Below are 40,534 nucleotides of genomic sequence, written 5' to 3' on the forward strand. Positions count from 1 at the left end.
TCGGCGGCGGCGGCGTCCTCGCCGAGGCCGACGTAGAGCACGAAGCCGCGGGCCTCGGTGCCGTCGGGCACGGCGCGCACGGGCGCGGGTGCGGCGGGCGCCGCGGCGGGGGCGGCGGAGCGGATGCGCGGGGCGGGCGCGGGGACGAAGGCCCGCTCCGGGGCGAGGGCGGCGGTGCCGCTGAAGCGGGGCTGCTGCAGCGACGGGCGGCGGGTGCGGGCGGTGGCGGGGAATGCGGTGATGGTCATGGGAGGGCCTTCCGGCGTGCGGTCGGCGGCCGCGCCGCCCGACGATGCGGGTACGGCGATGCGGGCCGCCGACTCGAGGAGTCGATCGGTCGTGCGCGAACCGGTGCTGGTTCGGAGGGGACCGCTCTCGTGGGCTGCTCAGGCCCGAGGGTGCGACGGCGTAGGCGTCAGCGACTCCTCATGGAGCGGTCGGACGGTGCGAGCTTCGCTCAAGCACACATTCGACGCATGTCGACCATCGGCATCATCATGCCGTTCGTCCCGTTCGTCGCGAGGACGGACAAGGGGCGGAAGGTGGTCGTCATGCCCGCCAGTATCCCGGGTTCGCTCGCGCGATGTCAAACAGCGCGCGATTGTGACGAAGTGTGACGGCCGGTGGCGCCGGTGCTCGCAGACCGCCGCCGCTCAGCGGCCGCCGGCGCTCAGTGACCGACGGTGCCGTACAGGCGGTCGCCCGCGTCGCCGAGCCCGGGCACGATGAAGCCCTGCTCGTTGAGGCGCTCGTCGAGAGCCCCCAGCACGATCGTCACGTCGTGGCCGTCCATGTCGCGCTCGACGCGCTCGAGGCCCTCCGGCGTGCCGAGCAGGCAGATGGCGGTCACGTCGACGGCGCCGCGGTCGAAGAGGAACTGCATCGCCGCCGACAGCGAGCCGCCGGTCGCGAGCATCGGGTCGAGCACGAAGCACTGGCGGTCCGAGAGGTCGTCGGGCAGCCGCTCGGCGTACGTGTACGGCTCGAGGGTCTCCTCGTTGCGGGCCATGCCGAGGAACCCCACCTCGGCGGTCGGCACGAGCGCCGTCATGCCGTCGAGCATCCCGAGCCCGGCGCGCAGGATCGGCACGACGAGCGGCCGCGGCTCGGCGATCTCGACGCCGGTCGTCGTCGTCACCGGCGTCCGGATCTCCTTGGGCGTCACCCGCACGTTGCGCGTGGCCTCGTAGGCGAGCAGCGTCATCAGCTCGCCGACGAGCGAGCGGAAGGTGGGGGAGGGGGTGCGCGCATCCCGCAGCACGGTCAGCTTGTGGGTGACGAGCGGGTGGTCGGCGACGTGGACTCGCATAGGGTTCAGGGTAGTGGGCGCGCAGCGGGGCGCCCGACCCGGGAGGGCGGAGCATGCGGCCATCGGCGCGCGACGAGGCGCTCATGCGGCTCGCGCTCGAGCAGGCGGCCGCGGCCGAGCGCACCGCCGACGTGCCGGTCGGCGCCGTCGTCGTCGACGCATCCGGCACCGTCATCGGCACCGGCCGCAACGAGCGCGAGGCGCGCCACGACCCGACCGCGCACGCCGAGGTCGTGGCGCTGCGGGAGGCCGCGGCCGCGCTCGGCACGTGGAGGCTCGACGGATGCGCGCTCGTCGTCACGCTCGAGCCGTGCGTTATGTGCGCGGGCGCGATCCTCGCGAGCCGCGTCGCACGCGTCGTGTTCGGCGCGTGGGACGAGAAGGCCGGCGCCGCCGGCAGCGTCGTCGACGTGCTGCGGGAGCGGCGGCTGCCGCACCGCGTCGAGGTGGTCTCGGGCGTGCTCGCCGACGAGGCCGAGGCGCAGCTGCGCGCCTTCTTCGCCGAGCGCCGCTGAGCGCTGGTATGCCCGCCGGGCGCCGTCGCTCGACCGGCTCCGTGCGGCGCCGACCGGACTATCCGGCCGGCCGCGCAGAGAGCCGGTCGACGAACGGGGCGCGGGCAGTCGCCGGGGCGCTCAGCCCCAGAACACCGCGATCAGCAGGTTGACGAGCGCAAGCCCGCCGGCGATGTGGAAGAAGGTCTTCACGCGCGGCTCGGGCAGCGAGACGTCGGCGACCGGCCGGGCGCCGCCGGCCGCGAGGCCCGCCTTCTCGGCGCGGATCGCGCGGCCGCGCAGGAAGCCCAGCAGCGCCGCGACGAACACGACGACGGCGATGAGGCCCTTGATGCCGAGCTTCATGTGGTTCACGTCGCCGTCGCCGGCCATCGCGAGGCCGTAGAGGGCGACGCCCGAGACGAGCTGCAGCGAGGCGCCGATCAGCATCATCGTGAAGTTGAAGCCGGACTTCGCCCGCATCTGCAGGAAGAAGGTGCCGACCAGCAGCGAAGCGCCGATCAGGTGCAGGGCGACGAGCAGCGAGTGCAGGAACTCCATGCAGACAGCCTACACAACTTGCCGCTCAGACGGTCAGTTGCCCGACTGGATGACGATGTGGTCGGTCGACGGCGCGATGTCCGGCCGCTCGACGTAGAGGTCGGGCTCGATGTAGATCACCCGCGCGTGCGGCACCTCGGTGCGCAGCATCGACTCGAGGTCGTTGATGGTGCCCGCCACGTGCTCGATGTCGGACTGCGGCGGGAACGCCACCTTCGCGGCGATCATGAGCTCGTCGGGGCCCAGGTAGAGCGTCTTCATGTGGATGAGCGACTCGACCCCGGGGGAGGCGTTCAGGATGCGCTGGATCTTCGCGTGGTCCTCGCGCGTCGCGCCCTCGCCGATCAGCAGCGACTTCATCTCGATCGCGAGCACGATCGCGACCGCGATCAGCAGCGCGCCGATCATGAGCGTGCCGATCGCGTCGAAGAGCGGGTTGCCGGTCAGCACCGACAGGCCCACCGCGGCGAACGCGAAGACGAGGCCGAGCAGCGCCGCGAGGTCCTCGAGCAGGATGACGGGCAGCTCCGGGCTCTTCGCCTTGCGGATGAAGCTCCACCAGCTCGCCTTGCCGCGCACCGCGTTGGCCTCCTTGATGGCCACGCGGATCGAGAACGACTCGAGCACGATCGCGATGCCGAGCACCGTCAGCGGCAGCCACGGCACCTCGATCTCGTGCGGCTCGCGGATCTTCGAGATGCCCTCGTAGATCGAGAACAGGCCGCCGACCGAGAAGAGCACGAGCGCCACGATGAACGCCCAGACGTAGCGCTCGCGGCCGTAGCCGAACGGATGCTCCTCGCTCGCCCGCTTCTTGGCCAGCCGCCCGCCCAGCAGCAGCAGCAGCTGGTTGCCGGCGTCGGCGACCGAGTGGATGGCCTCGGCCAGCATCGATGCGGAGCCCGAGAAGAACCAGGCGATGAACTTGGTGATGGCGATGCCGGTGTTCGCGAGGAACGCCGCGACGACCGCCTTCGTACCGTGGGATGCGCTCACGGCGGCGAGTCTACGCGCGGGAGGGTGGCGGCTCGCCCCGACTAGCCTGGGCGGCATGACCGACCTCCTCCCTCCCATCGCCATGCTCGGCGTCGGCTCCATGGGCGGCGCGATCCTCACCGGCCTCGCCCACCACGGCGCGGAGCGCATCGTCGTCACGAACCGCACGGCCGAGAAGGCCGCGGGCATCCGGCTCGACGGCGTGGAGTCGATCGCGCTCGCCGACGAGCCCGACGGCAACGCGCGAGCGGTCGCCGGCGCGAAGCTCGTCGTGCTCGGCGTGAAGCCCGCGGGCATCGTCGACCTCGCGCGCGAGATCGCGCCGCACCTGGAGCCGGATGCGGTGGTCGTCTCGATCGCGGCGGGCACGACGACGGCGTCCATCGAGGCCGCGCTGCCCGCATCCGTCCCCGTGGTGCGGGCGATGCCGAACACGCCGTCGCACGTCGGGCTCGGCGTGACGGGCGTCGCCGGCGGCGCGCGCGCCTCGGCGGACGACGTGGCGCTCGTGGCGCGCATGTTCGAGGCGGTCGGCGAGGTGATCGTGCTCGACGAGTCGCAGATCGACGCGCTCTCGACCATCTCGGGCTCGGGCCCGGCCTACGTCTTCCTGCTCATCGAGGAGCTCACCGGCGCGGCGGAGCGCATGGGCTTCACCCCCGAGCAGGCGGCGACGATGGTGCAGGGCACGTTCCGCGGCGCGAGCGAGCTGCTCGCCGCCGACGGCGCCGAGCCGGCAGAGCTGCGCCGTCGCGTGACGAGCCCGAAGGGCACGACGGAGCGCGCCGTCGCCGTGCTGCAGGAGGCCCGCCTCGGCGAGGTCTTCGACCGCGCGACCGCCGCGGCGCTCGCGCGCGCGCAGGAGCTCGCCGCCGGGTGACGCGCGTCAGCGCAGGTGGCCGCCGAGGCGTCGCGCGCGCTGCACGACGCGCAGCAGCTCCGCGGGCGACAGCTCGAGCTGCGCCGGGAGCGCGACCGGGGCAGGCTCCCGCAGCAGCCTGCCGTTGAGCAGCGCCCCGAGCCGCGCGGGCAGCGGCAGCGCCCGCAGCTGGTCGGCGACGTGCTCCTCGCGCGGCAGCAGCACCGCGAAGCGCTGGCCGAGCAGCGTCTCGAGGCGCGCGGAGCGCACGTGCGCCCACTGCACCCGCGAGCCGCCGCCGAGCATCGCGCCGTCGGCGGTGAGCACGACCGCGCGCGACGCCGTCGCCCACCGCGCCACGAGCACCGGCACCCCGAGCAGGCCGAAGAAGCCGAGCGCGACGGCGCCGAGGAGCGCCGCGGGCACCGCCGCCCACCTGGGCTCGCTCACCCACCCCGCGATGAGCAGCGCGCCGATCGCGGCGAAGACGAGCGCCCCGACGACGGCCGCGGCGATGCCGCCGACGACCGCGCGCACGACCACCTGCCCGGAGCGCTCGAGCTCCTCGATGGCGGCGTCGGCGGTCCGTGCCACGCGCTAGACCCGGTCGCCGTCGACGTACTGCCAGCCGCGGTCGCGGCGGAAGCGGCTGAGCTCGCGCATCGAGCCGCGCGCGCCCTCGGCCGTCCAGTGCGACTCGAACGTCACCGTGCCCTCGCGGTCGAACGGGCCTCCGCCCGATGTGCCGAGCACGTCGAGGCGCAGCCAGCGGATGCCCGGGTCGAGCTCGAGGGAGCGCGGGCGCGTCGAGGAGTGCCACGAGGCGAGCAGCCAGTCGACGTCGCCGACGGCGAAGGCCGTGAAGCGGGAGCGCATGAGCGCCTCGGCGGTGGCGGCCTCGCGCTCGCCGCTCAGCACGGGCCCGCAGCACTCGCCGAAGGTGAGCCCCGTGCCGCAGGGGCAGCGCCGGGCGTCGTCGGGCACGGCCGCGCGCTCGGCCCGCTCAGGCACTCAGGCCCGCGAACCGCTCGATGTCGTTCTGGTTGCCCGACACGATGATGAGGTCGTGGTTCGAGACGATCGTCTCGGGGGTCGCGTAGGTGAACTCGCCGCCCGGGCTCTTCACGCCCACCACGGTCAGGTGGTACTTCGAGCGGATGCGCGACTCGGCGAGCGTGACGCCGCGGATGTGCTTCGGCGGGTACATCTTCACGATCGCGAACTGGTCGTCGAACTGGATGTAGTCGAGCATCCGGCCCGACACGAGGTGCGCGACGCGCTCGCCGGCCTCGGCCTCGGGGTAGATGACGTGGTTGGCGCCGATGCGGCTGAGGATCTTGCCGTGCGACTGGCTGATCGCCTTCGCCCAGATCTGCGGCACGCCGAGGTCGACGAGGTTGGCGACGATGAGCACCGACGCCTCGATCGAGGAGCCCACCGCGCACACCGCGATCGAGAAGTCGCCCGCGCCGACCTGCTTGAGCGCGTCGATCGAGCGGGCGTCGGCCTGCACCGTGTGCGTGAGCCGCTCCGACCACTTCTGCACGAGGTTGATGTCGTCGTCGATCGCGAGCACCTCGCGGTCGAGGCGCGCGAGCTGCCCTGCGGTGGCGGCGCCGAAGCGGCCGAGCCCGATGACGAGCACCGGGGCGTCGTGCGGGATCCTGTCAACCAACGATCGGCCTCTCCTCGGGGCGAGTGAACAGCTGCGTGGTCTGGCTCGCCGCCAGCGCCGCGGCGAGCGTCACACTACCAATGCGCCCGACGAACATGGTCAGGGCCAGGATGACCTTGGCCGGGTCCTCGAGGCCGGGCTGCGTGAAGCCCGTGGAGAGCCCCACCGTGGCGAACGCGCTGATGACGTCGAACAGCACGAACGACAGCGGCGCACCGGTGATCTCGAGCAGCACGATCGTGACGCCCGCGACGATCGTGGCGCTCCACAGGGTGACCGAGACGGCCAGGCGGAGCACGTCGGAGGGGATGCGCCGGCCGAACGCCTCCATCGACTTGCGGCCGCGCGCCTCGGCGATCGCGGCGAGGAACAGGATCGCGAGCGTCGTCACCTTGATGCCGCCCGCGGTCGACGCGGAGCCGCCGCCGACGAACATGAGCATGTCGGTCACGAGCAGGCTCGAGTTGTGGAGCAGCCCGAGGTCCTCGAGGGCGAAGCCGCCCGAGCGCGCCATCGTCGAGAGGAAGAAGGCGTGGAGCACCTGCTGGCCGAAGTCGGCCGTGCCCCAGGAGTCGGCGTTGCCCCACTCGAGCACGAGGTAGGCCAGGCCGCCCGCGAAGAAGAGCATGAGCGAGACGGAGATCGTGAGCTTGACGTGGAGCGACCACTGGCGGGGCGCGCCCAGGTGGCGCAGCAGCACGAAGTAGACGGGGAAGCCGAGCGAGCCGATGAAGACGCCGACCATCATCACGCCGAGGAACCACGGATCGGTCGCGTACGGCTCGAGCCCCTCGACGGTGGGCACGAAGCCCGAGTTCGTGAACGACATGAACGACCAGTAGGTCGCCTCGTAGACGGCGGTGAGGAACGGCTTGCCCTCGAGCAGGATGCGCGGCAGCAGCAGCACGATGAGCGCCGCCTCGAACACGGCCACCGAGAGCGCCACGGTGCGCAGCAGCCCGCCGACCTCGCCGAGCCGGATGGCCTGGCTCTCCTTCACCACGCCCTTGCGCACGCGGGACGGGTTGGAGTCGCCCGCGGCCATGAGCCGCTGGCGCAGGCCGAGCTTGCGGGCCACGGTGAGGCCGAGGATCGAGGCGAGCGTCAGCACGCCGATGCCGCCCACCTGCACGCCCACCATCACGACCGCGTTGCCGAAGGGGCTCCAGTGGGTGGCCATGTCGACGACCGTCAGCCCCGTCACGCACACGACGCTCACGGCCTGGAAGAACGCATCCACGAACGGCGTCGGCTCGCCGGTGGCCGTGGCCCACGGCGTCATGAGCAGCACCGCGAAGAGCAGGTTCATGCTCGCGAAGACCATGATCGCGAACCGCGCCGGGTACGCCCCGGCGAACTGCTCGAGGCCGTCGCGCCATCGACTCGGGAGCGCCGTCATCCCCGGCGTCCGCTGCTCCGCCACCTGCTGCGCCTTCCGCGGGATCGAAGCGCCGCAGGGCGGCGCAGGACGGGGCAAGCGTAGTCCCGTCGGGCGCGAGCCGCGTGCGAGGGTGGTTTGTCGCGCCTGGCGCCGCGCTGGCATGCTGTGCGCATGGCCGACATCTTCTCCGTCATCGCGGACAGCACGCGACGCGACATCCTGGGCGTCCTGCTCGAGCGCCGCGCGGCGACGGGCGAGGCGAGCGTGAGCCAGATCGTCGACGCGCTCGGCGTGCCGCAGCCGACGGTGTCGAAGCACCTCCGCACCCTGCGCGACGCGGGCCTCGTCACGGTGCGCGAGGACGGCCAGCACCGCCACTACGCGATCGTGCTCGCGCCGTTCGACGAGATCGACGACTGGCTGATGCCGTTCATCTTCGCCGAGGGCGAGCAGGACGAGGCGTCGCTCGGCGCCGCCGCGTTCGCCGCCTGGGCGGGCGTGCAGGTGCCGGCGCCGCTGCGCGCGGCGGCCGACCAGGCCCGCCTCGCGGCGGAGCAGGCGCGCGTCGCCGCCGAGCAGGCGCTCGCGCGCATGAGCGACCGCGTCGAGCACCCGGCCCCCGTCGGCGCATCGCTCGGCCGCAGGGCCGCCGAGGGCATGCACGACCTGCAGGACCGCGTGCAGGAGGCCCGCGACCGCATCCACGAGGTGCAGGACCGCCTGCACGAGATGCAGTCGCGCGCGTCGCAGCGCCTCGACGACGCGAAGGGCAAGCTGCGCAAGCGCGAGGAGGAGGACGAGCGCCGCGCCGCGCTCCGCGAGGACGGCCACGCCGCCCGCGAGCAGGACGACTCCCGCCTCGACTGACCCCGAGGGGCCGACATGCGGCGGCTCGCCGCGTTCGGGTACGATGTCGAGAGCGTTTTCCCTGCGCGGACCTCGAGGTCGTGCAGCGTCAGCGAGCAATCCCGATCGGAAGTGAGGAACCTCTATGGGTTCTGTGGTGAAGAAGCGCCGCAAGCGCATGGCGAAGAAGAAGCACCGCAAGCTGCTTCGCAAGACGCGCCACCAGCGTCGCAACCGCAAGTAAGCCGGTTGCATCCAGAGCCGGGACCTGCATCAGCAGGCTCCCGGCTTCTGCATGTCCGGGCCGCGGCCGGCCGCGCCGGGCGACCTAGGCTGGGCGCATGGTCGAGATCACCTTCATCGCCAAGCCCGGCTGCCACCTCTGCGACGAGGCGAGGCCCGTCGTCGAGCGCGTCGTCGCCGGCTTCCCCGGCGCGACGATGCACGAGGTGTCGATCCTCGACGACCCCGCGCTCGAGGCGCGCTGGAGCGAGGACATCCCCGTCGTGCTCATCGACGGGCGCCCGCACTCCTCCTGGCGCGTCGACCCCGTGAAGCTGGCCGAGCGCATCCGCGCGGTGGAGCTCAAGGGCTGAGGCCCTTTCGGGCCTCAGCCGCGACCCCAGCGCCGACGCCCGTCTCGGGCATCGGGCCCGCCTTACGGCGTGAGGCGCGTCGGCCCGCGGAACAGGTAGGTCGTCTCGCGGATCGAGCCGAGGCCCAGCAGCAGCATGACGACGCGCGCGAGGCCCATGCCGAAGCCGCCGTGCGGGGGCACGCCGTAGCGGAAGAAGTCGAGGTACTCCTCGAGCTCGGCGGGGTTCATGCCCTTCTCGACGATCTGCGCCTCGAGCACGTCGACGCGGTGCTCGCGCTGCGCGCCCGTCGAGATCTCGACGCCGTTGTAGATGAGGTCGTACGAGTTGGTGACGTCGTCGCGGCCCTCGGGGCGCAGGTGGTAGAACGGCCGCACGCTCGACGGGTACTCGGTCACGAAGACGAAGTCGTGGCCGGTCGTCTCCTTGACGTGCGCCGAGATCTGCCGCTCGGCCTCCGGGTCGAGGTCGCCGTCCTGGCGCTCGATCGTGTGGCCGCGGGCCTCGACGATCGCCTTCACCTCGGCGTGGGGGATGCGCGGGAACGGCAGGGCGGGCACCTGCACCTCGATGCCGAAGTGCTCCTGGATCTCGGCGCCGTGGCGCTCGACGACGGCGGCGAGCGCCTTCGCCAGCAGCGTCTCGTGCAGCTGCATGACGTCCTCGTGCGTGTCGATCCACGAGATCTCGGAGTCGATCGACGTGAACTCGGTCGCGTGGCGGCTCGTGAAGGAGGGGTCGGCGCGGAACGCCGGGCCGATCTCGAAGATCTTGCCGAAGCCGGCTGCCTGCGCCATCTGCTTGAACAGCTGGGGGGACTGCGCGAGGTACGCGGTGGTCTCGAAGTAGGGCACCTCGAAGAGCTCGGCGCGCGACTCGGAGGCCGTCGCCATGAGCTTCGGCGTGTGCAGCTCGATGAAGCCCTCATCGATCCAGTGCTGGCGCATCGCGTGCTCGATGGTCGTCTGCACGCGGAAGATGAGCTGCGCCTCGGGGCGGCGCAGGTCGAGGAAGCGCCAGTCGAGGCGCTTGTCGATCGACGAGTCCTCGGCGATCGGGGAGTCCTTGGCGACCGACTCGACCGTGAGCGAGCCGACCTTGACCTCGAGCCCGCCGAGCTTCACGCGCTCGTCGGCCTTCAGGTCGCCCGTCACCGTGACGAACGAGCCGTGCATGAGGCCCGAGATGGTCGCGGCGGTCTCGGCCGTCTCCTCGTTCACCGGGTTCACGAGCTGCGCCGAGCCCGACTCGTCGCGCAGGATCACGAACTGCACGCGCTTCTGGTCGCGCACCTTCTCGACCCAGCCCTGCACCTGCACGGGGCCGTCGGGGAGCGATGCGAGGTCCTTGATGAGAGTCCGAGTCACGGGCCGATCCTACCGACGCCGCGCCGGGCCGCCGCGCCGGAGCTCCCCGCCGACGGTCGCGACGAGCGCCCAGCCGGCGACGAGCACCACGGCCGCGGCGCCGAGCGCGACCCAGCCGGCGGCGGCCGGCACCGACGCATCCGGCGCCTCCGAGAGCACGAGCAGGGCGACGCCCGCGACCGCGAGCACGAGCACCGCGAGCGCCACCGGCGTGCCGTGCGCCCGGTGCGCGACGTAGCGCGCCCACGTCCACAGCAGGCCCGCGCCCGCGGCGACGACGAGCGCGATCGCGAGCGGGACGAGGAGGGGCACGGAGCCATCCTCCCAGGCTCGGGCATCATGGGAATCGTCGCTACGATGGCTTCATGCCCGCCCGTCGCCTCCATCTCGTGCGCCATGGCGAGGTGCACAACCCCGAGCGCGTGCTCTACGGCCGCATGCCGGGCTACCTGCTCTCGGAGCGCGGGCAGCGCATGGCGCAGCTCGCCGTCGACCACCTCGCCACCGGCCCGGCCGCGCGCAGCGTGGTGCGGCTCGCCGCGAGCCCGCTCGAGCGCGCCCAGCAGTCGGCCGAGCCGTGGGCGGCCGCGTTCGGGCTCGAGACCCGCACCGAGCACCGCATCATCGAGCCGACGAACGACTTCGAGGGCAAGACGTTCGAGGCGAGCGGGGCGCTGCGCCACCCGTCGGCGTGGCCGCTGCTGCGCAACCCCTTCCGTCCCTCGTGGGGCGAGCCCTACCGGGCGATCGCGCAGCGCGTCGTCGCCGCGATGGAGGACGCGTGGGATGAGCTCGACGAGTCGGAGGACGACGGCGACATCGTCATGGTGAGCCACCAGTCGCCGATCTGGATGGCGCACCTCGAGCTCGCCGGCAAGCGGCTCTGGCACGACCCGCGCACGCGCCGCTGCCAGCTCTCCTCGATCACGAGCTTCGCCCGCGTCGACGGCCGCTTCACCGAGATCGACTACGCCGAGCCGGCCGCCGAGGTCGACGCGATCGACGCGGGAGCGGTGTGATGGGGCGGATGCGCAAGGTCGCGGCCGCGGTCGCTGTCGCGTCGGCGCTCGTGCTGGTCGGCTGCTCGAGCGCCGACGGCGTGGCGGGGCAGGTCGGCGACGCCGGCTACATCGCGGGCGACGGCGTCGTCACCGAGATCGCGCCCGACCAGCGGCAGACGCCGGGCGACTTCGCCGGCGCGCTCGCCGACGGCGGGCAGTTCGACTCCTCCGAGCTCGACGGGGTCGCGCTCGTGAACTTCTGGTACGCCGCGTGCCCGCCGTGCCGGGTCGAGGCGCCGGTGCTCGCCGAGCTGCACGCCGAGTTCGGCGACCGCGTCGACTTCATCGGCATCAACACTCGCGACGGCGCGGCGCAGGCGACCGCGTTCGAGGAGCAGTTCGGCATGGAGTACCCGTCGGTGCTCGACGACGAGACCGCGTCGGGGCAGCTCGCCTTCACCGGCATCGTGGCTCCCAACGCAGTGCCGACCACGCTCGTGCTCGACGCCGAGGGCCGGGTCGCCGCGCGCGTCTCGGGCGCCGTGACCGACACGAGCATCCTCTCGACACTGCTGCAGGAGGAGCTCGAGCGGTGATCGCCTCCGCCGCCCTGGGCACGCTCGCCGCCGCCGCCGACCCGGCGCTGCTGCTCGATCCGGCGGGCGCCGTGCTGAGCGGCCAGCTGCTCGTCTCGATCCCGATCGCGCTGCTCGCTGGGCTCGTCTCGTTCGCGAGCCCGTGCATCCTGCCGCTCGTGCCCGGCTACCTCGGCCTCGTCGGCTCGCTCGTGGGCCGCGACGGCAGCCGCGGCAGGCTCGTCGCCGGCGTCTCGCTGTTCATCGCCGGCTTCGCGCTCGTGTTCGTGCTCGGCAACGCCATCGTGGGCGCCGTGAGCGCCTTCCTGCTGCAGCACAGCGACCTGCTCGTGCGCATCCTCGGCGGCGTGCTCATCGTGCTCGGGCTCGTCTTCGTCGGTCAGTTCTCGTTCCTCCAGCGCGTCTGGAAGCCGCAGCAGGTGCGCGCGGGCGGCCTGTGGGCGGCGCCGCTCGTCGGCATCGTCTTCGCCCTCGGCTGGACCCCGTGCTCCGGCCCCACGCTCGCCGCCATCAGCGCGCTCACGGTCACGACCGGCTCCGCCTCCCAGGGCGCGGTGCTCGGCCTCGCCTACGCGCTCGGGCTCGGCATTCCGTTCCTGCTCGTCGCGCTCGGCCTCGGCTGGGCGGGCGGCGCGGTCGCGTGGCTGCGCCGGCACATCCGCCTCATCAACATCCTGGGCGGCGCGATGCTCATCGCGATCGGCGTCCTCATGGTCACCGGTGCGTGGAACGCCATCATGCAATCGCTCCAGGGTTGGATCGCCTCCGTTGTCACGATCATCTGAGTCGGGCTCCGACCCGCTGCGGCCGGGCGACCACGTCGACGCGCCCGCCGAGGCGACGCGGCAGCCTGGCGACCCGAGGCTCGACGCGCGCGGCTGGGGGCGGTTCCTCTGGCGGCAGCTCACCTCGATGCGCACGGCGATCGTGCTGCTGCTGCTCCTCGCGGTCGCGGCGATCCCCGGCAGCCTCGTGCCGCAGCGATCCTCCGACCCCAACGGCGTCATCCAGGTGCGCGCCGACAATCCCGAGCTCGTGTGGCTCTACGACGCGCTCTCGCTGCACGACGTCTACTCGAGCCCCTGGTTCTCGGCCATCTACCTGCTGCTGTTCACCTCGCTCGTCGGGTGCGTCATCCCGCGCCTCGTGCACCACTGGCGCGCCATGCGGGCGCTGCCGCCGCGCACCCCCGCCCGGCTGTCGCGGCTCGTGGGGTTCCAGACCGTGCCCGGCGACGCATCCGACCTCGACCGCGCCGACCGCGTGCTGCGCCGGCTCGGCTACCGCACGACCCGCTACGGCGACTCGATCTCGGCCGAGCGCGGCTACCTCCGCGAGACCGGCAACCTGCTCTTCCACATCTCGATGCTCGCGCTGCTCGTCGTCATCGGCATCGGCTCGGGCTTCGGCTACAGCGGGCAGCGGCTCGTGATCGAGGGGCGCGGCTTCGCCAACACGCTCTCGAGCTACGACTCGTTCACCGCCGGGCAGTGGTTCGACGACGCGGGGCTCGCGCCGTTCGCGGTGCAGCTCGACGACCTCGACGTCGTCTACGAGACCGAGAACCCCAACGCCGTCGGCGCGCCGCTCGACTTCACGGCGCACGTGTCGGTGACCGAGGGCGGCGAGGCGCGCGCGGCGCAGATCAAGGTGAACGAGCCGCTCGCCGTCGCGGATGCCGACCTCTACCTCATCTCGAACGGCTACGCCCCGCGCATCTCGGTGCGCGACAGCGAGGGGCAGGTCGTCTACGACGAGTACACGCCGTTCCTCGCGCAGGACGACCTCATGACGAGCCTCGGCGTCATGAAGCTGCCGGACGGGCTCGAGGAGCAGCTCGGCCTGCGCGGCTTCTTCTACCCGACCGCGGTCGTGCAGGAGACGGGCGCGCTCGCCTCGGCCTACCCCGACCTCGCGAACCCCGTGCTGTCGCTGCAGGCGTTCACCGGCGACCTCGGGCTCGACTCGGGCATCCCGCGCTCGGTGTATGCCCTCGAGACCGAGGAGATGACGCAGATCGCCGGCGGCGACAGCGGCGTCGACGCGCTCACGATGGTGCCGGGGCAGACGCTCGACATCCCCGGCGGGCTCGGCTCCATCACGTTCGAGGATGTGCGGCGCTACGGCGTGATCGAATCGCACGTCGACCACACGCAGACCCCCGTCTTCTGGATCACCGTCGTGCTGTTCGTCTCGCTGCTCGCGTCGCTGCTCATCCCGCGCCGCCGCATGTGGGTGAAGGCGACGTCGGCCGGGCTCGAGCTCGCGGGCCTCGCGCGGGGCGAGGACCCGACGCTCGAGCGAGCCGTCGACGACCTGGGTCGGCGCATCGTCGAGCCCGCCGCCGCAGGCGGTCGCGCCGAGCGCGGGAGTACGATCGAACCGTGACCCCAGCAGACCTCAACGCCTACTCGCTGCTGCTCGTCTACTCGGCGATGGCGGTGTACACGCTGTCGTTCGTCGCCTACGCGGTCGACGTCGCGCGCCGCTCCGCCGCGAAGCCGGCACCCGCGACCGCGCGCGAGCTGGTCGGCGCGGGCGCGCCCGTCCCGCCCGCCGAGCTAGTCGCATCCGCCCCGCTGCCGGGCCGCGGCGCGCGCATCGGGTTCACGCTCATCGTCATCGCGTGGGCGCTGCACGTCGGCGGCGCGGTGCTGCGCGGGCTCTCCGCGGGCCGCGTGCCGTGGGCGAACATGTACGAGTTCGCGCTCACCGGCATCGCCGTGATCGTCGGCGTCTTCGTGCTCTCGCGCGTGTGGCGCGACCTCAACTTCCTCGGCGTCTTCATCTCGGGGCTCGCGACCGTCTTCCTCGGCGTAGCGACCGTCAACTTCTACGTCGCGCCCACGCCGCTGCCGCCGGCGCTGCAGTCGTACTGGCTCGTCATCCACGTCTTCGTCGCGACGCTCGCCACCGGCCTCTTCGCGCTGGGGTCGGGCCTCAGCATCCTGCAGCTCATCAAGGAGCGCCGCGACAACGGGTTCCTGCGGTCGCTGCCGTCGACGGTCGCCCTCGAGGACCTCGCGTACCGCGTCGGCGTGATCGGCTTCATCTCCTGGACGTTCACGCTCATCGCCGGCGCCATCTGGGCCGAGCACGCCTGGGGCCGCTACTGGGGCTGGGACACCAAGGAGGTGTGGACGTTCGTGATCTGGGTGATCTACGCCGGCTACATCCACGCCCGCGCCACGCGCGGCTGGCGGGGCTCCCGCTCGGCCTGGCTGCAGCTGGTCGGCTTCGCCGCCGTGCTCTTCAACTTCACGGTCGTCAACCTCTTCTTCAAGGGCCTGCACGCGTACAGCGGGCTGTAGGCCGCTCGCCGGCTGGCCGGCACGCGTGCTGGCTCATCGTTCGTCAACCGGCTCCGCGTGAGGGCGACCGGATAGTCCGGTCGGGCGCGCACCTGGCGGGTCGACGAACGGTGGCTTCCTACTCCTCCGCGACCGGCCGCGCGGCCCACGGCCGCCGCTCGTGCACGTCGCGGCGCACGAGCGCGAGGACCGCGTCGACGACGTATGCGGGGTCGAACAGCACCTGCTCGTAGGTGAAGCGCAGCACGCGGTACCCGAGCGCCGTCAGCTGGGCGTCCCGCCGGCGGTCGACGGCCTGCTGCGCGCGCGAGCCGTGCCACTCGACCGAGTCGATCTCCACGACCAGCGACCTGCCGATCAGGAAGTCGCAGAACTCGCCGGGCAGCAGCTGCGCCTGCTGCTCGAAGGCGATGCCGCAGCGCCGCAGGAGCGCCGCGAACGTCGACTCCGAGCCGGAGCCGGACAGATGGCTGGCTCGCTCGAGGCCCGCTCGCCGTCGCGCGGGGAGGGCGGCGGCCATTTCGTCGAGGTCGGAGCGCTGCACCTTCCCCTGCTGCAGCGCGGAGTCCGCAGCGGCGATGAGGTCGGAGGTCGCGAGGCAGCCGGTGGCCACGGCGAGCGCGGCCACGACCCCGTCGACCGCATCCCAGGGGCGGAGGTCGAGCAGATGCGCGTGCATGCGGTGCACGAGCACCCCGTCGCGTCCCTCGGCGCGGTCCACCCGCTCGCTGTGGGTCTCGCGGTTGACCCGCACGTGCAGGTCGTCGTCACCGTGCGGCACCCAGACGCCGTGCGCGCGGAACGCCGAGACGCACGAGACGACGCCGCCGAGCCGCAGCGCGCGGGTCGCGTCGCTCTCGAGGCCGCTGAGCGCCACCCAGCCGCGGAGCGGCGTCCAGAGCGCGCCGCTGTCGCGGAGCCGGCGCAGCTCGGCGCGGGTCGCGTGCTCGGTCGCGGCGCTCGTGGTGCAGACGCCGCCCATGGCGCCGAGCCAGTCGAGGAAGTGCATGCGCCGGAGGATGGCGCGACGTGCGCACGGCCCGTCGCCCCGCGCATCCGCTCTGTGGAGAGCCCCGTTCGTCGACCGGCCAGGTGCGCGTCCGGCCGGACTATCCGGCCGGAGCCTCGCGGAGCCGGTTGACGAACGGGGCGGGCGGCGAGGCGGACGGATGCGCCTCAGAGGTGGGGGAGCGCGGCCGCGAGGCGCGCGCGCCAGTGGGCGGTGCGCTCGGGCGACGCCGCGTGCGCCGCGAGCAGCGCCGGATCGGGCGCGACGCGGCCGGCCGGGATCGAGCCGCCGACCGGCACGAGCGGCTCGGCGACGTCGGCGGCGAGGAGCGCGCCCGTGCCCAGGCCGCAGTCGAAGGGCAGCTCGGGCAGCGCGGCCGCGAGCGCGGCCCCCATCGACAGCCCCACCGACGAGTCGAGTGCGCTCGAGACGACCGCCGGCAGCCCCGCGTCGGCGACGATCGCGAGCGCGGCGCGGATGCCGCCGAGCGGCTGCGCCTTCACGACCACCACGTCGGCCGCGCCGGCGCGCGCGACGAGCAGCGGATCCTCCGCCTTCCGCACCGACTCGTCGGCCGCGATCGGGATCGCCAGCCGGTGCAGCCTGGCCCGCAGCTCGGCGAGCTCGGGCACCGTGGCGCACGGCTGCTCGACGTACTCGAGGTCGAAGCGCTCGAGCGCGCGCACCGCGGTCTCGGCCTCGTCGACGCCCCACCCGCCGTTCGCGTCGACCCGGATCCGCGCATCCGGCAGCAGCGCGCGCACCTCGGCCACCCGCGCGACGTCGTCGGCGAGCACCTGGCCGGCCTCCGCCACCTTCACCTTCACGGTGCGGCAGCCGTCGTAGCGGGCGAGCACCGCGGCGACCGCGTCGGGCGCGACGGCGGGCAGCGTCGCGTTCACGGGCACGCGGTCGCGCACGGCGGCCGGGCGCTCCAGGTCGGCGTCCTCGAGCGCCGCGCGCAGCCACCGCGCGGCCTCCTCGGACCCGTACTCGAGGAAGGGGCTCCACTCGCCCCAACCCGCAGCGCCCGAGAAGAGCGCGACCTCGCGCACGTCGACGCCGCGGAAGCGCGTCACGAGCGGCAGCGAGACGACGTGCATGCGGTCGGCGAGCCGCTCGTAGGCGAGGTCCACGCGCCCATGCTCGCACGCCTGCCAGACTGTGCGGGTGAGCGAGCTGCCCTGGGTGACCGAGACGCGCGCGACCGGCGCGCGCCGCCGCAATCCGGTGTGGGGCATCCTCGCGCTCGTGGCGGCGCTCGTGTGCGGCGCGATGTTCCTCGTCTCGGTCGGCATCGCGTTCGTCGAGCTCGACGGCCTCGTCATCTGGCTGCTGCCGGTGTGGGGCATCGTCACGCTGCTCTCGATCGCCTTCGCCATCACCGCCGCGGCGAAGCGCGGCACGGCCAACATCACGATGGCGGCGATCACCGGCGGGCTGCTCGTGATCTCGAACCCCGTGATCTTCCTGGTGATCGGCTTCGCACTGGGCCTGCTGCAGTAGCGGGGCGCGGATGCGGTGGCATCCTTGGGGCCATGGCGTCGGCGCCGCAGTTCCACATGCCCGACGAGGCGGAGCCGCCTCGCGAGGGCGGCGTGCGGCGCTCGCACATCGCGGTCGCGCTCGTGGCGCTGCTGGTGGGCGTCGGCGCGACGCTGGGCGTGCAGGCGCTCGCCGCGCAGAGCGGCCCGCGCTCGGAGCAGGCGGTGCGCGACGCGGTGCTCGGCTACCTCGGCGCGATCGCGGCGGGCGACGACGAGACCGCCGACGCCGCGCTGCTCGGCTCGGCGCAGCGCGCGTCGGCGCAGCCGAGCTCGATCGCGGCGGACGGGAGGCTGCGCAGCCCGCGCATCACCGAGGTCGTGCTGGGCGACGGCACGGCGCGCGTCGACGTCTCGTACGCGGTCGCCGACCGCACGATCCTGAGCCGCATCGAGGCGGTCTTCGCCGACGGCGCCTGGCGCATGCAGCGCACGCTCGGCGAGCCGGTGCCGATCTCGTCGGCGCTGTCGGTGCCGGTGCAGGTCGACGCGATCGGCGTCGTGCCCGCGACCCGCAGCCTGCTGCTCCTGCCCGGCAGGCACACGATCGCCCCGATCGAGACGGCGCTCGTGACGATGCCCGGCAGCACCGTCGACGTCGACGGCGACCCGCGCACGCAGTCGGCGATCGACCTCGAGCCCACGCTCACCGCGGCCGCGCTCTCGCAGCTCGCCGCGACCGGCAGCGGCTTCGCGGCGGCGTGCAGCGCCGACCGCTCGTGCAATCTGCCCGCCGGCTTCAACGCCTCGACCCTGCCCGACCCGATCGTCGTGCCCTGGTCGGGGCAGGCGGGCGAGGTCGCCGTGCGCGTGCCGATCGCCTCCGGCGACGTCGGCACGGCGCTCGAGGTCGTGGGCCGCATGAGCCCCGACCTGTCGACGTTCGAGGGGATGCGCTGCGCGCTCGCGGGCGAGGAGCCCCGGCCGTGCGGGCCGTGACGACGCCGGCGCGCGCCCTCGCCCCGCGCTCGGCGGCTCGCCCGCGCGGCTGACGGCGCGCGTCCGCCGCGCCGCGTAGCATCGCCGCATGCTCGAGGACCTGCTGCACGAGACCGACGCGCCCGAGCGCGAGCCCGCGCCGCGCGACCGCGACCGCCGCAGCGCCCGCCGCGGCGCGCTGTCGCTCTGGCTCCTGGCGATCGCCGTCGTGCTCTACGGCGTCTCGCTCGCGCAGCAGATGAGCTACCTCTTCGCGCCGCGCCCGGGCGAGCTGCCGCTCGTCGTGGCGGTGCTCGTCGCCGCCGTGGTGCTCGGCCTCAGCGGCGTGGTGGTCGGATGCATCGCGGCGACGAAGCCGGACGGCCGCCGCACCGGCGTGTTCGGCGCCGCGCTGGGCCTCGGCCTGCTCGTGCTCTTCGCCGCGGCGAGCTGGTTCGGCTGGGGCTTCCTCTCGGCGCTCTCCGCCCCGGTCTGATCCGGGCATCCGGATAACGATCCGGGCACGGCGCACCCGCGCCGGGCGCGACCGCGCCAGGATGAGGGCGTGCCGACGGAGATGCCCGACTTCGCGATGCCGCCGGAGGCGGATGCTCCGGCGAGCGCCGCGGCGGCCGATGCGGCCCCCGCGACCGGCGCGGCCGGCGAGCCGTCCGCCGCGCCGCACGCCACGCATCCGGAGCGCTCGCGCGAGCCGGCGTCGCCGAGCGACGAGGACGAGGAGCCCTGGGGCCGGCCGGATCCGCAGCCGGTCCGGCGCCCGTGGCGCCTCCTGCTCGCCGCGACGCTCGTCGGCGTGCTGCTCGGGGCCGGGCTCGTCTCGGCGGTGCAGGGGATGGAGCGCGCGGCGGGCGACGGCGACCGGGCGCGGCTGACCGAGGCGGCGATGGCCTACCTCACGGCGATCGCGGACGGTCGAGCGGAGGAGGCGACGCGGCTCGTGCCGCCTCCCGGCCTCGCCGGGGCGGCCGATCTGCTCACCGACCCCGTCCTCGCAGCAGCGGGCCGGATCACCGAGCCGCAGGCGGGCTTCGCGCAGATCGAGGGCGACGAGGCGCGCATCGAGGTCGGCTTCGTGCTCGGCCGCACCGACGTCTCGCGCACGCTCGAGGCGGTGCGGGAGGCGGGCGGCTGGCGGGTGACGACCTCGCTCGCGGAGCGCGTGCAGAACTACGCCTACGGCCCCGGAACGTCGAGCGTGTCGCTCGCGGGCGTGCCGGCGGCGTCGGGCGAGCTGCTGCTCTACCCCGCGCTCTACATGACCGACGCCCACGACGACGGCTTCGTGAGCACGCAGTCGGTCACGTTCAGCGTCGACGGCGACGCGCGCACGGTGGTCGAGATCTCGCCGATGGTGCAGGTCGCGCCCGGCGTCGCCGAGCGGCTCGAGCCGGTCGCGATGGCGTTCGGGCTCGCGTGCCAGCTGCGCGAGGACTGCGGCATCCCGCCCGGCGAGCTCGTGCCGACCCATCAGGTGCAGCCGTACCTCGAGGGGGCGGATGCGACGCAGGCGTCGGTCTACCTCGCGCGCTCGACCGACGCAGGCGGCGAGCTCGAGTGGCACGAGGTGCGCATGCGCGGCGACTTCGCGGACGGCGCGGATCCGGGGGACTGGGAGTGCGGCATGCCGAGCCTCGGGACGGGGCAGGTCGAGGCCTGGGAGGCGTGCGTCCCGTAGGGCGGGAGCGGGTGCCTGAACGCGTCGATTCCTCACCAAGAGGACCCTGGTCAGAGGCGTCCCGCGGCGGGATGATTCGGCCATGTCGACAGACATGCCGCAGTTCGTGATGCCACCGCCGGTCGCGACCGAGCGGACCGTCGCCGACGGCGGGTTCCCCGGGCCCGGCGAGCTCGAAGGGCCGGCGGCCGCGCTCACGATGGCACCGGTGGTCGGGGCCCGCCCGCGAGCCTGGCTCGCGCGGGTGCTCGTCGCGGTGGGCGTCGCGGGCCTGCTGCTCGGGGCGGTGATCCAGGCCGGCGTCCACGGGGCCGCCGGCTCGGCCGCCGCCGCGCGAACGGCCGCGCTGCAGGCGACGGCGATGGAGTACCTCACCGCGATCGCGGAGGGTCGCGCCTCGGACGCCTCCGCGCTCGTGCCACCGACGCTGCGCGGCCAGCTCGCGCCCGACGAGGTGCTCGCGGCCGCGCGGCCGATCCGCGACTACTCCGCAGCGGTCGGGCACCTGGACGGCGCGACCGGCACGGTGGTCGTCGAGTACACCGTCGGCGGACTCGAGCTGCAGCGGCTGCTGCGCGCCGAGGAGGCCGACGGCGCCTGGCGCATCACGACGTCGCTCACCGAGATCCCCCAGGTGTACCAGGAGCACCAGCTGGCGCAGGTCTCCGTCGGATCCGTCGAGCTCGAGGCGAATCGGCGGATGCTGCTCTACCCGGGCGCCTACATGCAGGACGGCGTCGACACCGGGCTCTTCCGGTCGGTCGGCAACGCCTTCGTCGTCGACGGCGACCCGGCCTCCGTGACGGAGATCTGGAGCGGGCTCGAGCTCGACATGATGGTCGCGGTCGTCGCCGCCGACCTGGCGCTCGACATCGTGCACGACTGCCAGGCCGAGGCGAGCTGCGGCGTCGACGCCGAGGCGAGGGTGCAGCAGCTCGAGGAGCCGCACCTGCGCTCGGTGAACCCGCTGACGGGCGGCGTCGACATCGGCGCGCCGATCGCGATCGGCGACCGCTGGACGGAGGTGCGCATCCGCGCCCTGCCCGATCGCCTCACGGGCGCCGCCCAGTGGCTCTGCCCCGAGCCCGAGCGGCTCGACCTGCCGATCGTGCCCTGCGAGGAGTGAGCTGGGGCGCGGTGCGCGCCCCGCCGATCGGCACCGCGCCCCGCCCCCGGCCAGGCTCCGGTGGCTAGGGTGGAGCGGTGACCATCTCGCCCCTGTTCGACGCCGCCGAATGGGCCGACGCGGAGCCCGGGTTCGACGACATCACGGTGCACCGCTCGCGCGACGGGCGCATCGCGCGCATCGCCTTCGACCGGCCCGAGGTGCGCAACGCGTTCCGGCCGCGCACCGTCGACGAGCTCTACCGCGCCCTCGACGCCGCGCGGCAGGACAGCCGCATCGGCGTGGTGCTGCTGACCGGCAACGGGCCGAGCCCGAAGGACGGCGGCTGGGCCTTCTGCTCCGGCGGCGACCAGCGCATCCGCGGCCGCGACGGCTACAAGTACGCCGAGGGCGAGACCGCGGGCACCATCGACCCCGCGCGCTCCGGCCGCCTCCACATCCTCGAGGTGCAGCGGCTCATCCGCTTCATGCCGAAGGTCGTCATCGCGGTCGTGCCCGGCTGGGCGGCCGGCGGCGGCCACTCGCTGCACGTGGTCTGCGACCTGACGATCGCGAGCGCCGAGCACGGCCGCTTCAAGCAGACGGATGCCGACGTCGGGTCGTTCGACGCGGGCTACGGCTCCGCCTACATGGCGCGCCAGACGGGGCAGAAGTTCGCGCGCGAGGTCTTCTTCCTCGCCCGGGAGTACTCGGCGCAGCGGGCGCTCGAGGCGGGCGCGATCAACGCGGCCGTGCCGCACGAGGAGCTCGAGGCGACGGCGCTCGACTGGGCCCGCGAGATCCTGACGAAGAGCCCCACGGCCGTCCGGATGCTGAAGTTCGCCTTCAACGCCGTCGACGACGGGCTCGTGGGCCAGCAGATCTTCGCCGGCGAGGCGACCCGCCTCGCGTACGGCACCGACGAGGCGGTCGAGGGGCGCGACGCGTTCCTCGAGAAGCGGGAGCCCGACTGGTCCCCGTTCCCCTGGCAGTACTGAGCAGCGAAGGCACGGACGACCGAGGAGGTGCGAGCATGGCGATCGTCGTCGAGACGAGCGGCTCCAGCGGCGTGCCCAAGCGCGTCATCATCTCCGACGAGGCCATCGCGGCCTCGACCGACGCGGCCAACGAGCGGCTCGGCGGCCCCGGCCAGTGGGTGCTCGCGCTGCCCGAGCAGTACATCGCCGGCCGCAACGTGATCTGGCGGAACGCCGCCTCCGGCGCGCCTCTCGTGCGCACCGAGGGGTCGTTCACCGCCGAGGCCTTCGTCGAGGCGGTGCAGAGCCTCGAGCACGAGCGCAAGTTCACGTCGCTCGTGCCGACGCAGCTCGCGCGGCTCGTCGACGCGGCGATGCTCGACCGCTCCTTCATCGGGCCCATCGCGCGCCTCGACCGCATCCTGCTCGGCGGCCAGCGCGCGCCGTTCGGCCTCATCGAGCGGGCGGCGCGGCTCGGCTGGCGCATCACGCGCACGTACGGCGCGACCGAGACGGTCGGCGGCTGCGTGTGGGACGGCCGTCCGTTGCGCGACGTGAAGATCCGCCTCACCGACCAGATCGAGATCGCCGGGCCGCAGCTCGCCGACGGCTACGAGGACGCGGCGCTCACCGAGAAGCGGTTCGTCACCGACAGCTCGGGCACCCGCTGGTACAAGACGGGCGATGCCGGCAGCCTCGTCGGCGGCACGCTGCAGGTGTCGGGGCGCATCGACGACGTGATCAACTCGGGCGGCATCAAGATCTCGCTCGCGGCGGTCGAGCACGTGGTGCAGACGTTCGCGCCCGACGCGGTGGTCGTCGCCGCGCCGCACCCCGAGTGGGGCGAGGTGCCCGCGGTCGTCACGACGCTCAAGCCCTCGCTCGCCGAGATCCGCGCCGCCGTGGGGAACGCGCTCGGCAAGCCCGCCCGGCCCAACCACCTGGTGACGGTGTCGGTGATGCCGACCACCGCATCCGGCAAGCCCGACCGCAAGCGCCTGGCTCGGCTCGTCGCGAGCCGCACCCAGGAGCGCCGCCGCCGCGGCATCTTCGGCTGACGCCGCCGCGCGCCGTCCGTCAACCGGCTCCGTGCGGGGCCGACCGGACTATCCGGTCGGCGCGGCGCAGAGCCGGTCGAGCGACGGGCCGGCGGCGGCCGCCCGGCTACGATCGAGGCGATGGCCTCTCCCCGCTCCGGCAACCCCGCTCGCCGCGCCCAGCACGAGGGCACTGCGCCCTCGCCCGCCACCTGGCGCGACTGGATCGCCGCAGCCCGACCCCGCACGCTCGGCATGGCGATCGCGCCGGTCGCGCTCGGCAGCGCGGCCGCGTTCAACGCCGAGGGCTTCCACCTCGGCGTCGCGCTCGCGTGCCTCGCGCTCGCGCTCTGCATGCAGATCGGCGTGAACTTCGCCAACGACTACTCCGACGGGGTGCGGGGCACGGATGCGGTGCGGGTCGGGCCGGGACGCCTCGTCGGCGCGGGCAAGGCCAGCCCGGTCGCCGTGCGGAACGTCGCGATCGGGTTCCTCGCCGCCGGTGCGGTCGCCGGACTCGTCGTCGTGCTCGTGAGCGGCCGCTGGCTGCTGCTCGTCGTCGGCGTCGTCTGCATCCTCGCCGCGTGGGGCTACACGGGCGGCAAGCGCCCCTACGGCTACTACGCGCTCGGGGAGCTCATGGCGTTCCTCTTCTTCGGCCCGGTCGCCGTCGCCGGCACGACCTACGCGATCATCGGCCGCGTCACCGAGGACTCCCTCGCGCTCGGCGCGGCGATCGGCGCCATCTCGGCCGCGCTCATGCTCTGCAACAACCTGCGCGACATCGAGACCGACCGCACGGCCGGCAAGCGCAGCCTCGCCACCCTCATCGGCCGCCGGGCGTCGAAGGCGCTCTACGTGGCGCTCATGCTCGTGCCGTTCGTCATCCTGTGGATCTTCTCCTACGCGCTCGCCTACGGCTTCGCGGTCTTCGCGGTGCTGCTGCTCGCGGGGCCGGCGATGGTGATCGTGGTCATGGCGCGCTCGCCGCGCGACCTCATCACGGCGCTGGGCCTCACCGGCATGACGGCGCTGCTCTACGGCGTCGGCCTCGCGATAGCGATCTGGGCCGGCCCGGCGGGCTTCATCACCGCCTGACGCGACTGCCGCGCTGTCTCGCCGCAGCCGTGACCGGATCGTGACCCCCCCGGCCCGTTCAGCCGTACGGTGGGGGCATGCGCCCCGATGGCTCCGCTCGTGCAGCAGCTGCGGGCCTGAGCCTGCTCGTCGGGGCCGTCGCGCTCTCGGTGGCGCTCGCCGGGTGCGCTGCGTCGACCGCCGGCTCCCAGACGACTGCAGCGGCTCCGGCGCCGTCGACCTCGCCCGGGCAGGCGTTGCCCGAGCCCGACCTGCAGCTGTGCCTCGACCGGAGCGCGCTCGGCTCGGAGCTCGCGATGCTGCCTGCGTCTGCAGCCGACGCCGATCGGATCAGGGCGGCGCTCATCGATGCGCGCCGGCCGCTGGTCGCGGCGCACCCCGGGTCGATCGCGACCGTCGAGGTGGTCGGCGGCGCAGAACCGCGCCTCACGGTGGTCCCAGCGACTGGCGCGTCGATCGAGGCGGAGCAGGTCCGCGCGGCGCTGGCGACGATCGACGGCTTCGACGAGCTCGCCACGGCGATGGAGCACGTCGAGATCCAGGAGGCCGAGGGGCTGCCGTTCAGTGACGTCTGCGCTGCCTACACCGCCCTCGACCGCCTCGCGGAGGAGGCGGAGCAGCCGCTCATCGTGCAGCTCACGCTCGACCTCGCTGCGGGCCGCGTCGATGCGGCGGCGGCCGACATCGACGACCCCCGCCTGACGGCGCTCGCCTTCCCGGAGGGATCGGTCGAGCTCGTCGAGTGGGAGGGCACGCTGCCGACGTTCACCGGATGAGCGCGGCGCGCGATGATGGACCCGTGCCGTCGAGGATGCCGGAGTTCGAGATGCCGCCGGAGCTGCCGGCCGGCGAGGTCGACGACGCGCCCGACCGCGTCGACGCGCCCGACCGAGCCGACGCGTCCGACGCATCCGACGCATCCGCCGCCGAGCCGCAGCCGGCACCCGACGTCGACCGCACGGGGAACGGCGCTGGCCGCCGGAGGCTCATCGCCGGCGTCATCCTCGCCGCGCTGCTCGTCGCGGGCGGCTCGACCGCCGCGATCGTGCAGGCCGTGCAGCGCCAGGCCGAGGCTGCCGACACCGCGGCGCTCACCGAGCTGGCGCTCGACTACATCGGGGCGATCGCCGACGGCCGCGCCGACGACGCGACCGCGCTCGTGCCGGTCGAGGGCGACGCACCGCTGCTGACCGACGCGGCGCTCGCCGCCGCCGACCGCACCCGGCGGTTCGACGTCGCGGCCGTCGAGCTCGACGGCGACGCCGCAGCCGTGCTCGTCGAGCTCTCCGGCGGCCCGGGCCGCATCGAGCGGCGGCTCGCCGCGGTGCGCGACCCGGACGGGTGGCGGCTGACGACGAGCCTCGCGGAGCGCGTCGTGCTCGAGCAGGAGCGCGGCGTCGGCGTGCTGCCGCGCCTGCTGGGCGTCGAGATCGGCGGCGTCGGCGGCACGCTGCTGTACCCGGGCCTCTACCGCACGGAGCCGATCGACGAGGGCCTCGTCAGCATCGAGCCGTCGACGATCCGGGTCGACGGCGACCCTGCGACGCCCGCGGAGTCCGGGCTTCCCATCTGGCAACCGTCCGAGGGTCTCATCGACGAGGCCCGGCGCCTCGCCCTCGCGCACGGCGTCGCGTGTCAGGCGGCCGCCAGCTGCCCGGCTCCCGCCGGGGCGCTGCTCGGCCTCGGCGACGCGACGCAGCTGCAGGCCGCCGACGACGGCGCGATCGAGCTCGACGTGCCGCTGCGCGCGCTCGCCGAGGGCTCCGCCGCGCCGGCCGACCTCTGGGTGGGGGTGCGCGCCACCGCCCGCGACGGCGGCGGGGTCGACTTCGCGTGCACGGTGCGCCAGACGCGCGTCGGAGCCACCGCGACGCCGGAGGCCGAGGTGCCGCCCGAGTGGCAGCCCTGCGGCTGAGCGTCGCGCGCCGGGGTCAGCGGGGGGCGGATGCCTCGGGGTCGTCGCGCGGGTCGCGCGCGTCGGCGACCGGCTCGTCCGCCGTCGCCCGGGCGGCTTCCCCATCGGGTGCGGACTCCGCCGGCCGATCGAGCGCCTCGTCCTCGACGTCCGCGTCGTCGGGGCCCGCGCCATCGCGCCTGCGGCCCTCGCGCATCCGCTGCAGGTCGGCCGCGGCCTCGTCGCGCAGTTTCGGGAAGAACACGATCGAGGCGGCGAAGGCGAAGGCGAGCGAGACGATGAGCGAGAGCCACCACAGCACCTGCGCGACCATCAGCACCGCGAACGGCACGAGGAAGAGCGCAGCGCGCACGAGCAGGTAGCGCATCGAGGGGGCCATGCACCAAGTCTATGAGCGCCCCATAGGCAGGGGACGTACGCTGGGGTCATGAGGTGGCTCATCATCGGCGGGATCCTGGCCCTCGTGGTCACGGTCTACGCGCTCGTCGACCTGACGGTCACCGACGATCGCCGCGTCCGCCGCCTCAACCGCGTGCTGTGGGTCGTGCTCATCGTCGTGGTGCCCGTCTTCGGACCGATCGCGTGGCTCGCGTGGGGCAAGGGCCCGCGCGCCGACGCCCGCCCGATGGCGCCCGACGACGACCCCTCGTTCTCCCGCTCGCCCGACGTGACCGACGAGGAGGCCGACCGCCGCATCGCCGAGATCGAGGCGCAGCTCGCCGCCCTCGAGTCCGAGGACTTCGGGCCTTCGCCGGCCCCCGAGCGCGCGCCCGACCCCGAGCCGCGGCCGAAGCCGCACCCGCCGGTCGTCGGCCCTGAGGACGAGGCCGACGGCGACGCCGACGGTACCGGGCGCCGCGCGCCCGACGACGGCGACGCCGCACGTGCCTGAGGCGGCCCTGCCGGCCGCCGCCTACGCCGACCGGCTGGTCGCCGCGCTCGCCGCCGCCGGGGTCGCCGACATCGTCGTCTGCCCGGGCTCCCGCTCGCAGGCGATCGCACTCGCCGCCGCGCGCATGGCGCGCGAGGGAGGGCTCGCGCTGCACGTGCGCGTCGACGAGCGCACGGGCGCGTTCCTGGCCCTCGGTCTCGCGCGCGAGACCGGCCGGCCCGCCGCGATCGTCGTCACGAGCGGCACCGCCGTCGCCAACCTGCACCCCGCGATGCTCGAGGCCCATCACAGCGACGTGCCGCTCATCGCGATCACCGCCGACCGCCCCGCCGAGCTGCAGGGCATCCGCGCCAACCAGACGGCGCACCAGCCGGGCATCTTCGGCGACGCGGCGCGCGTGCTGCTCGACATCTCGGCGGATGCGCTCGTCGACCCCGAGGGCGACGCGGTCGCCGCCGTGCGGGCCGCGCTCGGCTGGCGCGACGACGCGCACACCGAGCCCGGCCCCGTGCAGCTGAACATCGCCTTCCGCGAGCCGCTCTCGGGCGGCGAGCCGGCGCGGCCACTGCCCGTCGAGCGGGTCGAGCGCCCGCCCATGCCGACCGCCGTGCTGCGGCCGGCCGAGCGCACCGTGGTGATCGCGGGCGCCGACGCCGGGCCCGCGGCCGTCGACCTCGCTGAGGCGATCGCCGCGCCGCTCATCGCCGAGCCCACCTCGGGCGCGCGCTTCGGGCCGCTGCTCGTGCAGCACGGGCGCGACGTCATCCCGCAGCTCGCCGACGAGGTGCGCCGCGTCGTGGTCGTCGGCCACCCGACCCTGTCGCGGGCCGTGAGCGGGCTCATCCGCCGCCCCGACGTCGAGGTGGTCGCGATCGGGCGCGCCGGGCAGGACAACGTGCGCGGCACCGGCGCGAGCACCGTGCTGAGCGGCCGCATCGAGGTCGAGGAGGCCGAGCCGGGCGCCGACGCCGAATGGATCGACCGCTGGGTGCGCGCCGGCCGCGCGCTCGCCGCCGAGCGCGACGCCGAGGCCGCCCCCGACTCGGCGCTCTCGCGCGCCGACTACGCGAAGGCGGAGCTCGCCGAGGGCCGCCGCCCCATCTCGCGCCGCGACCTCGTCACGCAGGTGTGGGAGCGCACCTGGCCGCACGACCGGCTCGTGGTCGCCGCCTCGCGGCTCATCCGCGAGCTCGACGCGCACGCCGGCCCCAAGGCGGTCACCGCCCGCGCCAACCGCGGCCTCGCCGGCATCGACGGCACCGTGAGCACCGCATCCGGCATCGCCATCGCGCACGAGCGCGCCGGCGGCGCCGGACTCACGCGCCTGCTCATCGGCGACCTCGCGCTGCTCCACGACGCCGGCGGGCTGCTCGTGCCGCCGGGGGAGGAGCGGCCACGGCTGCAGATCGTCGTCGGCAACGACCGGGGCGGCTCGCTCTTCGACCTGCTCGAGGTCGCCGGGAGCGCCCACCTCGACGACTTCGCGCGCGTGCAGCGCACCCCGCACGACGTCGACCTCGAGCACCTCGCCGCCGCCTACGGCTGGCCCTTCGAGCGCGTCACCGATCGCGCCGGCCTCCGCCGAGCCCTCTCGCAGTCCCGACCGGGCATCATCGAGGCAGTGCTGGAAGGGGACACGGATGGGCAGCAGCAGCTCTGACCTGCGGATCGACGCCGACTCGACGATCGTCGTCACCGGCGGCGCGAGCGGCATCGGGCGGCTCGTCGCACTCGGCGCCGCCCGCCGCGGCGCGCACGTCGTCATCTGGGATCGCGACGGCGCCGCCGCGCGCGTCGCGGCCGCGGAGGCCGACGAGGCGGGCGGGCGCGGCAGCGCGGTCGTCGTCGACCTCGCCGACGCCGACGCGATCGAGCTCGCCGCGGCCGAGACGCTCATGCTCGGCCCCGTCGACGTGCTCGTCAACAACGCCGGCGTGGTCTCTGGCCGTCCCCTCGCCGAGCTGACGCCGGCGCAGATCGACCGCACGATGCGCGTGAACGCGATCGCGCCCATCCTCGTCACCCGGGCGCTGCTGCCGGCCATGCGCGACCGCGGCCGCGGCCGCATCGTCACCGTGGCGAGCGCCGCGGGCTTCATCGGCGTCGCCGGCCAGACCGACTACGCCGCCTCGAAGTTCGCCGCCGTCGGCTTCATGGAGTCGCTGCGGGCCGAGCTCCGCAAGGAGCGCTCGCCCATCACGACCCTCACCGTCGCGCCGTTCTACATCGACACGGGCATGTTCGACGGCGTCACGACCAAGGTGCCGGCGCTGCTGCCGATCCTGTCGCAGGCGCGCGTCGCCACGCAGATCCTCGCCGCCATCGAGTCGCGCCGTCCGCTGCTCGCGCTGCCGCCGCTCGTGCGGCTCGTTCCCGTCATCAAGGCGCTGCCGACCGCCCTCGCCGACCTGGTGGCGGATGCGCTGGGCGTCAACGAGGGCATGGACGGCTTCACGGGGCGCGCGGCCCCGTCGCCGTCGGCCGCGGAGCGGACGGAGCACCGCTGATGCGCTGGCCCTGGCAGCGCAGGCGCGAGCTGCCGCCGGTGCCGCAGGTGACCGAGGCGGTCGAGCGCCGGTGGATGCTGCCGCGCACCCTCATCGTGCTGCTGTCCGTCATCGCCGTGTTCGCGGTGCTCATCCTGCTCAGCCAGGTCGCATCGTTCCTCGCCCCCGTCTTCCTCGGCTTCAACCTCGTGATCGCCGTGATGCCGCTGCAGCAGTGGCTGCTGCGCGTCGGCGCGCCCCGGATGGTCGCGGCCCTCGCGTCGCTGCTGACGGTCTACGCGTTCCTGCTCGCGCTCCTGTGGTCGATCTACTGGTCGGTGCAGTCGCTCGTGACCGAGCTCCCCGGCTACTCGGCCCGCTTCAACGCGATGTACCGCGACGTGCTCGCCTGGCTCGAGACGCTCGGCGTCTCGCAGGACGAGGCGCTCGAGCAGCTGCAGAGCGCCTTCAGCCCGAGCGCGATCGCCGGCGCCGTCGGCGCGCTCGCCTCCGACGCGGGCAGTGCGCTCGCCTTCGTCGCGACGCTCTTCGTCGTGGTCTTCTTCCTCGCCTGGGACTCCGTGCAGCTGCCCGAGCGCATGCAGCGCATCGCGGTGACGAACCCGGGCATGGTGCGCGGCATCGACCGCTTCGCCGCCGGGGTGCAGCGCTACTGGGTCGTGACGACGCTGTTCGGCCTCATCGTCTCGGCGCTCGACCTCATCGCGCTCATGCTGCTGGGGGTGCCGCTCGCGCTCGTCTGGGCCGTGTTCGCCTTCGTCACCAACTACATCCCCAACGTCGGCTTCGTGCTCGGCGTGATCCCGCCCACGCTCATGGCGCTGCTCGCCAACGGCCCCATCAACGCCCTCGCGACCGCGATCCTCTTCAGCGTCATCAACTTCGTGATGCAGTCGCTCGTGCAGCCGAAGGTGGCGGGGGATGCGGTGGGCGTCACGCCCGCGACCTCGTTCCTGTCGCTGCTCGTGTGGGCGTTCGCGCTCGGCCCCATCGGCGCGCTGCTGGCGCTGCCGTCGACGCTCGCGGTGAAGACGCTGCTGATCGACCCCGATCCGCGGCTCGCGTGGGCGAGCAAGCTCATGTCGAGCAAGCTCGACGCACCGCCGGGGGGCAGGCTCGGCCGCGCCGTCTCGCCCGGCGTCCGGCCGCGCGCGGAGGGCTCACCGCAGGCTCGCTGACAGCGGGGGCTAGTCTCTGGCCCATGACAGCGATCACCGACGCGCTCCGCATCACCCGCTCCGTCCGCCTCGACGAGGTGGATCCCGCATCCACGCCCGGCTTCGACGGCGACAAGCTCGCGGGGCGGGCGGCGCTCGCGGCCGGCGCCGACCACCTCTCGCAGCTGCAGGAGCGGCTGTTCGCCGCGAGCAAGGCGGGCGACGAGCGCTCGGTGCTGCTCGTCGTGCAGGGGATGGACACCGCCGGCAAGGGCGGCATCATGCGCCACGTGCTCGGCCAGGTCGACCCGCAGGGCGTCAAGATCACCGCCTTCAAGGCGCCCACCGACGCCGAGAAGCGGCACGACTTCCTGTGGCGCTTCGAGCCGGCGCTGCCGAAGCCCGGCATGATCGCCGTCTTCGACCGCTCCCACTACGAGGACGTGCTGATCCACCGCGTGCGCGGCTTCTCGACGCCCGAGGTGATCCAGGAGCGCTACGGCAAGATCGTCGAGTTCGAGCGGGGGCTCGTGGAGCGCGGCATCGCGGTCGTCAAGGCGATGCTGCACGTCTCGTTCGAGGAGCAGGGCGCCCGCCTGCTCGAGCGGCTCGACCGCCCCGACAAGCACTGGAAGTACAACCCCAACGACGTCGAGGAGCGCACCCGCTTCCCCGACTACATGGAGGCGTACCAGATCGCCATCAACCGCACCGCGCGCGCCGCGGCGCCGTGGAACGTGGTGCCCGCCGACCGCAAGTGGTACGCGCGGCTCGCGGTGCAGGAGCTGCTCGTCGAGGCGCTCGAGGGCATCGACCCGCAGTGGCCCGAGGCCGACTTCGACGTCGCGGTCGAGCGCGAGAAGCTGATCGCCCTCGGCGGCACGCCGCCGACCGAGGAGGCGAAGGCCGAGGCGAAGGCGAAGGGCAAGGCCAAGGAGAAGCAGGCCAAGACGGACAAGAAGAAGGCGAAGGCGGCGACCGAGTAGGGCGCCGCCTCCGGCTACGGCAGCGGGTCGGCGAGCGCGTCGGTGATCGGCCGCAGCTTCACAGCGGTCTCGGCGAGCTCGGCCGCGGGATCGGAGCCCGCGACGATGCCGGCGCCCGCGAACGCGCGGATCGCGCCGTCGGGCGCGATCTCGGCGCCGCGCAGCGCGATCACCCATTCGCCGCCGCCGTCGCCGTCGACCCAGCCGACCGGGCCCGCGTAGCGGCCGCGGTCGACGCCCTCGAGCTCGCGGATGATGCGCAGCGACGCCGCGCGCGGCGTGCCGGCGACCGCCGCGGTCGGGTGCAGCAGCGCGAGCACGTCGAGCGTCGAGCGCCCCTCGCCGAGCGTGCCGGTGATGTCGGTCGCGAGGTGCCAGAGGTTCGGCAGCCGCAGCGGGAACGGCTCCGACGCCCGCGCGTCGGGCGCGAGCTCGCGCAGCACCGCCATCGCCGAGTCGGCCGCGAACCGGTGCTCGCGCAGGTCCTTGTCGCCCGACGCGAGCGCCTCGGCGATCTCCGCATCGCGCGCCGGCGTCGCCCCGCGAGCCGCGGTGCCCGCGAGCACCCGCGAGAAGAAGTGCCCGCGGTGCGCCGCCACGAGCGTCTCCGGGCTCGCGCCGACGAGCCCGTCGACCGCGTACGTGACGGCGTCGGGGTAGCGCTGCACGAGCCCGACCGCGACCGAGCGCACGTCGCCGTCGGGCGGCAGCTGCCCCACGCGGTCGCGCGCGACCACGAGCTTCTCGGCCTCGCCCGAGCGGATGCGCTCGGTCGCCTCGGCCACGACGGCCCGGTAGCGCTCGGCGTCGATCGCGCCGTCGGCCAGCTCGACGCGCACCTCGTCGACCGCCGTCGGGTGCAGGCGGCCCTCGTCGCCGATCCAGGTGATCCACTCGTCGTCGCCGCGGCGCCCCACCACGACCTGCGGCACGATGAGCACGCTCGTCGCCGCCGAGTCGTCGTCGAACGCGAAGGCGCCGAAGGCGACGAGCCCCGTGCCGGGCACGCCGACCGCGTCGTCGACGACCGCGTCCTGCGCGACCCGACGCCACGCATCCGCCGCGTCCGACAGCCGGGACGGGCCCCGGAACTCGAGCCGGAGCGCCTCGCCGCGGCCGACGATGCCGTCGGCGCCGCGCCGGATCGCGAGCGGCGCGCGCGGGTCGGCGTGCTCCAGCAGGCGCCCGAGCTCCGCGCGCTCGGTGCGCACCCGCAGGCCTGGCATGCCAGCCAGCCTATGCCCGCGGAGCCTGGGCGGCGGCAGGGGAGCGGGCAGGCGGGGACGCCTAGGATGGAGCACGTGAGCCGAGCAGACATGCAGAAGGACCCGGACCAGGTCGCGGGCATGTTCGACGCGACGGCGAAGCGCTACGACCTGCTGAACTCGCTGCTGTCGGGCGGCAACGACCGCTTGTGGCGCATCCACATGCAGCGCGCCGTCGCCCCGAAGCCGGGCGAGCGCATCCTCGACGTCGCCGCCGGCACCGGCGCCTCGTCGGCGCCGATGGCGAAGGCGGGCGCGCTCGTCACCGCCCTCGACATCAGCCACGGCATGCTCGAGGAGGGCCGCAGGCGCCACCCCGACATCGAGTTCGTGCAGGGCTCGGCCGAGGAGCTGCCGTTCGACGGCGACACCTTCGACGCCGTCACCATCTCGTTCGGGCTGCGCAACGTGCAGCAGCCGCGCGCCGCGCTCAGCGAGTTCCACCGGGTGCTGAAGCCCGGCGGCCGGCTGGTCGTCTGCGAGTTCTCGCAGCCGCCCGTGAACGTCGTGCGCAAGAGCTACGAGCTCTACCTGCGCACGGTGCTGCCGGGCCTCGCCAAGGCCGCCAGCAGCAACCCCGAGGCCTACCGCTACCTCGTCGAGTCGATCGCCTCGTGGCCCGACCAGCAGGCGCTCTCGCAGTGGATCCGCACCGCCGGCTTCATCCGCGTCGCGCACCGCAACCTCACGCTCGGCGTCGTCGCGCTGCACCGCGGCCGCAAGCCGAGCGAGCAGACCGCTGCCATGCGCCTCGCGCGCCACGCGCAGCCGGAGGAGCAGGGCTCCTGATGCCGACCATCGCCGAGGCCTTCGGGCTCAGGGGGCCGCGGTTCGCGTCGCCCGCCGACTGCCGCGTCGTCGACGCGGTCGAGCGGGGCCTCGACGAGCTCGAGGGGCGGCTCGACCGGCACGTGCGCGTCGCCGACCCGGTCGCCGACGCGGCCACCCGCTACCTGCTCGAGGCCGGCGGCAAGCGCGCCCGGCCGCTGCTGCTGCTGCTCGCCGCCCACCTCGGCTCCGGCATCGACGACCGCGTGCTCTCGGCGGCCGAGCTCGTCGAGATCACGCACCTCGCGAGCCTGTACCACGACGACGTGATGGACGAGGCCGACACCCGCCGCGGCGTGCCCTCGGCGCACACGGTGTGGGGCAACAGCGTCGCCATCCTCGCCGGCGACCTGCTGTTCGCGCGCGCCGGCCAGATCGCCGCGCCTCTCGGCTCGGAGGTCGCCGAGCTGCAGGCGCGCACCTTCGAGCGGCTGTGCCTCGGCCAGCTGCACGAGACGCTCGGCCCCGGCGACGCCGACCCGGTCGACCACTACCTGCAGGTGCTCTCCGACAAGACCGGCTCGCTCATCGCGGCCGCGGCCGAGCTCGGCGTCGTCGTCAGCGGCGCCGACCCCGCCCACCGCGCGGCGCTGCGCGAGTTCGGCGAGCGCATCGGCGTCGCCTTCCAGCTCGTCGACGACGTGATCGACCTCTCCGCCGACCCCGAGACGGGCAAGGACCAGGGCAACGACGTGCGCGCGGGCGTGGCCACCCTCCCGGTGCTGCTGCTCGCCCGACGCGACGACGACGCATCCGCGTCCCTGCTCGCGCGCCTGCGCGAGCCGGCCGACGACGCCGACCTCGCCGCCGCCGTCGCCGAGCTCGCCCAGCACCCGGTGGTCGACGACACCGTCGCCGAGGCGGAGCGCTGGCAGCGCGAGGCGCTGCACGCGCTCGCGTCGCTGCCCTCGGGCACCGTGCGGCGCGCGCTCGAGGCCTTCGCCGAGCACGTCGTCTCGCGCACCCGCTGACTTCGCACCAGACCGGGCGGCGCGGCCGCCCCGCATCCCGAGGAGGACCGTGAGCGCTCCGCTCCGCATCGCCGTGGTCGGCGCCGGCCCCGCCGGCATCTACGCCGCCGACATCCTGAAGAAGTCGGTCGCCGAGGCCGGCGGCGACGTGCTCATCGACCTGTTCGAGCACCTGCCCGCCCCCTACGGGCTCGTCCGCTACGGCGTCGCGCCCGACCACCCCCGCATCAAGGGCATCATCGCCGCGCTCCGCGAGGTGCTCGAGTCGGGCGTCGTGCGCCTGTTCGGCAACGTGCGCTTCGGCGAGGACATCCACGTGGCCGACCTCGAGCGGCTGTACCACGGCGTGATCTTCGCGACCGGCGCCACGAAGGACGCCCCGCTCGAGATCCCCGGCATCGACCTGCCCGGCTCCTACGGCGCCGCCGACTTCGTCTCCTGGTACGACGGCCACCCCGACGTGCCCCGCGAGTGGCCGCTCGAGGCGAAGGAGATCGCCGTCATCGGCAACGGCAACGTCGCGCTCGACGTCGCCCGCATGCTGGTGAAGCACCCGGAGGACCTGCTCCCCACCGAGGTGCCCGCCAACGTCGTCGCCGGCCTCGAGGCATCCCCGGTCACCGACGTGCACGTCTTCGGCCGCCGCGGGCCGCTCGGCGTGAAGTTCACGCCGCTCGAGCTGCGCGAGCTCGGCGAGCTGCGCGACGTCGACATGATCCTCCACGACGAGGACTTCGGCGTCGACCCCGACGAGGAGCAGCAGAAGCAGAACAAGCAGATCCTCGTCATCTCGCGCGTGCTCGACCAGTGGCGCCAGCGCGAGGTCGGCCACGCCTCCCGCCGCCTGCACCTGCACTTCTGGTCGCGGCCGGATGCGGTGCTCGGCGACGGCAGGGTCGAGGCGCTGCGCGTCGAGCGCACGCGCCCGACGGAGCACGGGCTCGAGGGCACCGGGGAGCACCGGGAGATCCCCGTGCAGGCCGTCTACCGGGCGGTCGGCTACTTCTCGTCGCCGCTGCCGGAGGTGCCCTTCGACGAGCGCCGCGGCGTCATCCCCAACATCGCCGGCCGCGTGCAGGACGGCTCGCGCCCCGTGCCCGGCATGTACGCGACGGGCTGGATCAAGCGCGGGCCGGTGGGCCTCATCGGCCACACGAAGTCCGACGCGAAGGAGACGATCGAGCAGCTGCTCTCGGACGAGCACTCGTGGTGGACGCCCGAGCCGTACGACGCGGATGCCGTGCCGCGGCTGCTCGCCGAGCGCGGCGTCGCCTGGACCGACATCGCCGGCTGGATCCGCCTCGACGAGCACGAGATGGCGCTCGGCGCCCCGCACGGCCGCGCCCGCGTCAAGGTGGTGCCGCGCGACGAGATGATCGCCGTCTCGCGCGACGAGCGCTGACTTGGAGCCCGCCGGGCTGCTGCTGATCGCGCTCGCCGCCGTCGGCGCGGGCGCGATCAACGCGGCGGCCGGCGGCGGCACGCTCATCACCTTCCCGGCGATGCTCGCGGCAGGCATGAGCCCGCTCGCGGCGAACATGACGTCGTCGATCGGGCTGCTGCTCGGCACGCTCGGCGGCGCGTGGAGCTACCGGCAGGAGCTGCGCCGCCAGCGTCGCCGGTTCCTCGTGAACGCGCCGTTCGCGGCGGTCGGCGGCGCGGTCGGCGCGGTGCTGCTGCTGCTCACGCCCTCCGACGCGTTCACCGCGATCGTGCCCTGGCTCGTGCTCGCGGCGGCCGCGCTGTTCGCCGTGCAGCCGCTCATCGCCGCCCGGCTCGGGCGCTCGGCGGACGACGCCTACGACGTGGATGCGACGGGCGGCTGGGCGGCGAAGGCCGCGTTCGTGCTCATCGGCGTCTACGGCTCCTACTTCGGCGCCGGCATCGGCGTGATGATGCTCGCGATGCTCGGCCTCCTGATCCACGACTCGCTGCAGCACCACAACGCGCTGAAGAACGTCGTCGCGGGCGTCATCAACGGCACGGGCGCGCTCATCCTCGCCTTCTCGCCGCTCGTCGACTGGGGCGTCGTGGTCGTGATGCTCGGCGGCTCGCTGCTCGGCGGCATCGCCGGCGGGTGGCTGTCGCGGCGGGTGCCGTCGTGGCTGCTGCGCGCCGTCGTGATCGCCTTCGCGCTGGGGGTGGCGCTCGCGATGCTGCTCGGCTGAGCGGCTACTGCAGCGCCGAGCTCAGGCGCGCGATGCTGTCGAACATCTGCGCCACCCGGTGCCGGGCCATCCACGCCTCGAGCGTGAGCTCGGTCGACTGCTGGCGGTACGCCTCGGCGATCCCCTCGAGCTGCGCCACCATCCCGTGGCCCTCGACGAGCATCGAGACCTCGAAGTTCAGGCCGAACGAGCGCATGTCGATGTTCGACGAGCCGATCACCGAGACCTGGTCGTCGAAGGTCATGAACTTCGAGTGCAGCACCGTCGGCTTCGCGAAGAGGGTGATGCGCACGCCCGCCCGCAGCAGCTCCTCGTAGTAGGAGCGCTGCGCGTGGTACGTCCAGAACTGGTCGCCGATCTCGCTCGCGAAGAGCTCGACGTCGACGCCGCGCATCGCCGCCGACGTGATCGCGTAGCGCATCGTCTCGTCGGGCACGAAGTAGGGGCTCACGATCGTGATGCGCTCCTGCGCCGCGTGCACGAGCTCGACGAAGATGCGCAGGTTGATCTCGCCCTCGAAGCCGGGGCCGGAGGGCACGACGGATGCGTTGAGGTCGCCGTCGGGCGTCGTCGCGCTGGTCGCGAGCTCGGCGAGCTCGTTCGTCTCGGCCCACCAGTCCGACCAGAACAGCACGTCGAGGGCGCGCACGGGAGGCCCCGAGAACTCGAGCCAGGTGTCGCGCCACTGCAGGCCGCGGCGGAGGTTCTTGCGCAGCAGGTAGGAGGGGTCGACGAGGTTGAGCGAGCCCGTGAAGCCGACGGCGCCGTCGATGACGACGAGCTTGCGGTGGTTGCGCAGGTCGGGCCGCTGCCACTGCCGGCGGAGGGGGCGCAGCGGCAGCATGTCGCGCCACTCGGCGCCCATCGCCTCGAGCCTCGCGATGGTCTGCTTGCGGCGCGGGTAGCGGCGGCTCGTGAGGTGGTCGACGAGCACCCGCACGGTGACGCCGCGCGCGGTCGCGCGCTCGAGCGCGGCGAAGAACACCTCGGTGCGCTCGGAGGCGACGAGCAGGTAGAACTCGACGTGCACGAACGACTCGGCCTCGTCGATGCGCCGCGCCATCGCCTCGAGCTGCGCGTCGAACTCGCCCCACACGATCGCCTCGGCCGGGCCGAGGTGCGGCATCGACGACAGGGAGCGGTTGAGCTGCAGGATGCCGCCGAGCCACTCCGGCCGGTCGCGGGGCGCGGGCGCGTCGTCGATGTCGAGCGTGCTCTCGCCGATGAGCTCCTGGATGGCGGCCATCTTCTCGCGCCGCCCCCGCGAGAGGCGGTTGTTGCCGAGCAGGCCGAACAGGATCCAGCCGAGGATGGGCTGGATCATGATGATGAGCAGCCACGCGATCGCCGAGGCGGGCCGCCGCTCGTAGGGGACGACGACGAGCGCGAGCAGGCGCAGCCCGATGTCGAGTGCGATGAAGAGCGCGCCGAGGACCTGCGCGACGGTCGGGTCCACCTGGTTCGCTCAGCCCGGCGTCAGCGGAAGTTGACGAACTGCAGGTCGATGTCGAGGTCGGCGCCCTTGAGCAGCTGGATCGTCGCCTGCAGGTCGTCGCGGCTCTTCGAGGTGACGCGCACCTCGTCGCCCTGGATCTGCGTCTTGACGGTCTTGGGGCCCTGCTCGCGGACGAGCTTCGTGACCTTCTTGGCGTCCTCGCTCGAGATGCCGTCCTTCAGGCCGATCTCGATGCGGAACTCCTTGCCCGAGGGGTAGGGGTCGCCCTGGTCGAGCATCTTCAGGTCGATGCCGCGCTTGATGAACTTCGACTGCACGACGTCGAGCACCGCCTTGACGCGCTCCTCGCTCGAGGCCTTGAGCAGCAGCTTCTCGCCGCTCCACGCGACATCCGCCCCGACGCCCTTGAAGTCGTAGCGCTGCTCGACCTCCTTGCGCGCCTGGTTGACGGCGTTGTCGGCCTCCATCTTGTCGACCTTGCTGACCACATCGAACGAGGAATCTGCCATGCCCCGATCCTAGGCGTCCCCGCCCCTCCGCCCCATCCCTCGCCGAGCGGCGCCGCTCGGGAGAGGCCGCGGGGAACGACGAAGCCCCGCCTCGAGGGCGGGGCTTCCGGATGTGGCGAGTGAGGTGTGCTGGTTCACGACATCGTTCACATCTGAGTCGGGACATCGTTCACATCGACGATGAGGCGTGTCGAAGTCGCGCGTCATCGTCCTCTCCGTCGTCCGCCAGGGCCTGAGCAAGGCCGAGGCGGCTCGCCGCTTCGGCGTCACCTGGCGGTGGGTGCACGAGCCTGTGCGCCGCTACGAGGCGGGAGGGCTCGACGCGCTCGAGCCACGATCGCGCCGCCCGAGGACCAACCCGAACCAGGTCGAAGCGCGCGTCCGGGATCGGATCATCGAGCTGCGCACGACGCTCACCGACGCCGGCTGGGACGCCGGCCCCGCGACCATCGCCGCCCACCTCGAGCGCGAAGGCACCCCCGCGCCCGCGATCTCCACCATCCGCCGCATCATGCTCGACGCGCAGCTGATCACTCGCGAGCCCAACAGCGACCCCGGGCCGCGATGATCCGCTTCGAGGCGCACCAGCCGAACGAGCTCTGGCAGTCCGACTTCACTCACTGGCGCCTCGCCGACGGCACCGACATCGAGATCCTCAACTGGCTCGACGACCACTCCCGGCTGCTGCTGGCCTGCACCGCTCATCAGCCCGTCACCGGCGCCGCCGTCATCGAGTCCTTCACCGCCACCATCGCCACCCACGGCACCCCCGCCGCGACCCTGACCGACAACGGCCGCGTCTTCACCACCCGCGTCACCGGCACCCGCAACGGCTTCGAACAGCTCATCGCGAGCCTCGGCATCCAGCAGCGCAACGGCCGCCCCTTCCACCCGCAGACGCAAGGGAAGATCGAGCGGTTCCACCAGACCCTCAAGCGCTGGCTCGCCGCCCAGCCAGCCGCGCACGACCTCGCCGGGCTCCAGGCCCAGCTCGACCGGTTCCGCGACCACTACAACCGACACCGCCCGCACCGCGCGCTCGACCGTCGCACACCGCAAGCCGCCTACGACGCCACCGTCAAGGCTGCACCCGCTGACCATCCCGACCAGGGCGACTGGCGCATCCGCCGCGACCGCGTCGACAAGTTCGGCAAGCTCAGCCTCCGCCGCGCCGGCCGCATGCACCACCTCGGCATCGGCATCGCCCACGCCCACACCGCCGTGCTCATCCTCGCCGACCGGCACACGGTCACGGTCACCGACAGCCACACCGGCGAAGTCCTCGCCACCCACACCGTCGACCCGGACCGGCTCTACTGGCGCAACCAACAGAGAAGCCCCGGCCGATGGCCGGGGCTTCCCCAATAACAACGATGACGCGGAACATCTATCAACGATGTCCCGCGTCATCACAATGTGGCGAGTGAGGTGTCTGGGTTCACGACATAGGTCGCACTTGATAGGTCTCTCATGAGTCGGGACATCGGTCACAGTCGCTGGCATG

Annotated in this window: 45 protein-coding genes and 1 pseudogene (1 of these 46 cut by a window edge); 30 read left to right on the forward strand and 16 right to left on the reverse strand. The window is 73.6% G+C overall.

The features are described from left to right. On the reverse strand, positions 1-248 hold the beginning of the coding sequence (locus tag AC1RNL_RS03690) for a winged helix-turn-helix domain-containing protein (protein WP_492934486.1). Its footprint begins 517 nt before the window's first position; only the first 248 of its 765 coding nucleotides appear in the window; it begins with the start codon at positions 246-248; its stop codon lies off the left edge, out of view. Positions 249-670: 422 nt separating this feature from the next. Continuing rightward, positions 671-1,309 carry a uracil phosphoribosyltransferase gene (gene upp, locus AC1RNL_RS03695; RefSeq protein WP_364195474.1) on the reverse strand — a complete coding sequence of 213 codons (639 nt, stop codon included), beginning with the start codon at positions 1,307-1,309 and terminating at the stop codon, positions 671-673. Positions 1,310-1,362: 53 nt separating this feature from the next. On the opposite strand from upp, the gene tadA reads away from it, so the two are divergent. Then, positions 1,363-1,824 (forward strand): tRNA adenosine(34) deaminase TadA, encoded by a 462-nt coding sequence (gene tadA, locus AC1RNL_RS03700; protein ID WP_492934487.1) that lies wholly within the window; start codon positions 1,363-1,365, stop codon positions 1,822-1,824. Positions 1,825-1,944: 120 nt separating this feature from the next. On the opposite strand, the gene AC1RNL_RS03705 is transcribed toward tadA, so the two are convergent. Together AC1RNL_RS03705 and AC1RNL_RS03710 are read right to left on the reverse strand one after the other, a co-directional pair. After that, positions 1,945-2,364 (reverse strand): hypothetical protein, encoded by a 420-nt coding sequence (locus AC1RNL_RS03705; protein ID WP_364195471.1) that lies wholly within the window; start codon positions 2,362-2,364, stop codon positions 1,945-1,947. A 33-nt stretch (positions 2,365-2,397) separates the two neighbouring features. Beyond that, the gene (locus AC1RNL_RS03710) at positions 2,398-3,360 is read right to left on the reverse strand and encodes a cation diffusion facilitator family transporter (protein ID WP_492934488.1); all 963 of its coding nucleotides are present in this window, start codon (positions 3,358-3,360) and stop codon (positions 2,398-2,400) included. Between the two features lie 55 nt (positions 3,361-3,415). Between AC1RNL_RS03710 and proC the strand changes: the two genes are divergently transcribed. Beyond that, entirely contained in the window at positions 3,416-4,240 is an 825-nt protein-coding gene (proC, locus tag AC1RNL_RS03715) for a pyrroline-5-carboxylate reductase (protein WP_400529007.1), read from the forward strand. A 6-nt stretch (positions 4,241-4,246) separates the two neighbouring features. On the opposite strand, the gene AC1RNL_RS03720 is transcribed toward proC, so the two are convergent. The 4 genes from AC1RNL_RS03720 to AC1RNL_RS03735 are packed head-to-tail and all read right to left on the reverse strand — an operon-like array spanning position 4,247 to position 7,293. Next, positions 4,247-4,813 carry a hypothetical protein gene (locus AC1RNL_RS03720; RefSeq protein WP_492934489.1) on the reverse strand — a complete coding sequence of 189 codons (567 nt, stop codon included), beginning with the start codon at positions 4,811-4,813 and terminating at the stop codon, positions 4,247-4,249. Between the two features lie 3 nt (positions 4,814-4,816). Beyond that, positions 4,817-5,230: a YchJ family protein gene (locus AC1RNL_RS03725; protein WP_492934490.1), complete on the reverse strand. Its 414-nt coding sequence runs from the start codon at positions 5,228-5,230 to the stop codon at positions 4,817-4,819. Next, positions 5,223-5,894 carry a potassium channel family protein gene (locus tag AC1RNL_RS03730; protein WP_128189196.1) on the reverse strand — a complete coding sequence of 224 codons (672 nt, stop codon included), beginning with the start codon at positions 5,892-5,894 and terminating at the stop codon, positions 5,223-5,225. Before AC1RNL_RS03730 ends, AC1RNL_RS03725 begins: the two co-directional genes overlap by 8 nt. After that, positions 5,887-7,293, reverse strand: coding sequence for a TrkH family potassium uptake protein (locus AC1RNL_RS03735; RefSeq protein ID WP_492934508.1), 1,407 nt, complete (start codon positions 7,291-7,293; stop codon positions 5,887-5,889). Before AC1RNL_RS03735 ends, AC1RNL_RS03730 begins: the two co-directional genes overlap by 8 nt. A gap of 153 nt (positions 7,294-7,446) precedes the next feature. On the opposite strand from AC1RNL_RS03735, the gene AC1RNL_RS03740 reads away from it, so the two are divergent. From AC1RNL_RS03740 to AC1RNL_RS03750, 3 genes are all read left to right on the forward strand, one after another. Beyond that, positions 7,447-8,142, forward strand: a complete 696-nt coding sequence (locus AC1RNL_RS03740; RefSeq protein WP_492934491.1) for an ArsR/SmtB family transcription factor — start codon at positions 7,447-7,449, stop codon at positions 8,140-8,142. 124 nt (positions 8,143-8,266) lie between these two features. Next, the gene (locus tag AC1RNL_RS03745) at positions 8,267-8,365 is read left to right on the forward strand and encodes a 30S ribosomal protein bS22 (protein ID WP_021011861.1); all 99 of its coding nucleotides are present in this window, start codon (positions 8,267-8,269) and stop codon (positions 8,363-8,365) included. A 97-nt stretch (positions 8,366-8,462) separates the two neighbouring features. Beyond that, positions 8,463-8,717: a glutaredoxin family protein gene (locus tag AC1RNL_RS03750; RefSeq protein WP_492934492.1), complete on the forward strand. Its 255-nt coding sequence runs from the start codon at positions 8,463-8,465 to the stop codon at positions 8,715-8,717. Positions 8,718-8,779: 62 nt separating this feature from the next. Here AC1RNL_RS03750 and aspS read toward each other — a convergent pair whose 3' ends face one another. Continuing rightward, positions 8,780-10,084 (reverse strand): aspartate--tRNA(Asn) ligase, encoded by a 1,305-nt coding sequence (gene aspS, locus AC1RNL_RS03755; protein ID WP_400529014.1) that lies wholly within the window; start codon positions 10,082-10,084, stop codon positions 8,780-8,782. Between the two features lie 9 nt (positions 10,085-10,093). Next, complete coding sequence (locus AC1RNL_RS03760; RefSeq protein WP_310126757.1) at positions 10,094-10,396, reverse strand: hypothetical protein; 303 nt, start codon at positions 10,394-10,396, stop codon at positions 10,094-10,096. A 53-nt stretch (positions 10,397-10,449) separates the two neighbouring features. On the opposite strand from AC1RNL_RS03760, the gene AC1RNL_RS03765 reads away from it, so the two are divergent. The 5 genes from AC1RNL_RS03765 to ccsB are packed head-to-tail and all read left to right on the forward strand — an operon-like array spanning position 10,450 to position 14,992. Continuing rightward, the gene (locus AC1RNL_RS03765; protein ID WP_310126755.1) at positions 10,450-11,103 is read left to right on the forward strand and encodes a histidine phosphatase family protein; all 654 of its coding nucleotides are present in this window, start codon (positions 10,450-10,452) and stop codon (positions 11,101-11,103) included. 8 nt (positions 11,104-11,111) lie between these two features. Beyond that, positions 11,112-11,681, forward strand: coding sequence for a TlpA family protein disulfide reductase (locus AC1RNL_RS03770; protein ID WP_246992331.1), 570 nt, complete (start codon positions 11,112-11,114; stop codon positions 11,679-11,681). Beyond that, positions 11,681-12,466: a cytochrome c biogenesis CcdA family protein gene (locus tag AC1RNL_RS03775; RefSeq protein WP_400529912.1), complete on the forward strand. Its 786-nt coding sequence runs from the start codon at positions 11,681-11,683 to the stop codon at positions 12,464-12,466. The genes AC1RNL_RS03770 and AC1RNL_RS03775 overlap by 1 nt, the downstream gene beginning before the upstream one ends. Further along, the gene (gene resB, locus AC1RNL_RS03780; RefSeq protein ID WP_400529017.1) at positions 12,450-14,069 is read left to right on the forward strand and encodes a cytochrome c biogenesis protein ResB; all 1,620 of its coding nucleotides are present in this window, start codon (positions 12,450-12,452) and stop codon (positions 14,067-14,069) included. The genes AC1RNL_RS03775 and resB overlap by 17 nt, the downstream gene beginning before the upstream one ends. A 47-nt stretch (positions 14,070-14,116) precedes the next feature. After that, entirely contained in the window at positions 14,117-14,992 is an 876-nt protein-coding gene (gene ccsB / locus AC1RNL_RS03785) for a c-type cytochrome biogenesis protein CcsB (RefSeq protein ID WP_246993412.1), read from the forward strand. A gap of 118 nt (positions 14,993-15,110) precedes the next feature. On the opposite strand, the gene AC1RNL_RS03790 is transcribed toward ccsB, so the two are convergent. Further along, positions 15,111-16,001 carry an endonuclease domain-containing protein gene (locus tag AC1RNL_RS03790; RefSeq protein ID WP_492934493.1) on the reverse strand — a complete coding sequence of 297 codons (891 nt, stop codon included), beginning with the start codon at positions 15,999-16,001 and terminating at the stop codon, positions 15,111-15,113. Positions 16,002-16,168: 167 nt separating this feature from the next. Next, a complete protein-coding gene (locus AC1RNL_RS03795; protein ID WP_281440016.1) occupies positions 16,169-17,137 on the reverse strand; it encodes an o-succinylbenzoate synthase in 969 nt (322 codons plus the stop codon). Positions 17,138-17,171: 34 nt separating this feature from the next. Here AC1RNL_RS03795 and AC1RNL_RS03800 point away from each other — a divergent pair, with 34 nt between their 5' ends. The 10 genes from AC1RNL_RS03800 to AC1RNL_RS03845 all read left to right on the forward strand — a co-directional run bounded on the left by AC1RNL_RS03800 (position 17,172) and on the right by AC1RNL_RS03845 (position 26,291). Next, positions 17,172-17,507, forward strand: coding sequence for a hypothetical protein (locus tag AC1RNL_RS03800; protein WP_128189209.1), 336 nt, complete (start codon positions 17,172-17,174; stop codon positions 17,505-17,507). A gap of 32 nt (positions 17,508-17,539) precedes the next feature. Then, entirely contained in the window at positions 17,540-18,484 is a 945-nt protein-coding gene (locus AC1RNL_RS03805; RefSeq protein ID WP_128189210.1) for an Rv0361 family membrane protein, read from the forward strand. Between the two features lie 88 nt (positions 18,485-18,572). After that, on the forward strand, positions 18,573-18,959 hold the full coding sequence (locus AC1RNL_RS03810; RefSeq protein WP_128189211.1) for a hypothetical protein: 387 nt from the start codon (positions 18,573-18,575) through the stop codon (positions 18,957-18,959). A gap of 69 nt (positions 18,960-19,028) precedes the next feature. Next, the gene (locus AC1RNL_RS03815) at positions 19,029-20,159 is read left to right on the forward strand and encodes a hypothetical protein (RefSeq protein WP_246992320.1); all 1,131 of its coding nucleotides are present in this window, start codon (positions 19,029-19,031) and stop codon (positions 20,157-20,159) included. An 82-nt stretch (positions 20,160-20,241) separates the two neighbouring features. After that, positions 20,242-21,285, forward strand: a complete 1,044-nt coding sequence (locus AC1RNL_RS03820; RefSeq protein ID WP_492934494.1) for a hypothetical protein — start codon at positions 20,242-20,244, stop codon at positions 21,283-21,285. A 77-nt stretch (positions 21,286-21,362) separates the two neighbouring features. Then, positions 21,363-22,262, forward strand: coding sequence for a 1,4-dihydroxy-2-naphthoyl-CoA synthase (locus tag AC1RNL_RS03825; RefSeq protein WP_128189214.1), 900 nt, complete (start codon positions 21,363-21,365; stop codon positions 22,260-22,262). Positions 22,263-22,297: 35 nt separating this feature from the next. After that, entirely contained in the window at positions 22,298-23,299 is a 1,002-nt protein-coding gene (locus tag AC1RNL_RS03830; RefSeq protein WP_128189215.1) for an AMP-binding protein, read from the forward strand. Between the two features lie 120 nt (positions 23,300-23,419). Continuing rightward, complete coding sequence (locus tag AC1RNL_RS03835; protein ID WP_492934495.1) at positions 23,420-24,376, forward strand: 1,4-dihydroxy-2-naphthoate polyprenyltransferase; 957 nt, start codon at positions 23,420-23,422, stop codon at positions 24,374-24,376. A 77-nt stretch (positions 24,377-24,453) separates the two neighbouring features. Further along, the gene (locus AC1RNL_RS03840; RefSeq protein WP_164877030.1) at positions 24,454-25,152 is read left to right on the forward strand and encodes a hypothetical protein; all 699 of its coding nucleotides are present in this window, start codon (positions 24,454-24,456) and stop codon (positions 25,150-25,152) included. 23 nt (positions 25,153-25,175) lie between these two features. Then, entirely contained in the window at positions 25,176-26,291 is a 1,116-nt protein-coding gene (locus tag AC1RNL_RS03845; protein ID WP_492934496.1) for a hypothetical protein, read from the forward strand. Between the two features lie 16 nt (positions 26,292-26,307). On the opposite strand, the gene AC1RNL_RS03850 is transcribed toward AC1RNL_RS03845, so the two are convergent. Then, positions 26,308-26,670 (reverse strand): DUF4229 domain-containing protein, encoded by a 363-nt coding sequence (locus AC1RNL_RS03850; RefSeq protein WP_146355282.1) that lies wholly within the window; start codon positions 26,668-26,670, stop codon positions 26,308-26,310. A gap of 48 nt (positions 26,671-26,718) precedes the next feature. Here AC1RNL_RS03850 and AC1RNL_RS03855 point away from each other — a divergent pair, with 48 nt between their 5' ends. Genes AC1RNL_RS03855 through AC1RNL_RS03875 form a run of 5 tightly spaced genes read left to right on the forward strand, consistent with a single transcriptional unit; the run spans position 26,719 to position 31,833 of the window. Next, complete coding sequence (locus tag AC1RNL_RS03855; RefSeq protein WP_492934497.1) at positions 26,719-27,183, forward strand: PLDc N-terminal domain-containing protein; 465 nt, start codon at positions 26,719-26,721, stop codon at positions 27,181-27,183. Then, positions 27,176-28,843 (forward strand): 2-succinyl-5-enolpyruvyl-6-hydroxy-3-cyclohexene-1-carboxylic-acid synthase, encoded by a 1,668-nt coding sequence (gene menD / locus AC1RNL_RS03860; protein WP_492934498.1) that lies wholly within the window; start codon positions 27,176-27,178, stop codon positions 28,841-28,843. Before AC1RNL_RS03855 ends, menD begins: the two co-directional genes overlap by 8 nt. Next, positions 28,824-29,690 (forward strand): SDR family oxidoreductase, encoded by an 867-nt coding sequence (locus AC1RNL_RS03865; RefSeq protein WP_246992306.1) that lies wholly within the window; start codon positions 28,824-28,826, stop codon positions 29,688-29,690. Before menD ends, AC1RNL_RS03865 begins: the two co-directional genes overlap by 20 nt. Then, on the forward strand, positions 29,690-30,868 hold the full coding sequence (locus AC1RNL_RS03870) for an AI-2E family transporter (protein ID WP_492934499.1): 1,179 nt from the start codon (positions 29,690-29,692) through the stop codon (positions 30,866-30,868). Before AC1RNL_RS03865 ends, AC1RNL_RS03870 begins: the two co-directional genes overlap by 1 nt. A gap of 23 nt (positions 30,869-30,891) precedes the next feature. Beyond that, positions 30,892-31,833 (forward strand): PPK2 family polyphosphate kinase, encoded by a 942-nt coding sequence (locus AC1RNL_RS03875; RefSeq protein WP_492934500.1) that lies wholly within the window; start codon positions 30,892-30,894, stop codon positions 31,831-31,833. 14 nt (positions 31,834-31,847) lie between these two features. Here AC1RNL_RS03875 and AC1RNL_RS03880 read toward each other — a convergent pair whose 3' ends face one another. Continuing rightward, positions 31,848-33,059: an isochorismate synthase gene (locus tag AC1RNL_RS03880; protein WP_492934501.1), complete on the reverse strand. Its 1,212-nt coding sequence runs from the start codon at positions 33,057-33,059 to the stop codon at positions 31,848-31,850. A gap of 66 nt (positions 33,060-33,125) precedes the next feature. Between AC1RNL_RS03880 and AC1RNL_RS03885 the strand changes: the two genes are divergently transcribed. The 4 genes from AC1RNL_RS03885 to AC1RNL_RS03900 are packed head-to-tail and all read left to right on the forward strand — an operon-like array spanning position 33,126 to position 37,065. Further along, positions 33,126-33,887, forward strand: a complete 762-nt coding sequence (locus AC1RNL_RS03885) for a class I SAM-dependent methyltransferase (protein ID WP_396131358.1) — start codon at positions 33,126-33,128, stop codon at positions 33,885-33,887. Beyond that, complete coding sequence (locus AC1RNL_RS03890; RefSeq protein WP_310126697.1) at positions 33,887-34,897, forward strand: polyprenyl synthetase family protein; 1,011 nt, start codon at positions 33,887-33,889, stop codon at positions 34,895-34,897. The genes AC1RNL_RS03885 and AC1RNL_RS03890 overlap by 1 nt, the downstream gene beginning before the upstream one ends. Before the next feature lie 49 nt (positions 34,898-34,946). Further along, complete coding sequence (locus AC1RNL_RS03895; RefSeq protein WP_364197619.1) at positions 34,947-36,299, forward strand: FAD-dependent oxidoreductase; 1,353 nt, start codon at positions 34,947-34,949, stop codon at positions 36,297-36,299. Between the two features lies 1 nt (position 36,300). Next, complete coding sequence (locus AC1RNL_RS03900) at positions 36,301-37,065, forward strand: sulfite exporter TauE/SafE family protein (protein ID WP_246992292.1); 765 nt, start codon at positions 36,301-36,303, stop codon at positions 37,063-37,065. A gap of 4 nt (positions 37,066-37,069) precedes the next feature. On the opposite strand, the gene AC1RNL_RS03905 is transcribed toward AC1RNL_RS03900, so the two are convergent. Together AC1RNL_RS03905 and AC1RNL_RS03910 are read right to left on the reverse strand one after the other, a co-directional pair. Continuing rightward, complete coding sequence (locus AC1RNL_RS03905) at positions 37,070-38,521, reverse strand: phospholipase D-like domain-containing protein (RefSeq protein WP_492934502.1); 1,452 nt, start codon at positions 38,519-38,521, stop codon at positions 37,070-37,072. 20 nt (positions 38,522-38,541) lie between these two features. Beyond that, positions 38,542-39,030, reverse strand: a complete 489-nt coding sequence (locus AC1RNL_RS03910; RefSeq protein ID WP_128188398.1) for a YajQ family cyclic di-GMP-binding protein — start codon at positions 39,028-39,030, stop codon at positions 38,542-38,544. Positions 39,031-39,217: 187 nt separating this feature from the next. Between AC1RNL_RS03910 and AC1RNL_RS03915 the strand changes: the two are divergent. After that, positions 39,218-40,398, forward strand: a pseudogene (locus AC1RNL_RS03915) (IS481 family transposase). Positions 40,399-40,534: the final 136 nt, after the last annotated feature.

It is taken from the genome of Agrococcus sp. GW821-FHT14H11, assembly GCF_058803545.1.

Bases quoted from the DNA above. Each gene is read 5' to 3' on its own strand.
- upp (WP_364195474.1), bottom strand. From the start codon at position 1,309: ATGCGAGTCCACGTCGCCGACCACCCGCTCGTCACCCACAAGCTGACC.
- tadA (WP_492934487.1), top strand. From the start codon at position 1,363: ATGCGGCCATCGGCGCGCGACGAGGCGCTCATGCGGCTCGCGCTCGAG.
- AC1RNL_RS03705 (WP_364195471.1), bottom strand. From the start codon at position 2,364: ATGGAGTTCCTGCACTCGCTGCTCGTCGCCCTGCACCTGATCGGCGCT.
- proC (WP_400529007.1), top strand. From the start codon at position 3,416: ATGACCGACCTCCTCCCTCCCATCGCCATGCTCGGCGTCGGCTCCATG.
- AC1RNL_RS03735 (WP_492934508.1), bottom strand. From the start codon at position 7,293: ATGACGGCGCTCCCGAGTCGATGGCGCGACGGCCTCGAGCAGTTCGCC.
- AC1RNL_RS03740 (WP_492934491.1), top strand. From the start codon at position 7,447: ATGGCCGACATCTTCTCCGTCATCGCGGACAGCACGCGACGCGACATC.
- AC1RNL_RS03745 (WP_021011861.1), top strand. From the start codon at position 8,267: ATGGGTTCTGTGGTGAAGAAGCGCCGCAAGCGCATGGCGAAGAAGAAG.
- AC1RNL_RS03750 (WP_492934492.1), top strand. From the start codon at position 8,463: ATGGTCGAGATCACCTTCATCGCCAAGCCCGGCTGCCACCTCTGCGAC.
- AC1RNL_RS03765 (WP_310126755.1), top strand. From the start codon at position 10,450: ATGCCCGCCCGTCGCCTCCATCTCGTGCGCCATGGCGAGGTGCACAAC.
- AC1RNL_RS03770 (WP_246992331.1), top strand. From the start codon at position 11,112: ATGCGCAAGGTCGCGGCCGCGGTCGCTGTCGCGTCGGCGCTCGTGCTG.
- ccsB (WP_246993412.1), top strand. From the start codon at position 14,117: ATGGCGGTGTACACGCTGTCGTTCGTCGCCTACGCGGTCGACGTCGCG.
- AC1RNL_RS03790 (WP_492934493.1), bottom strand. From the start codon at position 16,001: ATGCACTTCCTCGACTGGCTCGGCGCCATGGGCGGCGTCTGCACCACG.
- AC1RNL_RS03805 (WP_128189210.1), top strand. From the start codon at position 17,540: ATGGCGTCGGCGCCGCAGTTCCACATGCCCGACGAGGCGGAGCCGCCT.
- AC1RNL_RS03810 (WP_128189211.1), top strand. From the start codon at position 18,573: ATGCTCGAGGACCTGCTGCACGAGACCGACGCGCCCGAGCGCGAGCCC.
- AC1RNL_RS03820 (WP_492934494.1), top strand. From the start codon at position 20,242: ATGTCGACAGACATGCCGCAGTTCGTGATGCCACCGCCGGTCGCGACC.
- AC1RNL_RS03830 (WP_128189215.1), top strand. From the start codon at position 22,298: ATGGCGATCGTCGTCGAGACGAGCGGCTCCAGCGGCGTGCCCAAGCGC.
- AC1RNL_RS03835 (WP_492934495.1), top strand. From the start codon at position 23,420: ATGGCCTCTCCCCGCTCCGGCAACCCCGCTCGCCGCGCCCAGCACGAG.
- AC1RNL_RS03840 (WP_164877030.1), top strand. From the start codon at position 24,454: ATGCGCCCCGATGGCTCCGCTCGTGCAGCAGCTGCGGGCCTGAGCCTG.
- AC1RNL_RS03850 (WP_146355282.1), bottom strand. From the start codon at position 26,670: ATGGCCCCCTCGATGCGCTACCTGCTCGTGCGCGCTGCGCTCTTCCTC.
- AC1RNL_RS03855 (WP_492934497.1), top strand. From the start codon at position 26,719: ATGAGGTGGCTCATCATCGGCGGGATCCTGGCCCTCGTGGTCACGGTC.
- AC1RNL_RS03865 (WP_246992306.1), top strand. From the start codon at position 28,824: ATGGGCAGCAGCAGCTCTGACCTGCGGATCGACGCCGACTCGACGATC.
- AC1RNL_RS03870 (WP_492934499.1), top strand. From the start codon at position 29,690: ATGCGCTGGCCCTGGCAGCGCAGGCGCGAGCTGCCGCCGGTGCCGCAG.
- AC1RNL_RS03875 (WP_492934500.1), top strand. From the start codon at position 30,892: ATGACAGCGATCACCGACGCGCTCCGCATCACCCGCTCCGTCCGCCTC.
- AC1RNL_RS03880 (WP_492934501.1), bottom strand. From the start codon at position 33,059: ATGCCAGGCCTGCGGGTGCGCACCGAGCGCGCGGAGCTCGGGCGCCTG.
- AC1RNL_RS03885 (WP_396131358.1), top strand. From the start codon at position 33,126: ATGGAGCACGTGAGCCGAGCAGACATGCAGAAGGACCCGGACCAGGTC.
- AC1RNL_RS03890 (WP_310126697.1), top strand. From the start codon at position 33,887: ATGCCGACCATCGCCGAGGCCTTCGGGCTCAGGGGGCCGCGGTTCGCG.
- AC1RNL_RS03910 (WP_128188398.1), bottom strand. From the start codon at position 39,030: ATGGCAGATTCCTCGTTCGATGTGGTCAGCAAGGTCGACAAGATGGAG.